Here is a 57,671-nt window from a genome sequence, read left to right on the forward strand (position 1 = left end):
ATTCGGAATGGCGAAAAGTGGTTTCCTACCAACTTATTTCGGCACAATTAATAAACGTTTTGGTGTCCCAACACGTGCACTTGCTCTTAATTTCGTAGTAGGTTTACTTTTTTTATTCCCACTAAAAAGTTGGACAGCCATTGTTGCGATTGTTGGAGCCATCGGGATTTTTAAATACGCATCAGCATGTGTAACGGTCATTGTATTTCGTAGGGTGGGCTTGACAAAAAATAACGGGCTACCTGGCATGCAAATTATAGCACCAATGGCTTTTGTTTTTGCCACACTGCTAATTTATTGGACAAATTGGAGTAAAGTACAGTTAGCCATAACAGGTCTTGTAATTGGGATTGCTTGTTATTTAGTTATTTTCTTTATCCAAAAACACCAAACAATTGAATTCTTTGGTGGTATTTACATTATTATCTATATTTTGATGCTAGTATTGATGTCTTACTTAGGAAATTTCGGCGGGAAAGGTATTATCCCTGACCCTTATATGTCCGTCATTGTCGCTATATTTGGCCTAGCCTTTTATTATTTTGCGGTCTTTAACGGCGTTTGGTACATGCGTAAAAGAGGAAACATTGAAGAATTACAGGACAGTATTTCTGAAGTATCTTAACGATTAATTTTTTTGAAGGAGAATGGATGATGAAACTTTGGGGCGGTCGCTTTAGAAAAGAAGAAAACAAATTAATGGAGGATTTCAACAGTTCACTGAAGGTGGATCAAAGACTTTACAAGGAAGATATAAAAGGGAGTATTGCACATGTCAATATGTTGGTGCAATGCGATTTACTAACAGAGCAAGAAGGACAAGATATTGTCAGCGCGCTTCTTTCTATTTTAGAGGATATTGACAATGGCACATTGTTAATTGAAGGGAATTATGAAGATATTCATAGTTTTGTAGAGTCCAATTTGATTCAACGAATTGGCGAAACAGGTAAAAAGCTTCATACAGCGAGAAGTCGAAATGACCAAGTAGCAACAGATATTAGGCTTTATGCTAAAAATAAAGCGCTGGAAGTTATTGCAACAATTGAAGATTTACAAAATAGTTTAGAACAAAAAGCAAAAGACAATAACGTGATTATGCCTGGATATACGCATCTTCAGCGTGCGCAGGTCATTACTTTTCAACATCACTTGATGGCCTACTACAATATGTTAAATCGTGATAAAAAAAGAATTCTCAAAGCTATTGAGATAATGAATGAAAGTCCGCTTGGTTGTGGCGCTTTAGCAGGGACTACTCATGCTATCAATCGTGAGATCACGGCTTCAGCGTTAGGCTTCTCAAAACCAGTCGATAATTTTCTAGATGGTGTAAGCGATCGCGATTATCTATTAGAATTAATGTCTGATTTTTCGATTATCATGATGCATTTAAGTCGATTAAGTGAAGAATTAATTTTATGGAGTAGCCAGGAGTTTAAATTTGTTACGATTGATGATGCATACTCGACAGGCAGCAGTATTATGCCACAAAAGAAAAATCCTGATGCAGCTGAGCTTATACGAGGTAAAACTGGACGAGTTTATGGCTCACTAACTTCATTATTAACAACGATGAAGGGCTTACCACTTGCTTACAATAAAGATATGCAGGAAGATAAAGAGCCATTTTTCGACGCATTGGATACTGTATTATCTTGCCTTCAAATCATGTCTAAAATGATTGCTACTATGAAGGTGAACAAAGAAAATATGAAAAAAGCTGTCAAAGGCGGTTTTCTGAATGCAACGGAGGTTGCCGATTATTTAGTGAGCAAAGGGGTTGCCTTCAGAGATGCCCACAGTATTGTTGGTTCGATCGTTATTTATTGTGAGGATCATGACAAGGCCATTGAAGATTTAACAATGGATGAGTTGAAAGACTTGAGTTCATTTATCGATGAGGATATCTATGACTATATTGACTATCAAAATATATTAAATAAAGGGATTAAAGTAGGCTTATTAACATAATAACCAGATGTAAATTTAACCGTTATCTTGACAAAGAAATTTGTCAAAATAACGGTTTTTTAAACGATCAATAGTTGTATGAGATCTCAGGTAGTAGCAGTTGAATATTTATTCTCAATTTTATTGTAAGATTATAATAAAACGAGCAGGGTTTTGAGTGCTTTTGGTTGTATCAGGATAATAGTTTCGTTGTAGCAAGAAAGGGGGAGTCATATGATAGACTCTCCCTTTGTCTGCTAGGAAAGAACGCGAATAGTTGATTCCGTTTTTGTTTTAACTTTTAACGCAAGCGCCATGATGACGATGATTATAAATAATAAGGCGAAAAGGGCCACATCAAATGTGTTTGTTACATCTTTTATGACCCCAACAAGCATAGGAATAATCCCACTAATAATATAGCCACCAAATTGAATCATGGCTGTCCATTCGCTTGCATCTTTTGGTGTAGTCGTTGCATCTAAAGGCAGAATCATTGCCAATGGGAATAATCCGCCAGCACCAATCCCTGTTAATGTGGCACAAAGAATCGGAGAGATCCCACCAATTATTAATAATAGGATGCCTATAAAGGAGCTTAACGCACAGAGGAGCATCCAAGGCTTTCTCTTCACACTATTATTAATAATAATTGGAATAATAAAGCTACATATCATCTGCATTACAGAAAAAATGGTTACTGTTGTTGCGGCGTAGGCGTCACTATATCCCATATCCTGTACTTTTGGAGCGAGCCATGTCGCTAGAGAATAATAAACACCTGATTGTAAACCAAACATGACCATAAGGAGCCAAACATATCGATTTCCCCAAGGTAATCGGCTTTTTTGACTGACGGATTTCTCTATTGCCTCTTGAGTTTGCTTTGATTTTTTGATAATAGGAATCCAAACAATGAAACCCACTAGAGCGAATACCGACCAAATTGCTAAAGCTGCGTTCCAAGATTGGTGAAAAGCATGCATAGCAGGCACGACTAAACCAGCGCTTAAAGACGCTCCAATTCCCATCCCCGCTGAATATACACCGATCATAGTAGAAGAATATTTAGGAAATTCCTTTTTGATATAGCCTGAAATCAGTGGACCTGTAATGGCAATACCTATCCCACTAAGAATAGCGGTTAATAATAAAAATAAAGGAAAAGTTGCCACTAACCGTAAAGCTGTTGATACACCAATTAATAAAACGGATACACCAATCGTCCATTCAATGCCCCATCGCTCACTTAGCTTACCAGCCAATGGTGCAAATACCCCCATACAAAACACGGGTAGGGCTGTTAGTAAACTGACTACAACGCTCGTCATCTGCAAATCCATTTGAATATTTTTCAATACTGGTGAAATAGATGTTATCGAAGCTCGTAGATTCATAGATAGTATAAACAAAGAAAAAACGCTCCAAATAATCGGAAAGTTTTTTGATTTCGCCATAACTGAAAACACCTCTTTTAATTATTTTTTGATATACTATAGTTAACTTTTTATATGTAAGATAAACTATAATTTATCGACTTGTATACTATAATATACTTAATATACAAAGTCAATGGAAGGGGTGCGAAATATTGCAAGAGGGAAATATGGATTTATCTAGTCAAGTAGGCATTCAATTAAGAGAGATTCGAAAAAACAAAAGGATGAGTCTTGAAGAGCTCGCAAATATTAGTAGTGTCAGTAAGCTAACGTTAGGGAAAATTGAAAGAGGGGAAACAAATCCAACGCTCAATATCCTTTGGAAAATATGTAGAGGGCTTAATATTCCACTTGTTTCTTTATTATCCTTTGAGGAAAATGTAGAGGTCCATCGTTTTGGCGCAGATTACCAATTAGCAGGACAAAATAATGACTGGTTTGTCGAACCATTATTTAGAACGAACGGAACTGAATGGTATAGAAGTTGTATTGAACCTAATAGTGAATACAGTGAGTATCACTTAGCAGGGTCCGAGGAAATTGTGCTAGTATTAAATGGTCAATTGGAAATGAAGGTAGGGGAGAAAAATCATCAATTAAACCAATGGGATGTCATTAAATTTAATGGTGAAGAGCTACACACATACATCAATCGTTCCAACGAAAAAGTGCATTTAATGCAGTCTCTAACCTATACAACTCCATAGTTTTTGTCTAAAAAAAAACGTCCTTACTTTGAACAGTAAAGGACGTTTTTCAATTATTTCGCTTCTATAGATAACCCCAAATCATACATAATAACGTCCCGAAAATGGTAACGAGCGCAATGATCAACGCATAATAGATATTGGTATAGATTGCAGGCTTATCCTTTGTTTCACTAGCATGCATAAAGACGACTAACTGTAAGCCGGCCTGAATAAATGCTGTGACTAAAAGTATTGTCATGGTAATGGGCATTGACATATCAAAAAAATACACACATGCTGCAATGATGGTAAGGATAATCGACAGGGCAAATCCCATAACTTGTTTTAGTGGGAATAAATCACTCATTTCAAACCATTCCTTTCAAGTAAATGAAACTGAAGATAAAGATCCAGACCACATCTAAAAAGTGCCAGTATAAAGAGAAGATGAAAGATTTATTGGCTGTTTCAGGTGTCAACCCACGCTGAATTAGTTGGTAGACAATAAACATGCCCCAGAACACCCCAAATGTGACGTGCGCACCATGCGTCCCTAATGTTGTCAAAAGGGTTGCTGTAAAGGCACTTGTTTGTAATCCTGCACCAACATGCACATAGTGAATGAACTCATAAACTTCAAAACCAATAAATACTACACCAAGTAGTAGTGTCAAAACATAGAACGTTATCATCGCTTTCGTATAACCTTTGCGCATGGCATGTATGCCTAAGCCAATGGTAAAGCTACTTGTTAAGAGAATAAAAGTTTCAAATAAAACAGGTGTAATTTCAAAAATGTCAGCTCCTGTAGGGCCATTTCCAGTACGATCTACCAAAACAAAGTAAGCTGCGAACAGCGTCCCAAAGAGCATGATTTCAGCACCGATAAATACCCAAAAGCCTAAAATATTCAATTGATTTTGCTGTGTACTATATTCTAAAGGAAGTGATTGATCGATTTTCATGATTGACTACCTCGCAATTTCGATTCCGTTGCTTTCACTTTTTCGACAGAAACATAATGTCCTGGATCTTTTTCCAACGAACGGTGTGCCATACAAACAAAAATACCGATAGTTGTAACAATGGTTGGAATCCACATACCAAATACAAATGAGAAGCCCCATGCAAAGAAGATACAGCCTAAAATGAAAGGTACACCACTGTTATTAGGCATATGAATGTTTTCATATTGCTCTGGGAACAAATCATGCTGACGATATTTTGCATCCCATAAAGCCTCTGTTGAAATCACATGCGGCACCTTTGCAAAGTTATAGTACGGCACAGGACTAGGTGTAGTCCATTCTAAAGTGCGTGCGTCCCATGGATCTGAGCCAACGTTTCTTGGAGCATAACGAATGCTGTAATAAACGTTGTAAACAATTAAGATAAAGCCAATTGTAAGGCCAATTGCACCGATAAAAGAAATCATATTCCACATACCAAAACCTGTGGATGCTGAGTAAGTGTACATACGGCGTGCTTGTCCATCTAAACCAGAGAAGAACATCGGCATAAAGGCTAGTAAGGTACTGATCGCAATAATCCAGGCCGTTACTTTTCCTATTTTTTCATTTAACATAAAGCCAAACATTTTTGGCCAATAGTAATGTAAGCCTGCTAACATCGCAAATACAACACCTGGAATAATCACCATATGGAAGTGTGCTACTAAAAACATTGTATTATGGTATTGGTAGTCAGCTGCTGACATACCAAGCATCACGCCCGTTACGCCACCTATTGTAAACGTAGGGATAAACAACATGGAGTAAAGCATTGGCGTTGTAAAGACAATTTTTCCTTTCCACAGGGTGAATAACCAGTTAAAGATCTTTACCCCAGTCGGCACAGCAATGGCCATCGTTGTTATTGAAAAAATACTATTTGTTAAAGCGCCTTGTCCCATCGTAAAGAAATGATGGGTCCATACTAAAAACGATAGGAAGGAGATAATGACCATTGAACCGACCATCGATTTATAGCCATAGAGATTGCGTCCAGAAAAAGTAGAAATAATCTCACTGTAAAGTCCAAAGGCTGGTAATATCAGGATATAAACCTCGGGATGTCCCCATACCCAGAAGAAATTCGCCCACAGCATATCCATACCGCCGTTGGATGTTGTGAAGAAATTCGTTGCAAATAGGCGGTCAAAAGTTCCCATGACAAGTGCTACCGTTAATACAGGAAAGGCAAAAACGATAATTACATTTGCCACGAAAGAAGACCACGTAAACATTGGCATTTTCATTAATGTCATACCTGGTGCTCGCATTTTGAGAATTGTCACAATCATGTTAATACCAGTAATTAATGTACCAAGGCCTGAAATTTGTAGAGCAAACAAGTAATAGTTCGTTCCTACAGATTGACTAAATTCATTATTAGCAAGAGGGAAATAATTCGTCCAGCCAGCATCAGGAGAGCCGCCAATTACAAAGGAAATGTTTAATAGCATGGCCCCCATGAAAAATAGCCAAAAACTTAAAGCATTCAAACGTGGAAAGGCCACGTCTCTTGCGCCAATTTGAAGTGGCACAATGTAGTTCATAAACGCCATAATAAACGGCATGGCCATAAATATAATCATAACAGTTCCGTGTGTCGTAAATATTTCATTATAATGCTGTGCATCTAATAATTTATTGTCAGGTACTGCCATTTGTGCTCGCATCATAATAGCGTCCGCTCCACCACGGAAAAGCATAAGAAGAGCTGAAATTAAATACATAATACCAATTCGTTTATGATCAACTGTTGTTAACCATTCACGCCAAAGGTAGCCCCATTTTTTAAAATAGGTTAATCCTACAATCATCGCTATCACCGTAAGACCAATAGCGACCATTGAGGCATAAATAGCTGGGCTTGGATGTGGTATCGCAAATCGTTCAAAGTAATCCATCTGACTATGTCTCCTTTCGACATAAACCTTATCGTAAACTAGTTCATTTCGAGAATTTCAAGATTGTTTTATTGAGATGCATGATCTTTTACGTGAGAAGAACCATGCTGATGTCCACCATTTTCACCCTCAGGTGCAGGCAGAAAAGTTAAATGTGTTCCATTGTAAGTGGACTGTCCCACATGTCCTGGTTCTAATAACGTATTAAATTTTTCCTCCGTTAATAGATCTGCTGTTTCTTTTACTTCCTTTACCCAATCATTAAATTCATCATGAGTCACCGCTGTAACGTTAAACGTATTTTCGGCGAACCCTTTGCCGTTAAAGTTTGCATTTCTTCCCATAAACTCTCCGGGCATATCCGCGGCCAAATGCAAAGTATTCACCATATCGGCCATCGCATATTTTTGCCCACCCAGTTGAGGAATCCAGAAACTAGTAATCGGTCCATACGAGTAAAGTTTGAACTCAATTGGACGCTCTGCAGGGATATACAAATAATTTACGGTTTCAATATCTTCTTCTGGATAACTAAAATGCCATTTCCAGTTAGAGGTTGAAGCATAAATGACCAATGGTTTCTCATTTTTATATTTTTCTGGCGTCGATTCCACCTTATAATTACTTTGAACAGAAATAATAGACATGTACGCAACAATTAAAACAGGTATGCCTACACAAATTATTTCAACCATTGTACTCCCTTTAATGTGGGGAGGCTTATAGTCGGGACTTTGCTTAGAAGCACGATATTTCATTAACATATAAGCTAAAATCACAAAAACGATTAGTACGATAAAGGACATAATCCCTATCGATAGCATAATATCTTTGGCTTGTACTTGAGCTTGAGGACCTTTTGGATCTAATACTAATAACGGGTCACAACCGGTTAACATAGTGACAATAGTGAAAAGACCAATTAATCTGAGCCAACTTTTTTTCATAAACAAACCCCTTTAACTGATTCTTTGAAGTGCTATCGGCTACTATGGGTTTGCATGGATTTTGATTCACAATTGATTTTTATCATAGTGGCACATACTTTGAAAGACAAGGCGTTTTGCAAGATAACACAGAATGTTCTCAAACAAGAAAAGTGATTTCAGAATAATATTTTGGAGAGGAATACACATCTAGTAAGTGTTATCATAGGGTCCTATAGATTGAAATTTAAAGTGGATGGGGAAAGTAATAAGAAAGTGGACGGTTCGATAGAAATGACATTATACTATGATTGATATTTTAGCTTTCCAGACAAAGCTAGAAATAAGAAGCACTATTGAGGTGAGAAAATATGGATTGGAAACCAGATCGAAATGCAAAAAAAGCTATCTATAAACAACTCGCAGAATATATTGAAAAAGGGATTGCTGATGGGACATTTCCGCCTGATAAACCTTTACCATCAGAACGATATTTAGCGAATACTTTGAACGTAAATAGAAGTACAGTTGTTAGTGCATATGACGAATTAGAAGCAATGGGGCTTATTGAACGGAATAGAGGAAGTGGCACGACCATTAGTAAAGATATTTGGGGGATTACAAGGAAAAGAATTCCTAGCTGGAATCGATATATTGAGGCAGGCTCTTTTTTACCTAATCTACCTGTCACACAAAAAATAAGAAAAGAGGCAGTGGAACACAAACTAATAAATTTAGCGACTGGAGAATTATCAGAAGATCTTTTCCCTAAAAGTGCATTAAGAGAAATCACAGCAACACGTTCTTTTATAGGGAGCCTAGGATATGACCATCCACTAGGAAGTGAGATCCTACGCACGACCCTTACGAAACATATCAAAACTAGGGGAATTGACACAAAACCTTCTTCCATCCTGATTACTTCAGGAGCACAACAAGCATTACATTTGATTGTCCAATGTTTGTTAAAGCCTGGAGATGCAGTTGCAATTGAAGATCCTTCCTACAACTTCAATCTACCTATTTTTAAATCGGCAGGCTTACAAATCCATTATCTTCCTGTTCATAAGGATGGCATTAATCCGGATGATTTGCAAGCCTTGTATAAAAAACACCGTATTAAAATGATTTTTTTAAATCCTGATTTTCACAATCCAACAGGCTCTTCATTGGATTTAAAGAAAAGAGAGGCTATTCTAGAGATATCCTCCAAGCTTGGCATTCCTGTGGTAGAAGATGATCCCTATAGCTTAACAGCTTTTTCTGGTGAGAAAAGTCCAACCCTGAAATCATTAGATAAAAACGGAAACGTATTGTACATTAGCTCTTTGTCCAAAATTGTAGCTTCAGGTTTACGAATTGGATGGATTGTTGGTCCTACATCCGTTATTGAAAGACTATCCGATGCCAAGCAACAAATCGACTTTGGCCACTCAAGCTTCACCCAATGGATAGCCAATGATTTTTTAGAATCCGCCAATTTCAACTTGCATATAAAAAATTTAGTGAAGGAATTAGAAAGACGGCGCGATACAATTGTACAGAGTCTCAATACGTATTTAAAAGATCAGGTGGCGTTTTTCATTCCTCAAGGTGGCATTCATATTTGGTGCCAGGTTCTGATGAAAAATTATAATGAAACTCAATTACTGGAAGAATCCATTAAACGAGGTGTCATATATGTGCCTGGTTCAACCATGGGATCGCAAAAGGGATATGTCCGTTTTACGTACGCAAGGGAAGATGTCGAGTCAATCGACGAGGGAATCAAAAGGTTTGCGCAAGCGCTGCATTGCCTAAATGATAGATGATGATTTTTGTAAATTATATACAAGTGGATGGCTAAAATAACAGTAAAGTGGACGGTTAAAAAAGTAGGGAAAGTATTTATGATAGAAATATGGATAACAACAATCCATCAAGGCTTTCGACGATCATGGAAGTGTGGATCGATTCACAATTATTCGCACGAGTAATGAAAACTGTAAATAGGGAAGGTGATAGGGCAACCTTGACAGCGATGCCGAGGCATTAAGGATGAGGTAGATCACTAATGCTGGTAGGTTTAGTGCTACGGGAAGGTTTTATCAAAAATTTGCTAGAAGCCCACTTTTAATAAAGAGGTAATAAAATTCACAACACATATCGTTAATTTTGTTTTAAAGCTTTACCTGTTCTAACAGTCTCGTTTTACAGCTTTAGCTGCTGATGAGAAAAATCAAGGCAGTCACTACTTATTATATTTTAATGCCCACCAGAATATATAAGGGAAATAGGCACTCCTTATATATCCCAATTAAATCTAGTTAAAAAACATCATCCAGCCACCTAGCTTCGCAATACCATCAGCGCGCTAGGTGGCTGGTTTTATAAAAAAGATTGTAATAATAGTTGAGTAATAAGATAATAAGTTTTAATATTCTGATTATAATCGTTTATTATTTACTCACTAAGGGGGATGTTGATGGTATTACAGATAGGCGAAAAAATAACATTTGAACGAACATTTACAAGAGAAGATGTTGATTTATTTACGAAGGTTTCCGAAGATGAAGGGGTTCATCATATCACACCTGACGAACAAGGTCGTTTTGTTGTTCAAGGTCTATTAACAGCCACACTCCCTACAAAAGTTGGGGGTGATTATAATGTATTAGCGCGTAAAATGAATTTTGAGTTTTTACGTCCAGTTTATAGTGAAGATTCCATACGTTGTGATGTTATAATCGAACAATTTGAACCAGATGAAAAAAATCGAACGGCGATTACAGCAACGTTTACATGCATAAACCAACTTAACAAAGAGGTATTAAAGGGGAGCTTTTCAGGTATTATTTTATAAAGCAAAGTGGGTGCACATATGAAAAATACTGAAATTCTGTTTTTCGAACGTCCATTTCCAAGTGCCAATAGTATTGTTATTCAAGATGATCAAATATTTTTAGTGGATACTGGATTTGGAAGCGATATTATACGAACTGAGCAACTTTTAACGACTGCTGGGATTTTACCAGCACAATTAAATGGCATTATTAATACTCATTATCATAGCGATCATGTTGGAGGAAATCATTATTTTCAACAGCAGTATAATATACCAGTTGCCGCACATCTTTGGGAAGGTGAAATGGTAAATCAATGTGATGTAGAATCCTGTGGTGCCCATTTTTTAGATCAACCTGTGGAACAATATGTCGTACAACAGTTATTAGTAGATGAGCAGCATATAATGACTGGGCATAGTGCTTTCCAAGTTTTACATACACCCGGACATACATTAGGGCATATAGCTTTATATGAGCCAAAACAGGAGCTATTGATTTGTGGAGATTTATTTCATTACAATGATGTGGGATGGCTGAATATGTTTAGAGAAGGGACAAACAGTTTAAGGCGATCATTTGAAAGTTTAGATCGACTCGCTACACTTTCCATAAAAAAGGCGTATCCTGGTCACGGGCGGGCTATCGAAGAGCCATTAATAATGATTGACAAAGCAAGAGAACGACTAGAAAAGTGGATGGAGTCTCCCGAAAAAATGGCTTGGCATGCCTGCAAGCGAATTTTTTCTTTTACATTGATGATAAAAAATGGTTTAAATAGCAGGGAAATCACCCCTTATCTACTAAGCTGCAATTGGTTTTACGATTACGCTGTTCACTCTTTCCGCTCAAAGCCCGAGGAATTTGTACAACCATTCCTAGATGAAATGATTCGATCTAAAGCCGCAAAGTGGCACCAAGACAAATTAATAGCGACAGCAGCATATGAAGCGCCCAATCCAAAATGGATAGAAGAGGATTGGAAACCAGGTAATTGGACAAAGTAAATGTGCAATTTTGTACTATAATGATTTTAATAATAGGTGTAATAATTCAAAGAGATAAACTTGAAAGGAAGTTTGCTTCGTGAATATTACATCTTTTTTAATGTACTGCTTTATTATTACGGCTACACCAGGGCCGACCAATGTAGTCATTTTATCAACGACACAGAATTACGGTATCAAAAAAGGTTTACATTTTTCTTATGGTTCTACAATTGCATTTTTTATTTTACTAGTATTATCAGTTTTTCTAAATACACTGTTTTCAACATGGGTGCCAAAAGTTTTGCTAATCATGCAAATAATTGGGACGTCTTATATGCTTTATCTTGCTTACCAAATATATAAAATGGATATTTCGAGTGATGATGATAGCAAATCAGGAAACTTCAAATCAGGGTTTTTGATGCAGTTTTTAAACCCTAAAGTAGTATTATTTACGATGACCGTTTTTCCAAGCTTTGTGTTACCATACTATGAATCATTTTTCGCCTTATTATTAAGTGTATTAGCGATTACTATCATTGGTTTTATAGCTTTCTTATTATGGGTATTGTTTGGCGCAATCTTTAAACAATTCTTACAAAACCATAAAAAAGTCGTCAATGTTTTTATGGCATTTTGTTTAATATACGCAGCAATAATGATTTGGATTTAATAGAGGTGAAAAAATGCAGCATTTTACGTATAAAAAAATGGATGGAATTACAGCTTTAAAGGCCAGCTTTACAGATTTTAAATATAAAAAACACGCTCATCAAGAATATGCATTTGGTGTCACGTTAAAAGGTATTCAGCATTACCACCTAGATGGAAATTTGCAGCTTTCACATCAAAATGGCATTATGTTTTTTAATCCTGAACAAGTACATGACGGCATGGCTTATAATCGCGAAGGACTTGAATATGTAATGCTTTACGTAGACCCACCATTATTATTAGAGGCTATTCAAAAAAGAGAAATGATCAGTTTTGAGAAACCAATTCTCTATAACAATAGTCTAAAGCACCATATATTAAATCTGTCACATGCTATTTTAACTGAAGAAAATTCTGCATTATGTAATGAGTTGTTTTTACATTTAACGGACTGCTTAGTGGCGCAAGATTTTAATTCGTCAATGAAAATGGATAGTTTTATTATTAAAAAAGCTAAAGAGATCATACATTCACATGTTGAAGATGTACTAAAAATAGAAGATATTTGTCAGGAGCTACAATTGACGACATTCCAACTCATTCGTCTTTTTAAAAAGCACACTGGGATTACTCCTTATCAATACTTCTTAAATTGCAAGGTTGGACGGGCTAAATCCATTATCGAGCAAACAGGTGATATTTATGCTGGAGTTGCACAATGTGGATTTGTTGATTTACCTCATTTAAACAAGCATTTTAAAAGTATTTTTGGTATAACAGCATTTGAATATGTATCTATTATTAAAAATAGTGGATAAAGTGAAAGGCGGTAATAAAATTGACAATAAATAGAATTTAATGTTAAAGTATAGATACTTAATTTGATCGGAGGGTGAAAATATGAGCCATTGTTTATTTATTCGAAAACTTAATTTCAACTTAAATAAACAAGAAGCTATTATTCACCTATCATATTTAGAATTTACCACTCTATGACTGTTTATGTTGATTCAGAAAATGTTTTGTACCGAAAGCTAGACGACGAGTTTTCGAACGTCTGCTGAATCAAATAAAATCTCAAACGGTTGTCACAGATTGAAAAATCTGGACGCCATTATGCCGACGGTACAATTGATACATAGGGAGAATATTTTAATTGAGCAAGATGCTTCTGTTTATAAACAGAGGCATCTTTTTTGTTTTTATCAAAGTTCGGGGTGATGCATATGAGCAACTAATAAACAATGATTACACAAGAAATAACGAAGGGAGCATTTACATGATCGAAATTCAAAACCTTACCATCAAAACGACGAAAGACAATCGTACATTAATAGATCAATTCCAGCTTAGCATTCAAAAAGGCGACAAAATTGTCATTATTGGAGAAGAAGGCAATGGGAAAAGCACATTATTAAAATGTATCTACAACGAACAATTGTTGACTGATTATTGTACCTATGAAGGGAAAATTCATAAGGACGGCTATTTGCTAGGATATCTTTCACAGGAACTATCAGTACAGGAAAAAATGTTAACCATCACAGAATTATTTATTGAAAATAGTTGGAATAAAGAATTGTTAATAGCAATGGATGATTTTAGAATTGAATCCTTAGTTTCAAATCAAACAATCAGTGATTTTTCAGGAGGGGAGCGATTTAAATATCGGTTCCTAAAATTACTCTCTATGAATCCTGATGTTCTGTTACTGGATGAACCGACAAACGATCTAGATATAGGCACAATAGACTGGCTGGAAACATTCATGCAACAAACTACCATACCCATCTTATTTGTTTCTCATGATGAAACATTTATTAAAAATACAGCGAATGCTATTATTCATATTGAGCTTACTAATCGCAAGCAAACACCCAAATACACATTTTCAAGAGAGCCCTATGAAACATACCTTGCCCATCGAGAAAACGATTTACTAAAACAAGAGCAGGTAGCGAGAAAGCAAGCAGCCGATTATAAAAAACAGATGGAAAAGCGGCATGATGTTTGGAATAAGGCAGAGCATCAGCATCAACATGTAGCTCGCTCGGACCCAAGATTACAAAAAAAAAGTAAAATCATTAAAAAATCAAAAGAAGCGTATGGACAGAGCTACAGATAATTTTATCGAGATTCCAAGTGTAGAAGAGGCAAGCGAATTTTATTTTGATTCCTCCATACATGTACATCGCCACAAAAAAATTCTAGATCTATCATTAGAAACACTTGAAATAGCAAACAAACAATTATCCAAAAATATAAAATTATCCATCATAGGACCCGAGAAGGTGGCGATTATTGGTGAAAATGGTGTAGGAAAATCAACCTTGTTAAAAAGGATAATAGACACGTTAAAGGATCATTCTTCTTTTAAAATAGGATACATGCCACAAAATTATGAGGAGCTTTTGGACCCAAATCAAACACCTATTAGTTTTCTAGAAAGAACAGGTGATAAGGAAGCCATGACAAAAGCTTTTACACATATGGGTAGCGTGAAATTTACTAGCGATGAAATGCAGCAGAAGATCGGACAGTTAAGTGGTGGTCAGAAAGCAAAGCTACTTTTGTTAAAAATGATCATGGATGGTTGCGAAATATTGATTTTGGATGAACCGACGAGAAATTTTAGTCCTTTGACAACGCCTGTCCTGTGTCATGCGTTAGCGCAATATAGTGGGGCCATCATTAGTGTTTCGCATGATCGCCGTTATTTAAAAGAAGTAGCAACAACCATTTACGAACTAACAAATGAAGGATTAATCAAGAAATAGGCAATACAAAAAGTCGATTTCCTGTAAAAAAGAAATCGACTTTTTGTAGAAAATTTATGTACAACACATTGAAAAAACCAATGTCTTATGGTAAATTTATAAAGATAGACGTTGTATAATTAGAATACCACGTACTTACCCTATTTTAATTATACAATATAATCTATTCTTTCGTCAACAGTTTTATTATTTCATTTTTTAAAGGAGTGGTTGCTATGAAAACAGCAGAGGCACTACAACAGATGGGAGGAAAAACTACTCAATTTATTGACGAAGAAGGTAAGATTTGAAAAGGCAATCGAAAATCTTCATTATGAAGAAAATGAAAAAGATAAAAGAAAGTAGGATTGATACTACATGTCGGAGAATACCATTTCTGTCCAGACAAAAGCGCCATACGGCATGATTGCCATTTTATTTATTGGGGCATTTGTTGCTATCTTGAATGAAACATTACTAAATATTGCACTCCCAGCCATTATGCAAGAATTTGAAGTGAAAGCTACCGCAGTACAGTGGCTTTCAACAGGCTATATGTTGATTAACGGGATATTAATACCAGCTAGTGCGTTCTTCATTCAACGTTTTACAGATAAAAAGTTATTTATTACCGCGATGGCCTTGTTTACTTTAGGTACATTCCTAGCTAGTATTGCACCTGCTTTTGGTGTTTTATTAGCGGCGCGAATGATACAAGCTGCAGGCTCTGCGATTATGATGCCTTTATTAATGAATGTCATGCTTACCGCATTTCCAGTTGAAAAACGAGGCGCAGCGATGGGGATGTTTGGTCTCGTAATGATCACTGCTCCAGCGATTGGTCCTACACTTTCTGGCTGGATCATCGAACATTATAGTTGGAGAATGTTATTTGACCTTGTTCTGCCAATTGCAATTTTAACTTTAATTTTTGCAGCCTTTAAATTAAAGGATGTGACACCACAACGTGCCATCAAGCTCGATGTCATGTCACTCATTCTTTCAAGTATTGGATTCGGCGGTTTGCTTTACGGCTTTAGTTCCGCAGGGGAAAAAGGATGGGACAATATACTTGTCTATGGAACAATAATTATTGGGACAGTCGCTATAATTACCTTTGTCCTTCGTCAACTACGAATGGATGAACCAATGCTTGAGTTTCGTATTTTCAAATATCCTATGTTCGCCTTATCATCGGCTATTTCCATCGTCATATCAGTGGCCATGTTCTCTGCTATGATCTTAATGCCTATTTACGTACAAACCATTCGGGGAATATCACCAATGGATTCGGGCCTTTTAATGCTACCAGGAGCTATTGCAATGGGGATTATGTCACCAATTACTGGGAAGCTCTTTGATAAGTATGGGGCAAGAAGTTTAGCCGTATTTGGTTTGATTATTACCATTGTCACATCATATTACTTTAGTAAAATAAGTATGGATACGGCTTATTCAACACTCGTTCTGTTGTATACATTACGTATGTTTGGGATGTCGATGGTTATGATGCCAGTAATGACAAATGGTTTGAATCAGCTACCGGCGCATAATAATCCACACGGCACTGCGATGAACAATACACTTCAGCAAGTTTCTGGTGCGATAGGTTCTGCAGTTTTGATTACGGTGATGAACAACAAAACAACGGCGAAAGCAGAGGAATTAGCTGCTAGCACCATGAACAATATGAGTGCCAATACACAGGCATCTACACAAGGTGCTGCTGAGCTAAAACAGCAAATCATGAATGAAGCCATGCTACATGGTATTAATTATACGTTCTTCATATCAACTTTGATTGCGGTGATCGCACTCATTCTTGCATTCTTCATTAAGAGGGTTAAACCTAATCATGATCATATGATGACTGGTGAGGTTGCTGAAAAACAGGTAGAAGAGTAATGAATAGAAAACGGGTGTTGCTAAAATTAAGCAGCATCCGTTTTTACATTAATGATTTATGAAACTATTAAGATATTTCTAAAAATTAAATTGACAATGGAAACAAATTACCATACAATTTGATTGATTAATCAATCAATTATTTGAAAGGAGCTTCTAAATGGAATCAAAACTTACTACAGATGAAAAAAAGAAAAGAAAAAGATCTATCATTCTAAACGCTGCAATCAAATTATACAGCGTGAATGGTTTTGCCGAGACGAAAATTGCCGAAATAGCAAAAGAAGCTGGTGTTAGCTTTGGAACTGTATTTACGTATTTTGATACGAAAGAATCACTTTATGAATCAGCAATTTTAGAGCCACTTGAGGAAATAAAAACATATTTTCTTGAAATTGAAAAACACTTTACAGGTGAACCACTTGAAATTGTAAAGGACATGATAGATTGCCATGTTCAAATCTTTTCAACGAGAAGTGAATACCTACGTCTAATACAACAAGTTCTAGCTAGTCCTGAACGGTTTCCAAAACTTTTTAATGAATTAAATGATTTCGTCAATGGGTTTATAGTTAGTATTCATCCAATTATCGAAGCAGGTCAAAAAAAAGGTTACTTTTATGAAGAAACAACATCATTAATCGCTGAATCATACTTATCTATCCTGAATGGTATGCGTTTAACGTTTATAGATGAATATACAAACTTATTGTGGAAGGATATAACAAGACAAGCATTGAGATTATTTGGTCCAATCACTAATAAGGGGGAATTGTAATGAAGATAGGAGATATTCATCCTAATGTCAAACTTCGACTAGCTATGCAATTTCTAGGAAGCCTTATATCAATGGCTGTTATACCTTTTCTTGCTATCTATTTTTCTCAAAAAATCGGAGCGACTAAAACAGGAATTATTCTTATCTGTATAGTGATCAGCGGGGTCATTGGTGGAGTTATTGGAGGCCATATCTCAGACAAAATAGGTCGAAAAAAAATTATGATCTATGCTGAAATAGGTATACTGCTATCGTATGTTGTGATTACTTTCTGTAATTCTCCATGGTTCGATTCACCATATTTTTCAGCTTTATTTTTTATTATTAATATGTTTTTCGCGGGAATGTTTCAGCCAGCTGCACAGGCTATGATTATAGATATTACTAATCCAGAATCGAGAAAGATTGTTTTTACCATAAGCTACTGGTTGGGGAATTTAGCAACTGCTATTGGTGGTATCATGGGAGCATTCTTTTTCAAAAATTACTTATTTGAATTATTTGTTGGCGTATCACTCATGTCTTTATTTTCTGTTTTAATCACCATATTTTTCATTTCAGAAACTTACATACCTAGAACTTCCTCTATGACTATAAATGATAAACAAAACTTCTCCTTAAAAGAGATGTTTACAAGCTATTCTAACGTTTTCAAAGACAAACTGTTTATGTTTTATATTGCAGGAGCGATTTTAGTATATTCTTTGGAACAGTCTTTAACAAACTATATAGGGATTCGCCTTGAAAAAGAAATGACCAGTCAATCAGCTTCACTTTTTGGAATAGATTTCTTGCTTGATGGTACAAAAATGTTAGGTTTCCTCCGTACAGAGAATACAATTCTTGTAGTCCTTCTATCAAGTGTCGTATTGTTGCTATTTAAAAAATGGAAAGATCAATGGACATTAGTTATTGGCATGGTGATTTTTTCTATTTGTTTTAGTATTTTTGCAATAACGAATAATGTATTGATCCTTTTTATCGTTATGTTTATTGGAACCATTGGGGAATTAATGTATGTTCCTATAAAACAGGCGATGCTAGGAGATATGGCACCGCCTAACGCTCGTAGCACCTATATGGCTTTTAATAGTATGACTATCTATGGCGCAATGGTTGTTTCATCATTGCTGATTATCGTAGGGGAGTGGATTCCACCTTTTTTTATGGGTGTTTTACTGCTTATACTAGGATTAATGGGGACATTTTTATATTATTTAATAACGAAAACGCTATACACCAAAATTAGTGAGGGGAATGAAGGGAAAGTACCTATCTCTCATTAAAAGAAAAGGAATAATACGTTCAGTCGATATTCTATCATTTCAGAATATCGACTAATTTTATAGCGTATTATCGATATAACGCAATCATTTGATTGGCAATATACTCCGAACTAAAATGAATCCCATCTTTGAGCCACCACATAATGATCCCCAGTATCGATGAGGCAAGAATATCCATCGATAACGTTATTTCCGTAGGATCCATACATTCCCTTTCGCGTTTGATGACAATCATGTCTTTTAACATCATATGAAATTTTCTTTTGAAGCCAGGGTGCTCAAATAGAACAGCTAATATTTTTCGATGCTTATAAAAATAATCTAAAAACGTCATTAATTTCTCTTGATTATTTAAGTTATCAATTTGTAAAGTCGGAGAGATTTTTAGCGACAGATCGTCGAAAATATCGTACACAACCTGCTTTAATAAATCATTTATATCGATAAAATGTAAATAAAAAGTTGCTCGATTTAGTTCAGCACGTTGGGCTATTTTTTGTACGGTTAATTTTGAAATATCCGGGTTTTCAATCAATATTTCTACGACTGCTTCTTTAAATACTCGTTTAGACCGAATAGCTCGCGGATCTTGCTTTTTATGGGACGTCAATTTCATTCTCCTTTATCTATTAAATTCTACTTCATTAATAGTTTTTATTAATCTGTTGTTTAATTAACACATCATGAAAAATTGTAAATAGGCATCAAAAAATAAAAATGATATTATCTATTTTATTGACATTGTGTTAATAAAACAAGTAGAAAGAGGAATTTTAGAATGTCGGAATTGATCAATAAAAAAGTACTTTTAACCGTCTTAATTTTAGGGTGTTTTTTATCGACACTCAATCAAACATTATTAAACGTTGCATTAAGTAATTTAATGGATGTATTTTCTGTTTCGGCTACAACTGTTCAGTGGTTATCTACTGGTTTTATGTTAGTAAACGGCGTATTAGTCCCTATTACGGCTTATTTAATGAAACGTTTTTCTACACGCCAATTATTTATTAGCTCGATGCTATTTTTATTAATAGGCTCTATTTTTTGTGCTGTAGCACCAAATTTCACCACTTTACTAATCGGTCGTATGATTCAAGCAATTGGAGCAGGAATCATTATGCCACTGCTTATGAGCATCGTCATGTTTATTTTTCCACCAGAAAAAAGAGGCAGTATGATGGGTTTAATAGGACTCGCGATGATTTTCGCTCCAGCAATTGCCCCTACATTAGCAGGTTTTATCATTGATTACTATTCATGGCGTTGGTTATTTATCGGTCTTGTTCCATTGGTGGTGATCATCATTTTGTTGGCCTTGAAATATTTGATTAATGTCTCAGAAACAGAAAAAGCGAAGCTAGACGTTGTAAGTGTTATTTTATCAACGATTGGTTTTGGTTTGATTTTATATGGGTTTAGTAATGCCGGGAGCCATGGTTGGGATGATAGAGTAGTCATAGTTTCGATCATTGTAGGCATTGTGACGATTGCGATATTTTGTCTACGACAAATTAAGTCCGATGATCCACTTCTAAACTTATCGGTTTTTCAAAATAAAGTATTCACGTTAACATCTATCATCAACATGATTGTCACAATGATGATGTATGCAGATATGATTTTATTACCAATCTACTTACAAAATGGTAGAGGTTTTACTGCATTAGACGCCGGCTTATTATTATTACCTGGGGCACTTGTTAATGCCTTTATGTCTCCCGTTACAGGGAAAATGTATGACCGATTCGGTGCTAAACCTTTATTTATAATCGGTTTGATTTTTATTATACCTTCTATGTGGATTGTCACAGATTTATCAGAAACGACATCCTTTAGCTTTTTAATGATCCGTACGATTTTCCTGCGCATCGGATTGAGTTTCATTACTATGCCATTAAACACAGCTGGTTTAAATGCATTACCTAAAACACTCGTAACACATGGTACCGCAGTAAATAATACTTTGCGTCAAATTTCAGGGGCGATAGGGGCTGCTGTTGTCATCACCATTTTTACAGCACAAACGACTAGTCATGCGAAAAGTTTGCTTGTGGAAACACCAAATGGTACAGGCGAAACGATTCGCTCACTTGCATCGATATTAGGTTCCAGTGATGCTTATTATTTCATGACAATTTTAGCGGTAATCGCATTTATTTTAACGCTATTTGTGCCCTCTAAAAAAATGATGCAACAACAAGGATAAAGGGGATTGAAAATTGTTCGAGAAGGGTAAAGGGGAGTAATAGTAGCTGGATGCACAAAAAAATGGCGTTTCTTATTAGTGTGAAACGCCATTTTCAAGTTATTGAGTTAATCGTTGGATAAATGCATCTAAATGTTCGATTGTGACGTTATCGTTAACGCCAAATAAATTGTCACCTTTACCTACAGTAATTTTATTGGAAGCAAGGATAGACACATAGCTGTTAGCCCAATGCGTATTCGGAACATCTACAAAATTTTCTGTAGTTCCTTGTTGTTTTAAATGGAATGCTTCCACTAACACTTTCGATAACTGACCGCGTGTAATAGGGGAACCTGGATTAAATTTTCCGTTATCGTCACCTGTAAATACACCAATTTTTTTAAGTGCTTCCGCAGCACCAGCATATTTAGAACCTGGCTTTATATCAGGAAAACTTGAATTTGTATTACTAGTATTTAAATGTAACTTATTTGCTAATTTTAGAGCTACTTCTCCACGTGATGAATAAATAGTAAAGTCTATTTCAGCATCTTTTACCTCTCCATAGTCAGAGAAGTTGGTAATGCGTTTTGCACCCACATATCGAGATCCCCAATAATAGGGGTCGTTTATTTTATCAATTTTTACCCCTGAACTTGTAGTAGCCGAAATAAAGTTGCTGTCACCTATGTATATTCCAACGTGTGAAACACCGCTCCCTGAAGTATTAAAAAATACTAGATCGCCAGTCTTTAAATTGTCTTTAGCGATAGAAGTACCTTGTTGATACTGAGCTGTTGACGTACGTTCTAATGAAATTCCTAACTTAGAAAAAACCAATTGTGTATATGCTGAACAATCAACACCTGTATTGATATCAGTACCGCCGTATTTATAAGGAGCACCAATGTATGCTTTTGCTGTATTTGTTAAATCTGTATATGTAGCTGCTTTTGCGTCATGAATACCAATTCCTGTAAAGAACATAAAAGATGCAAAAATTGGTAGTAGTATTTTTTTCTTCAATTAAATCTTACCCCTTTCAAAAATGCTTTCGCCTTTGAACTAAAGTAAGAATATCATGAAATAGATTAGAGTTATTTTTCAATAATATTACTGATTATCACTTTCCTATGATTCTGAAATGTTATTTTTAATTGTGTAATGTATCTGCAATAATCATGGGCAATTTTGTTAAAAATATATGAAGTTAATGGATAGAAAGGGATATAAGTGTTATTTTTTGCATTTATGCTAAATTTGGACCTCGCATTTTATTCATTGGAAAAGAAACATTTTCATATAGCACCAAAGTTATTAAAAAAAGATGTTGCGACAATGGAGTCTTAAGTAGCGGTTTTAATGAGTCCTCCTTATAAAAATATGAAAACATAGAATTATGGCACACAATTTGGCAAGCTATAGAGGAATTAGTTGATAATCAAGACATCGAAGAAATGACCCAACGAGAGTATAATCGTTGGATTTATTTGTGAAAAACTCAACCTAGCTGATCAAAAATGTTTAAGTAATAATGCTTATACATTAAATAGTAATAAGAGATCTAAAAAACATAGTAAGTAGATAAATTTTACGTAAAAATAATTTCTACTATTCTGAAATATGTGTTATAGTATGTCCATAATTGAATATTGTGTAAGAGTTGGTGCCAAATGAAAGTTTGGCTTAAAAGGGAAGTCGGTGTAAACCCGACGCTGTCCCGCAACTGTAATTCGGAGCAAATCACAAATGCCACTGGGGAACTGGGAAGGCTGTGAGGCGTGTTGATGAGAAGCCAGGAGACCTGCCAATTTCTAGTACACACCAAATACCTACGTGGAAATAGGTGGTGAATTGTGACCAAATAGGCACTGTGCGATAATAAATGATTTAAGCGAAAGAATACACTTTTTCGTATTGTTTTTGTATTAATAATTCTACCATGCAGCCATTTTCCTTCGCGGAAAATGGCTTTTTATCTTGATTCAGAAAAGGAATTTATACACAAAACGAAGCGTCAGTTCAGTAGATTTTCAAGCATCCTCTGAATCAAAGAAGATGTCGTAGATCTGGAAAAAGAAAGGGAGATTAAATATGACTTATACAAGCACACTCATTGGCTACCCATATATCGGGGATGATCGGGAATGGAAGAAAGCATTAGAGGCATTTTGGCGTCATGAGCTAATAGAAGAAGATTTTCAGGCAAAACTGAAAAGTATTCGTTTATCAAGGATTGAAAAGCAGCTACAGCTAGGCGTAGATGTAGTAACAGTCGGAGATTTCACTTTTTACGATAGAATGTTAGATACTGCTTTAATGTTTGGCTTAGTACCTAAACGCTTTAATTGGCAAGGAGGAAAGGTAGATTTACATACCTACTATAGTGTTGCAAGAGGTAACAAGTCAGCAGTAGCCAGTGAAATGACAAAATGGTTTAATACAAATTATCACTATATTGTTCCTGAGTATGAAGGACAAACTTTGCAAATAACAGAAAATAAGGTGTTAGCTGACTTTTTAGAGGCGAAGGCAGCGTACGATATTATTGCAAAGCCAACACTTATCGGTCCCTACACATTCTTCAAGCTTACAAAGGGCTACAGCAAGTTGACTCAGGTTGAATATTTATTAGCCTTATTACCCCTCTATGCACAGGTCATACAAGAATTAGTGGATGCGGGTGCACATTGGATTCAATTAGAGGAACCATCCTTAGTGACAACGCTCGATCCGGAAGACCTAAAACTGGTGCAGGAGATATACTCCCAGTTGGCTACTACAGTTCCAGCAGCTAAACTTATGCTACAAACTTATTTTGAAGCCTTATGTTCCTATGAAACATTAATCACTTTGCCTGTGCAAGGATTTGGTTTAGACTTCGTGCATGGCTATAAAGGAAATATAGAATCGCTCAGAAAATTTGGTTTCCCTAACGATAAAGTTTTAGCCGTCGGTGTTGTCAATGGCCGTGATATTTGGCGTTCAAACCTAGCGGAAGTTAACGCCACGATCCAAGCCATCGAAAAACTCGGTGATGCGAAAGAGTTGTGGATTCAACCTTCAAGTAACCTACAACATGTACCAATATCCACTTCTCTTGAAGTTAAGATGGACCCAGTTCTAAAGCAAGCACTGGCGTTCGCAGATGAAAAAATAGTAGAGATTATTCAGATAACTAAATTTAGAAATAATCAAGATGGGATCCACCATCACAATTTTTCAGAAAGTATGAAGACCATTGAAGCCCTAAAAAATCATCCAATCCGTCAAAACAAAATCATCCAGCAGGCTGTTCAAACCGTATCAATGCAAGATTTTGCACGACATAGTGATTTTACTCAGCGTCAAAAGTTGCAACAACAAGCGTTAGCGTTACCGTTATTCCCAACGACAACAATCGGCAGTTTCCCTCAGTCGGATGAGGTGAAAAGAAATCGCAATGCATGGCGGAAGAAACAATTGTCAAATGAAGACTATGAAACATTTATTGAACAGGAAACAAAACGTTGGATTAACTTACAAGAGGATCTAGATATCGACGTACTGGTACATGGAGAATTTGAACGGACAGACATGGTTGAATATTTCGGTGAAAAGCTGACTGGCTTTGCCTTTACAGAAAAAGCATGGGTTGTTTCGTACGGATCTCGCTGTGTGAAACCTCCAATTATTTATGGAGATGTTGCTTGGGCTTCTTCCATCACTGTGAAAGAGTCAGCGTATGCACAAAGCTTAACGAAACGTTTTGTTAAAGGGATGCTTACGGGGCCTGTAACCATTTTAAATTGGTCCTTTGTGCGCGATGATATTTCTCGAAAAGATGTGGCCTATCAAATCGCATTAGCACTTAGAAGGGAGGTTGAAGCACTAGAGACTGCCGGTATTTCAATCATTCAAGTAGATGAACCAGCACTCCGAGAGGGTTTACCTCTACGCAAAGAAGAATGGGGGGATTACTTAGATTGGGCGGTCAATTCCTTCAAACTCGCGACATCCAGTGTCAAGGATGAAACACAAATTCACACACATATGTGTTACTGCGAATTTAACGATTTCATTGAACCTATTAGCGAGCTAGATGCAGATGTTATTTCGATTGAAACATCGCGGAGCCATGGGGAGCTTATCTCTTCACTTCAAGTAAATCCTTATACAAAAGGGATAGGTTTAGGTGTATATGATATTCATAGTCCACGTGTACCAAGCGAGGAAGAAATGCTTGCTATTATGAGAGATAGTTTACAAGTTCTAGACAGACATCAGTTTTGGGTCAATCCTGATTGTGGCTTGAAAACAAGGAAAGAGCCAGAAACCTTAGCGGCTTTAGCAAATATGGTAGTAGCCACTAAAAAATTGCGTCAGGAAGTAAAAGAATCTATATCAAGATAATGAAAGATATAATTTCAAATCTACTACATTTACTCTCCGTATTAAAAAGGGAGTTATACAAAGGCCAGGGTGAATCTACCTGGTCTTTATTGTCGAGGTTTTTATTATATTCAGAAAATAAAATTGACGTGAACATTTGAGCGTGTTATGTTTATTACTAATTTCATATGTTGCATTACAAGTTTGAGTGAAAATTTTTCATTCAATTAAAAGGAAAATGGGTGTAAATCCCATGCTGTCCCGCAGCTGTAAATGAGGAGTTTTGTTTTGATTACCACGTTTGGTAAACGGAACGAAATGATGATTCATAAGCCAGAATGCCTGCTTGTAAGAAGATTCATTGATGATCTACGAAAGATAGGGAGATGGGTGGAGGCTTACTTATCGTAAGTTTATCTGTCCTTATTCTAAAAGAATAAGGTTTTTTTATGCCTTCTTTCCATCTATTTGTAGGTTTTCTTTTTGAATCAAGAAGAGAGATAGGAGACAGAAAATGAGATTGACAAAGTATTTACTACCGTTCCTACTTGTTTTGACGTTTAGTATACTTGCTGGTTGTACAAGCTCGGAACAAGAAAAAGGGAAAATAGCTTCAAAAGCAAAGACTGAAGAAAAAATGATCACAGTTGGATGGCCATTAGATGTGGGTCCATTAAATCCCCATACATATTTACCAAATCAGATGACTGCGCAGGCAATGGTTTACGAATCGTTAGTTGAGTATAACGATGATGGAACAATTACGCCAAAACTAGCAGAAAGTTGGGATATCTCAGAGGATAAAACAGCTTATACTTTCCATTTAAGAACAGATGTCAAGTATTCAGATGGAACTGCCTTTAATGCCGATAATGTTATTCGTAACTTTGACGCGGTATTAGCAAATCGTGACATGCATTCTTGGATGGGCATGGTCAACCATATTGTAGAGGTCGTTAAAGTGGACGATTCCACAATAAGGTTGCAATTAGATGAACCCTATTACCCTGTCTTAAACGAATTAGCCTTTGTTAGACCATTCCGTTTTTTAGGGAATAATGGTTTCCCAGAGGGAGATTTAACGCAGGATTCCATCAAAGCAGCAATTGGAACAGGACCATGGGTTTTAACGGACTACAAAAAAGATGAATATGCTTTATTTAGCCGTAACGAAAACTACTGGGGGGAAAAACCACTCGTAGATAAAATAAAAGTTAAGATAATCCCTGATTCTGATTCAATTTCATTGGCATTTGAAAATGAAGAATTAGATTTAATTTATGGTCGTGGCATTATTAGTTTAGATAACTATACGTATTTAAAAGATAGTGGCAAATATCAAACGGCTACTTCTGAGCCTTTGTCTACGAAAGCACTACTTTTCAATACACGGTCTGGACCGTTAGCCGAATTAAACGTTCGCCAGGCAATTCAATATGCTATTAATAAGGAACAAATGGTAGACAGCATTACCCATGGCACGGAAAAAGTGGCAAATACATTATTCTGGGATGCGATTCCTTATACCAATATTGATTTAGCTCCAATCTTATATAATCCTGAAAAAGCGCAAAAATTGTTAGACGAAGCTGGGTGGACGCTGCAGAAGGGTGAAAAAATTCGTTCAAAAAATGGCCAAACACTTACATTAGATTTAATCTATATTGCGACTGATGCGATTCAAAAGCCAATGGCGGAATTAATGCAGGGGGAACTAGCGAAAATAGGGGTACAGTTAAATATAGAAGGCGCGGATGTAATGGTGGGTCTTCAAAAATTAATGGATGACCAGGTTGATATAAATTTCTGGCGTACAAATGGACCACCAACCGATCCACATAGCTTTGCAAATGAATCAGCTACACCAAATGCTAGTGGCGTTTATGAGGCGAAATTAGGCTTACCAAATGCTAAAGAAATCGATACCAAAATTCATCAATTATTAGTGGGTACAGATGAAGAAGAACGCGTGCAGCTATACACCGATATTTTATCCATGTTCCACGATCAAGCATTATTCTATCCAATATCTTATGAAACAAATAATGTAATTTACCAACCATATATGAAAGATTTTGCGCCACGTGCATCTGAATATGACATTCCATATGCGCAAATGAATAAAGAGAACTAAGTATGAAAGAGAGAGTGTGTCGATCAAAGACATCTCTCTTTTTATCATAGGATGGAATAGGAAGTGAAAGCATGTACGAATCGACCTGGATATTTTGTTTAAAAAGAATTTTCACGCTACCGTTTGTATTATTAGGCGTATCTATTCTGACCTTTGTATTTATCCGCTTCGTACCTGTAGAGCCCGCAGAAGTCATTCTTCGGTTGGCAAGAGTGGCACCAACAACAGAAGCTATTGAGGCATTACGTGAAGAACTAGGAACAGACAAACCTTTTATTTTGCAATATCTGCTATGGGTAAAGGGCGTAGTAAAGCTAGATTTCGGGACATCTTTTGTTAGTAAGCTACCCGTGGCTCAAGAGCTATTGGCTAAATTACCCGCTACCATCGAATTAGCTATTACAGCATTCGTGCTCATTTTAGCACTAAGCATACCGTTAGGGATTATAAGTGCATTGTATAAGCATTCCATCATCGATAAAATCATTCGATTCTTTACAGTCATGAGTGTGTCACTTCCAACATTTTGGCTAGGCTTTATACTACTCTATTTATTTAGCTTAAAATTCGGGATTTTCCCAACGAATGGAAAAGGGACGCTAGCACATTTGGTTTTACCAGCCTTCACATTGGCTTTACCAACCATTGGGCTGTTCGTGCAATTTATTCGCTCAGCCATTATTGAAGAATTACAGCAACCATATGTGAAATATGCACAGCTAAGAGGATTAAAAAACTCGGATATCCTAATACGACATGTTTGGAGAAATGCTGCGATACCACTAACGACTTTATTAGGGATGACACTCGGTAATTTGCTTGGTGGTGCAGTCATTGTGGAGCAAGTGTTTAGTTGGCCAGGGCTCGGTAGATATTTAATAGAATCCATTATCAATCGAGATTACCCCGTTGTCCAATGCTATGTGTTGATGATTGCTTGCATCTATGTGCTTGCCAATTTAGGCACAGATGTATTGCATCGTCTATTGGATCCTCATCTGATGATGAAGGACAGGAGAGATTGAAATGAACTTAGGACGTAAAAATCATGTACATATTAGTAAATTTATTAGTCTAACCGTCCTTATCATCATAGGACTACTGGGGCTGTTTGCTCCCCTAATAATGCCTCATGACCCCTTAGCCGTCGATATTTCCAAGAGATTTTTAGCCCCGTCATGGGACTATCCTTTAGGGACAGACCATTTAGGAAGATGTGTTTTCTCACGCTTACTTTTGGGTATTCGTTATTCTTTAGGGTCAGTATTGATTATACAAATAGTAGCCACTCTATTAGCGATCTTAGTGGGTGCTTTTGTCAGCCTAAAAAGAGGTATAATAGATTTTCTTTTCATTCGGATATGTGATATTTTATTAGCTTTCCCAACACTTATCCTAGCATTTGGGCTTTTAGGTTTATTAGGCCCTAGCTTAAAAAATGTGATATTGGCTCTTATATTGACTCAACTTATTTATTATTCAAGGCTAATTAGAAGTTTATTTATTGGCATAAATGAAAAAGATTTTATTCAAGCTGCAAGAATCAGTGGCACTTCAGGAGTTAAATTAATTATTCGTCATTATCTCCCCAATGTATGGACTCCTATTGTAACGATTGTTGCATTAGATGTTGGGAAGGTCATTTTAGAAATTGCGGGTTTTTCTTTTATTGGACTTGGCGTACAGGCACCCCTCCCTGAATGGGGAATGATGGTGAATGAAGGGAAACAATACATCCGACAACATCCTGAATTAATGCTTTATCCTGGACTTGCTATCGTTCTTGTTGTACTAATATTTAATCATTTGGCAAGTAGTCTGAAGAGGCTTGACCAGTAAAGGGGAAGTTATGAAGAAAGTCTTAGAAGTGAAAGATTTATCAGTCAAAATCGGTGAAGAAAAAATCTTAACCTCTATCAATCTGTCAGCTTATCAAGGGCGTGTTTTAGGGATTATAGGGGAAAGTGGTAGTGGCAAAACGATGCTTTGCCAAGCCATCATGCAATCATTACCGTCTATAGCACAAATTACACATGGTGAAATCTTCTACCAGCAACAAGATTTATTGAAACTATCCGCAGCTCAATTGAGGGCTTATCGAGGCCGTCATTTATCTATAATTATGCAAAATCCTTCCGCTGCCTTCGACCATATTCAAACGATTGAAAGGCATTTTCGCGAAACATTAAAAGCTCATTTTGTGATGACTAAAAACGAAATAAGACAATTAGCCATTGAGAGCATGTCAAAAGTGAATTTACCTAATCCCGAGCAGCTTTTGCATTATTATCCCTTCCAATTAAGTGGAGGAATGCTACAGCGAGTGATGATAGCATTATCATTGGCGATACAAGCTTCGATCTACATTGCTGATGAGCCCACGACAGCACTTGATACCGTCAATCAAAAGCAAGTATTAACACTATTTGATCGTATACGCTTAGAAACGGAGGCAGCCATACTTCTTGTGACACATGATTTAGGTGTTATTGCTGAACTAGCTGATGATGTAGCTGTGATGTATAAAGGCGAAATAATAGAACAAGCGAATGTCTATGATTTCTTTGATGCGCCTCAGCATGCCTATACAAAGAAACTCTTACAGTCTCGCATTACGTTTTAGAGGAGAAAAAAATGACGCTACTAAAAGTGAAAAATATTGAGAAACACTATGCACATAGACCGTTCATATTCAAGCGGAAATTGGCGGCACCTGCATTACAGAAAGTTACCTTTTCACTTCAGGAAGGGGAATGTTTAGGCATTGTTGGTCAAAGTGGCTCTGGAAAAAGCACACTAGGCCGCATAATTTTAGGTATTGAGCGACCAACAGATGGGGAAATCCTATTTCAAGGGGTCAATCTTTATGATACGACTAGCCAACAGAAAAAATTGATTCGGAGAGACCTGCAGGCAGTTTTTCAAAATAGCTATCATTCATTTAATCCAAAGCAGACCATTTTTCAGATTTTAGAAGAACCTTTGCTAAATTTCGAGCATTTTAGCAAAACAGAGAGACAACATAAGGTAAAGGAATTACTTAATTGTGTAGAGTTAGAAAGTAAGATTGCCGAAAAATATCCTTCCCAGATTAGCGGGGGGCAACAGCAGCGTGTCAATATTGCTAGAGCACTTGCCTTACATCCAAAATTGATAATATTAGATGAAGCCATTAGTAGTTTAGATATGATTTTGCAGAAACATATCATCCAATTATTACAAACACTCCAAAAAGACCTCAAGCTTGCATATATTTTCATTTCTCATGATTTACAAGCAACGAGTTTTATATCTGACCGTATCCTTGTCATGCAAGATGGTCAGTTAGTGGAGGAGATTAAGAAAGATGAAGCATTTAAGCATCCCGCATCTCTTGAACTTTACAACGCTATATTGCCATGTCATCCTCGAGAAAGAACTAATAATAATACTAGTTATTAATATTTTTGGATAGAATGTCACACTAGTAAAATTATTCATTAGCCCCGTTACCTAATAAGAAACGGGGTTTTGTTGTTATGAATGGTTCATAAAAGAACTTTCTAACCCCCATATTTTTCCTTCTATGTTGTTTAACAGAGCTATTGTTCTCTTTTCCATATTATTTGGAAGCTCGTTTTTCCCGAAATAAGTAAGGCTTAAACTTTCGCCATCTTTCATTTCCAATGCACCACTTACATTTTTAGCTATGAAAAGATGAATGACCGTATAGATTTCGTCTCCGTTCGGATAACAATAATAATATTCTGGACCTGAAAAAACACCGATCAAATCAAACCCCTTGGCCACAAGTCCTGTTTCTTCATAGAGTTCGCGGGCAGCAACTTGTTCTACCGTTTCGTTTAATTCCATTGAGCCACCAGGTAGTCCCCAATCCAATGTATCCGAACGATGTTGAAAAAGTATTTTCTTGTCATCATTTACCACAAGAACTGTCGATCCAACGCTTATTATTGGTCTACTTCCGATATGTTTTCTTAATTCTGAAATATACCCCATCTTGTCACTCCTATTTATCGTTATGCAAAATTATTCGCCTTCTATATATAAGAAACCTTTTTTTCTAAGGAAGCTTTGAAAATAGCTTCATAGGGATTGATTAACAATCTTTTTTTGCACAAAATAATGCTCAATTATGCAGAATAGTTCATTAAAAATGAAAAATAGCTTTTTATAATCAGTCTTTTCTGAATTTTACCTATATTGATTGTTTAGAAAACTCTATGTTAAGGTAAAAAGACAAATTGAATATGCTAAATTTTGGTGGTTCAAATGAATCTAATTTCATTTGATTAAAAGGGAAGTTGGTGTGAGTCCAACGCTGTCCCGCAACTGTATTTAGGAGTTCCATAACAAGACCACTGTTTTGTTCATCAGAATGGGAAGGTGTTATAGGAATGTTGATCATAAGTCAGGAGACCTGCCACTAAATAAGCATCAATTGACCTACGAGGATAGGGAGGTGTTAGCTACTGTATGATTAAGGTGAATGCTTGTCAATTCACGGTTCTTTGTGTTGTCATACTTTTGTAGATTAACAACTTCTAAAGGGGTAGAAGTTGTTTTTTTGTTGTTCTTACGTGTTTGAATGGTAACGCTTACAAGAATGATTAAACAAAGGGGTTGTCATAAAATGGGGTTAAATTATTCACCAGGTCTTGATGGAGTCATTGCTACGGAAACAAAACTATCTTTCTTAGACACAGTGGGAAGTCAAATTGTTATACGGGGCTATGATTTGATTGAATTATCTCAGCGATATTCGTATCTAGATATTGTCTATTTATTATTGCATGGAGAAATAGCAACTGATGAGCAGCGTACTGACTTGCAAGACAAGTTGAAAGCAAATTATCAGGTTCCAAAAGAGATTTTTCAAATTTTTAAATTATTGCCGAATGGCACACATGCAATGGATGGACTTAGAACTGGAATCTCCGTGTTAGCAGGTTACGATCAGCACATAAATGATCGTTCAACTGGGATGAATGTAACACGAGCCTATCGACTTTTAGGTGGTATGCCCAATATCGTTGCGAATAGTTACCGTGTATTAAATGGTCAAGACGTAGTAGAGCCAGATAGCCAGCTTTCTTATAGCGCTAATTTTTATTACATGATTACTGGCAGAAAACCAACACAGTTTGAAGAAGAAATCTTTGACCAATCACTTGTTTTGTATAGTGAACATGAAATGCCAAATTCGACGTTTACGGCGCGTGTCATTGCCTCCACACAATCAGATCTGTATGGGGCTCTAACTGGTGCTGTCGCATCATTGAAAGGAAATTTACATGGTGGGGCGAATGAGGCAGTAATGTATATGCTTCTTGAAGCCAAGACAGTGGAAGGCTTTGAAGCAATACTAAAAAACAAACTAAAAAATAAAGAAAAAATTATGGGCTTCGGCCACCGTGTCTATATGAAAAAGATGGATCCAAGAGCGCAAATAATGAAAGAGTCCCTATATAGATTATGTTTGGAGCAAGGGGAAGACCGCTTATATCACATGTGTGAAGCTGGTGAGAAAGTGATGGTAGATGAAAAAGGTTTGTATCCAAACTTAGATTATTATGCTGCACCCGTGTACTACATGCTTGGTTTACCGATTGAACTATATACGCCAATTTTCTTTGGCTCTCGAACGATTGGTTTATGTGCACATGTAATCGAGCAGCATGATAATAATCGATTATTTAGACCGCGTGTCAATTATATTGGCGAGCGTCATACCCTTGAAGAATTGTCGGTATAATCAAGTTTTAACAACTCGCCATAAAATTGATGGGCATTCTGACCAATGCCCATCAGCATACTAATATATCAAATTTATGCCTTGAAAGGAAGATATAGATGATTAAAACAAATGAAATTGCGAAGACAGACCAACTACTTGTTGATATTGCAGATTACGTATTAAATACAGCAACTACTAGTGAAGAAGCATTTGAAACAGCTCGTTATGTTTTATTAGATACTTTAGGTTGCGGCATTTTAGCCTTACAGTATCCAGAATGTACGAAACTTTTGGGTCCAGTAGTACCAGGTACAGTCGTTCCAAATGGTACTCGTGTTCCAGGCACCTCTTATGTCCTCGATCCGGTAAAAGGTGCCTTTAATATTGGTTGTATGATTCGCTGGTTGGATTATAACGATACTTGGCTGGCGGCTGAATGGGGGCATCCTTCTGACAATTTAGGAGGTATTTTAGCAGTGGCTGATTATTTGAGTCGTGTGCGTGTTGCTGATGGCAAAGCGCCTCTTAACATGAAAGACGTTTTAGAAATGATGATCCAAGCTCATGAAATACAAGGCATACTTGCACTAGAAAATAGCTTAAATCGTGTTGGTTTAGATCATGTACTGTTTGTCAAAATTGCGACAACAGCTGTTGTGACAAAGGCATTAGGTGGAACTCATCAAGAAATTGTCAATGCATTATCGAATGCTTGGATTGATAATTCAAGTTTAAGAACCTATCGACATGCACCTAATACAGGATCTAGAAAATCGTGGGCTGCGGGAGATGCCACAAGTAGAGCTGTGCAACTAGCAATGATGGCTGTGAAGGGAGAAATGGGCTATGCAACTGCCCTATCTGCACCTGGCTGGGGGTTTCAAGATGTGCTCTTTAAAAAACAAGAATTAAAGCTTGCTAAACCTCTTGGTTCTTATGTTATGGAAAATGTCCTCTTCAAGGTTTCTTACCCTGCAGAGTTTCATGCGCAAACAGCTGCAGAATGTGCCGTTCATTTACACCCTGAAGTAATTAATCGCTTAGCTGATATTGACCGAATTGAAATCACAACGCATGAATCAGCCATACGCATAATCGATAAAGAAGGACAACTTAACAATCCGGCTGATCGTGATCACTGCCTTCAATATATTACAGCTATCGGGCTCATTTATGGTGACATTACAGCAGATCACTATGAAGATGATGTGGCCGCAGATCCACGCATTGATAACCTGCGAAATAAAATGGTGGTTGTAGAAAAAGCTCAATATACTATCGACTACTTAGACCCTGATAAACGGTCGATAGCCAATGCTATTCAAATTTATTACAAAGATGGTACATCATCTGAGCTAATTGAGTGTGAATATCCTTTAGGACATCGTTTCCGCCGTGAGGAAGCATTTCCTCAGATCATTGATAAATTCCAGCAAAATATAAGCACGCATTATTCTCAAAAACAATTAAGTAAAATTAATGAGATTTGTGCAAAGAAAGACCTGCTGGAACAAAGTCCTGTTCATGAATTTGTTAATTTATTTATTTAATTTTTTATAGAAGTTAAATCCTTCGGCGGATGTCACTGAATTACGCCAAGGCATATTTGATTATTAGGAGGGTTTTATAGATGGCATGGATTGTCCATGAAACGATGACACAAAAACAATTAGCTGAACAATTTAGAGCTCTCATTACTCGTTCAACTATTTTGCAAATACCAGGTGCTCATGATGCAATGGCTGGCCTAATGGCTAAAAAAGTCGGCTTTGAGGCATTGTATCTTTCTGGAGCTGCTTACACTGCAAGCAGAGGGTTACCAGACTTAGGAATGATTTATTCTAATGAAATGGCTCAGCGTGCATGTGATATTATTCGAGCTACTCATTTACCAATGCTTGTGGATATTGATACCGGCTTTGGTGGTGTATTAAACGTTGCCCGTACTGCACGTGAAATGGTAGAAGCAGGGGTCGCTGCTGTACAGCTAGAGGATCAAAATCTTCCCAAGAAGTGTGGGCATCTGAATGGCAAAACACTTGTTTCTCAGGAAGAAATGATACAAAAAATAAAAATGATGAAACAAATAGCGCCTACCTTGGTTATTATCGCCCGCACAGATGCGAGAGCTGTTGAAGGGTTAGAGGCAGCAATTCTAAGAGCCAAAGCCTATGTAGCAGCCGGGGCAGATGCTATTTTTCCGGAGGCATTACAAACTGAAAAAGAATTTAAACAATTTGCCAATGAACTAGATGTACCATTATTAGCCAATATGACTGAATTTGGCCAAACCCCTTATTATACGGCTAAGGAATTTGAAAAAATGGGTTACTCGATGGTCATTTATCCTGTTACATCAATGAGAGTAGCAGCGAAGGCATATGAACGCGTATTTGATTTAATAAAAAATACCGGATCACAAAAAGAAGCAATCGAGGATATGCAAACTAGAAGCGATTTATATGAAACCATTTCCTATTATAAATTCGAAGAATTAGATAGTGAATTAGCAAAAACCATCTTGTCTAAAGAGGAAATAAAGTAGGAGAAGTGAATAGCTTTCTTCACTTTCTTTCAAGGAGGACTCATATGGATAAACTAGAAGACAAAATGGCGATCTTTACACCTGAGGATTTTCATGATGAGGAAAAGCTCATAGCAAAAACTGCCGAGCTCTTCATTAAACAGGATGTTTCACCGAAGATCTCATCCATTGAACAGCATCAGTATGAGGTAACTCGTCAATTGTTTCAAAAAGCAGGTGATCTTGGTTTACTGGCCATTGAGATACCCGAAGCGTATGGCGGACTCGAACTCAATAAAAAAATTTCTGGACTTGTAGCAGAGAGAATGGGTTTTGGGGGCTCATTTAGTGTCTCCTACAACATTCATGCAGGGGTTGGCACATTACCCTATGTCTATTTTGGAAATGAGGGGCAAAAGCTGAAGTACTTACCAAAGCTAGCTTCTGGAAAATGGATTGGCGCTTATGCACTAACGGAGCCCGACGCAGGTTCCGATGCACTGCGTCCCAAAACGAATGCCAGGTTACAAGAAGATGGTACAGCCTGGATAGTAAACGGAGAAAAGCAATGGATTACCAATGCTCAGCTAGCAGATGTCTTTGTTGTTTTTGCCAAAACTAACGAGGGAATGACCGCTTTCATTGTAGAACGTTCGTTTAAAGGGGTTTCTGTGGGACAGGAAGAAGAGAAAATGGGCATTAAAGGCTCCTCGACCGCTACGCTTATTTTAGCGGATGTTGTCGTGCCAATGGACAATGTTCTTGGTGAGGTTGGCAAAGGACATAAGGTCGCTATGAATATATTGAATATGGCAAGGCTAAAGCTAGCCTTTTCCAACATTGGCACTGCCAAACAGGCATTTCAATTAGCCCTGAATTACGGGAAGGAACGGAGACAATTTGATAGATCTATCATTGATTTTACAATGATACAAGAAAAACTCGCTGATATGGCAGTTCTGATTTATGGGGCAGAAAGTGCTGCATACCGAACAGCTGGAAAAATGGATGAGGCCATTGCGTTAGCTACTAAAGAAACAATGGTTTATAAAATATCCGATTTTGCTCTGGAATGCGCGCTCCATAAAGTTCATTGCTCAGAAGCACTTGGAAAAATTGTAGATGAAGCTGTGCAAATACATGGTGGATATGGCTATATGCAAGATTATGAAGTTGAACGTTTGTATCGTGATGCGAGAATAAGTCGTATTTTTGAAGGAACGAATGAAATCAATCGCCTTACAATTGCTAAAATGTTGTGGAAGGAACATACACAAACAACAGCTACTGAAGGTGCTCTTATAGAAAATCAACCATTAGAAAGAAATCACCAGTTTATCCGGCTATCCAAGTATTTAATGAAACTAGCAATGACAGTCATTGCTAATAGACAGATTCATCTAGAACAAGAACAAGAATATATGCGTTTGTTGGCGGATATGGTCAAAGAAAGCTATGTTATGGAATCTGCATTGCTCAGAACGGAAAAGTCTGCGCATGAGCTAACGAAGCAGTTGATGACAGATATAATATGCCAGGAGGGTTATCGCAAAATAGAAGAATGTACGATCGACATTATTACAGCTGCAGAAAGCAATGATCAAAAACGAACAACCTGGCTGGATAGCATTCGACACTTAAACACCCCGTTACAGCAAAACCTTTTTATGAAAAAAAGAGCAATTGCGAGAACACTCATCGACAATCCAAAATTAATTAGTTAGGAGGAATAACATGATTGAGACATTTGCAAACATCAGTAAAGAAGGTTCCATTACGATTATCCATTTAGATCATCCACCAGCAAATACCTTGTCATCAGCCTCTATTAAAAAATTGCGTCTCATTTTTCAAGAACTAGCGGAGGACATCGAAACAAGTGCCATCATTATTACAGGCACTGGCCGATTTTTTGTGGCAGGGGCAGATATAAAGGAGTTTGTTTCAGCATTTGGACAACAGGATAAAGCTTTGCAAATGGCTAAAGCAGGGCAAGCGTTATGTGATGAAGTAGAAGCCATGAAAAAACCAGTTATTGCAGCCATTAATGGCCCTGCCCTTGGAGGAGGACTAGAACTAGCGTTAGGATGTCATTTCAGAATCGCTTCGAATCAAGCCATTCTTGGCTTACCAGAATTAAAGCTTGGACTTCTCCCAACATTCGGTGGCACACAACGACTTAGCAGAATAACGAATCAAGCAACAGCACTCCAATTAATTTTAACAAGTAAACAATTGAGTGCCGAAGAGGCGCTACAGCTAGGGATTATCCAACAGGTGACAAAACCAGATGAACTTTTGTCAACGGCTAAGGCTGTTGCGCAATCCTTTGTTGAGGGTAAAAGTATGACTAGTATCTCCCGGACAATTGAATGTGTCATTCAAAGTACGAAAGATAGCCTACAAAATGGTCTTGAACTTGAAAGAACACGCTTTGCTGAGTTATTTTTCACAAACGATGCCAAAGAAGGCGTACAGGCATTTATTGAAAAAAGACAGCCACACTTTAAACATTTCTAATGGAGGGATCCAACATGGAAAACGAAGTATTATTTTCGGTCGGTGATGGGGGTGTAGCAATAATTACACTGAATCGCCCCAAAGCTTTAAATTCACTTTCCACGAACATGCTTAAACCCATAGGAGAAAAATTGAAAGAATGGGAAGGGAATGATCAAATTCGTATCATTATTCTACAAGGTGCTGGTGAGAAAGGTTTTTGTGCTGGAGGCGACATTAAAATACTTTATAAAGCACAATCCAGTCAAGAAGCATTAAAAAATGCTGAAATCTTTTTTGAAGAAGAATATCAAGTGGATATGGCCATCTATCACTATCCTAAACCAATTATTGCCTGCCTTGATGGCATTGTCATGGGAGGTGGTGTCGGTTTAACATACGGGGCAAGTCACCGAATCGTTACAGAACGGACAAAATGGGCGATGCCGGAAATGAATATTGGCTTTTTTCCAGATGTTGGAGCAGGCTATTTCTTAAACAAAGCACCAGGGTTTATTGGATACTATCTAGCATTGACTGCCTCTATTATTAACGCTGGAGACGTACTTTTTGCCAATGGGGCAGATCATTATATGACGAGTGACAAACTACAGGATTTCCTTGAAAGCGTTAAACAGACCGACTGGCATTCAAAGAATATAAATACAATGATAAATCAATTGATTGGTGAATATTCTAGTATATCATCCGAAAACAGTGCACTTGAGAGTCTTCAAACAGTAATAGATCAACATTTTTCAAGAAATGTAGTGGAAGAAATCATAAAATCCTTAGACAATGACCCAAGCAAATTTGCCAATGAAACAAAACACTTGCTGCTATCGAAATCTCCATCCTCTTTAAAAATAACGTTGCAGCAACTTATTGAAGCACGTGAAAAAACATTAGAAGAATGCTTTGCGACCGATTTAATTTTGGCAAGAAACTTTTTAAGACATAAGGATTTCTATGAAGGTGTACGATCCGTTGTCATTGATAAGGATCGAAATCCACGCTATACCTATCAAACTTTAGAAGAATTTACAGAAGAAGATAAAAAGAAGTTTTTTCATGAAAACAGTGTAAAATTATAGATTTCAATTAAAAATCCTGTTATTGGCAGGATTTTTTCTTTATCTATCGAAGAAAAGGGAGGACTAGCATTCAGGATTATCGTAGGATTTTTACAAATAAACATTAGAATTTTACTATCAAGGAGGTATCTTGATGCAGGAAATTTTTGATGACATGATTAAGAAGGACATCACGCCGTTCCTTTCCAAGCTTGGCTACAAAAAGAAAACTTTGAATTTTATAAGACAACCGAGAACCTCATATACATGTTCCATTTCCAAAAATCCTCTGGTCATTCATCTGATAATGCTATGTTTTATGTGAACTGTGGCATTTACGCAACAGAGCTGGCGCATATACAATCGAAAGAGATTCTGACGGCACCAAAAGAAGTAGAATGTCACTTTAGAGCAAGAATTGAGGAAATTGTAAAGTCTGTCCCAGCTCGATTTTCCATCACCTCTGCTACAAATATTAATGATGTAAGGGAAATATTATATCATGGGTTAGAAGAGGTTCATCATTTCTATAAAACGATGACCAGTGTTAGATCGATTGTTGATTATTACACGTCAAGTCCTTTTTTACATTTGGGCGAAGAGAGTTTTCATTTATTATTGCAAGTTAATGATCTAACAGCAGCAACACAATATTTGAAGGCATTACAGAAAAAGCACGGAACTGAACAACGATGGACCATTTTCGAAAAAAAATACCATGCGATCTTCAAGCAATATGGCGTCGACATTGATTACATTCTCAAGGAGAAATGACCATGGTACTGGTCTTGTCAGGTGGATGCTGATAGACATCCACCTGCTGTAAATTGTAATGAGTTCCATTAAACTGACTAAAATAAAGTTTGAATGAAGTCAATTACAGAAAAAAATTAATCAGAACTCATTTATTACGAGTATCTGGTTTTATATTTTCAGTCTAGCGTTTAAGCTCTTCATTTTGACCATTTAGAGACGGACCAGTGGGTAGAAGTATGCGATCGAGTATTCTTCCAGTAATCGGCATAAAGAAGTGAAGGATGAATCCTCCCAAGCAAACCGTTATGACTGTTCCGATACCAATTGGGCCTTTAAATATAATCGCCATTAATAAAAACAGGAGATAAATAGCCGTTCTTGCGAAAGAAATGGTTGTTTTCATTAGTTCTTTGATTATTAAGGTTAATCGGTCAACAGGGATCGGTGCAAAGTTCGTATGTAAATAGGTGGCAGTTCCTACTCCTATCACAACTAACCCCACGCCAAAACAAACCACTTGGCTATACCACGCTTCCGGTGTTAACACATTATGTAATAGAAATAACCACATATCAATCCCAATACCAGTAATAAATGCCGTGATAAAGCCCAAGAATTCTGGCTTTTGTTTGGCTAATATGGCATTACAGCCTATTAAAATAATCGCTAGTATGATTTCCCAACTACCGACAGTCAGCCCTACATTTTTGGATAACCCTACTAAAAGGGCATCAAAGGGGGAGGTGCCTAGATTCGATTGAATCGTAAAAGAAATACCCAAGGTTAAGATTAAAATGCCCAAGACATAAAATACATATTTCAATTTTAAAACCTCTTTTCATTATTTTATTGCAAATACAACAAAAATACGTTACATTGAATATATACTCTTTTTGTTGCATTTGCAATATAAAATCTATAAAGAGTCCTAAGGGAGTGTAACGAATGTCAGTCAAAATAGCAAAGTGTAGTATAGGTGATTTAAAAAAACTACAAGAAGTAAGTATCGAAACGTTCAATGATACCTTTAAAGATCAGAATTCACCTGAAAATATGACAGCTTACTTGGAAAAAGCATTCACTGGTACCCAGCTGGAAAAGGAATTGTCTAATGACGCTTCCGAATTCTATTTTATTTACGACAATGATGCCATTGCTGGCTATTTAAAGGTGAATGTCAATGAAGCTCAATCTGAACAAATGGGGGATGGGGCACTTGAAATTGAACGAATTTATATTCGACAGCAATTTCAAGGAAGAGGACTTGGCAAATATCTCATCAACAAGGCCATTGAATTAGCTGAAACACATAACAAAAAAAGCATCTGGTTAGGTGTTTGGGACAAGAATGACAATGCCATAGGTTTTTATAAGAAAATAGGCTTTGTTCAAACTGGGGCTCACTCTTTTTATATGGGTGAGGACGAACAAATAGATTTGATCATGACCAAAACACTAAATTAAAATTTGAATGGCAGAAACGTTGGTATCACAACATTTTTGCCATCTATTTTTATACATTTCTATTTTTTTTCATAGCTTCTGCCACTGCCGATGCATGTGGATCATCTTCTTTATAAAGCTCGCTCATTATATTGGCGTAATCAGTAGCATTACGATTCTGACTTAATTTATAGGCGGCTTGGACTTCTTCTATTTTAATCTTAAACCCTTTTATTCCTTTCATTTCTTGCTGCAATAATTCAGGAGATAGCTTATCCCACAAAACAGGGTTTTCCCGGAATTTCTCATATTTTTCTAGTAAGTGCGCCAAATCTTGTGCTAATTCCTGTTCTTCTATAAGACTTGCTTTTCCGTACATATGGACAGATTGATAATTCCATGTTGGCACGTTTTCATTCTCATACCAAGAAGAAGAAATATAGGCATGTGGCCCATTAAAAATCACAAGAATATCATTTATCTCTTCAAAAGTTCGCCATAAAGGATTTCCATAAGCTAAGTGACCTGTTAGGTAATAGTCATCTTGAATTTTAGTCATTTGTAAGGGTATATGCGACGCAATTGGTCTCCCTTTTCTAATAGAAACGATGGTCGCGAAGGAATTCGCTTTAATAAATTCATTGATTTCTTCTAAATCTGTAATTTTGTAATACTTAGGAATATACATGTCATCTCTCCTTAGTTCAAAAAAGTCATTGTGAGTTTTTCTAATAAACAAAATATTGTCAGCAGATGGCTTTACAACTTCTTCTCCACAATGTAGATTTTATTATAATCATCCATTGGTACCTATAAAAGTGCCAAGAATGTTATTTCTAAAGGAGCCAAGATTCGTATGCTTAAATTAACACCTATTTTTAATCAAGAAGAGCCACTATATTGTCAATTATATAACTATATAAAAGGTGAAATTCAAAATGGAAACATTCTAGCGACAACCAAACTGCCCTCTCAACGTAGTTTGGCTAAACATTTACATCTTAGTCGCAACACAGTTGACGCTGCCTATCAACAACTGGTCGCAGAAGGATATGTAGTTAGTAAGGAGCGCGAAGGGCTTTATGTTGTGGAACTTGAAAGTGATTATTTTCAAACAAGTCATGTAAAATTTGATCAAACACAGTTAAAGCAAAATCGAGAACAAGAACCAGCTGATATGAAATATGACTTTAGTTATGGTGATATCAACTTAAAAGACTTTCCCTATAAAATATGGCGTAAATTAACGATGCAAAGTCTGGATGAAGAACATGGCCATCTTTTTTTCTATGGAGATACACAAGGAGAACTTCCATTAAGAACTTACATTGCAAAATATCTATATGAAGCAAGGGGGGTAAAATGCACGGCCGAACAAATTGTTATTGGTGCCGGTCTGCAATTTCTTACTAGCATTGCATGTAACTTAATTGGCAGAAATGACCTTTTTGCGATGGAAGATCCAGGCTATTATCGTGTACGCTACCTGCTTCAAGATCATGGAATAAGGATGAAGCCCATTCCTTTGGATGATCAGGGTATCAACATCGCCTCTTTAAAAAATAGCAGCGTAAAAGCCGTTTATGTGACACCTTCACACCAATTTCCAATAGGAACTGTTATGCCCATTTCACGAAGGCTAGAGCTATTAGAGTGGGCTAAAGAAGAGGCTGCTTATATTATCGAAGACGATTATGATGGGGAGTTTAGATATGCAGGGAAACCAATTCCTGCCCTACAAGGGTTAGATTCGCATGATCGTGTTATCTATATGGGGTCCTTCTCTAAATCATTAATTCCATCTATCAAGCTAAGCTATATGGTTTTACCAAGACCATTAATTGATATATATAGGAACAATAACTATTATGTGCAAACGGTCTCGAGACTCCATCAACATACTTTACAGCTTTTTATGGAAAGTGGACATTGGGAGAGACATCTCAATAAATCAAGAAATAATTATAAGAAAAGATATGAGGCATTAATCACAGCGATTCATCGAATATGGGGAGATAGCGTAAACATTTATGGGGCTAGTAGTGGTTTACATCTCCTGCTCGAGCCTAATAATAATATGTCGGAACGGGAGCTAATCGAAACGGCCAAAGCAAAAGGGGTAAAAGTATACCCAACCTCCATTTTTTATGCAACGCCACCGGTCAATCAGCCAGCAAAAGTATTGCTTGGTTTTGCCAACCTAGCAGAAGCGGAAATTGAAAAGGGGATGGAGTTATTAAAAATCGCATGGTTTGATTAAGCGTGCACTTGTTCTATATCCACAACTCGATGGTGGAATTTGTATCACCATTGAATAGTATCATTACTGATGACAAACGCCATTAGCTTTGCATTTGACGATTTGTTTGGAAAAAAAGTTTATACCATTCGATAATCTTTGTACGCAAAGAAGCCTCACTGATTACTCAAAAGGCTTCTTTTTCTATATATACCAAGGTAATGCATCTTCCATTTTCCTGCCTGGCTTACTTGTTTTTTCAATGACAATCCAGTGATCGTCTTTCTTTTGCACTCGATAAATGACATTCGTCCCGTCAGACTTTTTAAAGAGTATATAACCCGAATTGCCTTTTATAAAGGTGACAGGGTCGATCACATTTTTGTAGGGGATCTTTCGCTCAGGAAATAAAATATTGGTTGCGATATCTTCGGTAATCTTATAAAGGGATGTAAACCCAGTTTCCTTATTAATATCTGCTTGGTATTCCAATTGATTGTATGTGTAAGAAGAATAAGACGCTAAATTTGAGTGAAAAGTTTGTTTAATATCCTCAAGTGTTTCATGATAAAATGCCTTTATCTCTTTTTCTACGTTATCTCCCTCATGTTGATAACGAATTGTTTGAACTCCATTAGGACTGACGTCAAAAGTCATGATTTCCTTACTGTACGGTGGGTCATGAGCATGTTCGAAAGTGGTGACTTGAACTTTAGTGATAAAACTAAGGCTATCATTTTCTCTAACGATGCTTAAGATCTTCGCATCTTCATAGCCGAACTGCTTAAGATAGCCGTAATAATTAGTAAGTTCCTTTGTAATGTATGGGTATAGGGCTACCAGCAATGTATCAGATAGAAGTTTACTATCAACCTGTTCATTCTGCGCATAAATCTTACCGGGCATAATCAAAATAGTTACTATAGCCATTGAAATATAAGCGAATTTTTTCATGGATTATGTTAAGCCTCTCTAAAAAATGTTCTTCTTAAGTTGTGCCAATTTGAAAAAAGTATATATAGTTTTTTTAAAAAAGGAAGAAGCATTATGAGAAAAATCATAATACCCTTTAGAGTGGTGTTTTTGAATTTTCCAACAGGGACTTTGGGGCAGAACGCATTGGTCTAGTATAGACACGCTGCTGTAAATAACTGAGAAAAACAAAGAGGAACTTGTGAAAGCCATGCTTTTAATCATCTCAATCAAAATGCCTATAAACTTTTACTTCTGAGGAAAATCAGTCGGAGACCATTCCTGGATAGTGAGGTTAAGGTTCCCAAGATTATCCCAGCACAAGCGCATTACTTGGAGATAATTTTAAACATAAAAGAATCCATTTTGAACTGGATCATTCAAAATGGATTCTTTTTCATTAGCGCATAGAAATAATTTTTGTGGCGACTGTTTGCTGAAATGCCTGATCGTGTTCTACAAAAACCATTGTAGGATTAAAGCTTTGTATAAGCTCTTCTATTTGCAAACGCGAATAGATATCTATAAAGTTAAGTGGTTCATCCCATATATATAAATGAGCTTTCTCACATAAACTTTTGGCAATCAGTAGCTTTTTCTTTTGCCCACCTGAATAATGAGCAATATCTTTCTCAAATTGTATTCGATCAAAATCCATTTTACGAAGGATGGATTTAAATAATGTTTCATCAATGTCATGCTCTTCAATAAAATCAGATAACATACCCTGTAAATGGGAAGTATCCTGTTGAACATAGGAAATAGTAAGGTTCGAGCCTTTATGAATGGAGCCTGTATGCTGTATTGCATTGCCTAAAATGAGTTTTAAGATACTACTTTTTCCGCTTCCATTCTTTCCATCAAGGACAATACGATCACCTTGTTCGACTTTAAAGCTAATCGGCTGATTGATGATTTGGTCGTCATATAGAACCGAAACATCGGTCAAAGTCATTAGTTCCTTTGATTGAAATGCCAATGGCTCTAATTTTAATGACTCTGTTTTTTCCACATTTTTAAGCAATTTTGATTTTTCATCGAGCGCTTTTTGTTGCCTTGATTCAATGTGCTTCGCTCTCTTCATCATCTTAGCTGCTTTATGTCCTACAAAACCTTTATCGAGCTTAGAACCAGAATTCGTCGTCCCGTTTTTGGAAGCCTCCACTTGATTAGACCAGCCTGCTGAACGCTTTGAAGAATGTTTTAATCTTTCGATGTCTTTTTGTAGACGATGATTAGTCGCTTCCTCATGTTCCTGCTGTCTATCAAAATTTAACTTCCATGAAGAATAGTTCCCACTTTGAACATCAATATTTGCTCTATTAATGGATAGGATATGGTCAACACAGCCATCTAAAAAAGTTCTGTCATGTGAAATCAAAATAAATCCTTTTTTCTTCTTTAGATAGTCAGCGACAATTTTGCGCGCATCTGTATCTAAATGATTGGTCGGCTCATCAATTAATAGGAATTGACCTTCCGTTAAGAAAAGGGCAGCAAGCAAGACCTTTGTTTGTTCTCCATTAGATAATGTTTTAAAAGGGCGGTACATAACCTCGGCATCTATATTTAGATAGGATATTTCACGAAGGTACTCCCAATCCTCTGCCTGAGGGCAAATCTCCTCAAAAATTTCATACGTATACTTGTTTTTATCTGCAACGGGGTAGGGGAAATAAGTAAAGTCAACTGAGGCAATAATTTTCCCACTATACTCATAATTCCCTAATAATAGATTAAAGAATGTTGTTTTACCTCGACCATTTCTACCGATAAATCCAAGTTTCCAATCCGTATCTAATTGAAAGTTTACACCTTCGAAAATATTATCAAAGCTACCTGGATAGGAAAATGTTAAATCTTGCACTTGTATCATTGACATAATAATTCCTCCTTTGTATATCAACACTTTTTCTTCCTTTATACAAAGTCGGCACATCCATCTTGTGTAAATGTCTCCGCATAAGTTTGATGGATATTAACGACTTATACGGAGTTTTACATGCGTAACAATCGTGTCTAAATCGCTCATTTCCCACACTTCCTTTTTTAGGATTTCGATTTAACTATGAGAGAATAAAAAAAACCTCCCAATTTGTCATTGGAAGGATTAGTCTTTTACAAGTATTGAATAAGGACTTTTTTGCCACAAGAAACATGACAAATAAAGTATAAACTGAATGATAGATAAAATTGGACAGACTAATCCTATATTTTGTAGTGTGAAGTTATTGATTTCAACTTTAAATATAGATTAGTTTAACATCGTTCATCCATCAGTCCTCTCATAATCGTATGTTTATAATACCAAATTTTTTCATGAAATACAAATCAGTCTATTGTTTGCGCAAAAGTAAAAGAGGAACTACGCGAATATAAATGATCTCCCCTATAATTTCGACAATGGTTTGTGTCACAATAATGGCGGCAACAATTGTACTCACTTGATCTGGTAAAGATAGAGCAAGGGGAAGCACAACAAGTGAATTTCGTGTGGAACCACTAAAAATTAAGGCTCTGCCAGATTCAAGATCAAGTTTGAAGCGTTTGCCAATAAATTTCGAAATAAACGGCATGATAACCATAAAGGCAATATACACCGGAATGACCTTTAAAATTAATTCAAAGGATGTCGATAATTTGCCAATCATTATAGCTATAATCGCATGTATAAAGAAGGTGAACTGACACTAGGACTCCACATTCCATTAGAAAATTATCGGTTTGATACTCCGACAATGGAAAAGCAAGTCGAATTATCGCAATTAGCCGAGAATTACGATTTTACCAGCTTATGGTTCCGCGATGTACTACTGGAGGATCCTTCGTTTGGTGACCCAGCTGTAGGTCAAATTTATGATATGCTTATTTATTTAACCTATTTAGCAAGTCAGACAAAAAAGATTGCTTTAGGAACGTCTGCAGTTGTTCTCTCATTACGTCATCCTTTACGAGTGGCTAAGGAGCTAGCAACAATTGATCAGTTATTTCCAGAACGCTTGATTATGGGGGTTTCATCTGGTGATCGAAGAGCCGATTTCCATGCCTTAAACGTGAATCATGCTGATCGAGGACAACGGTTCGTGGAAGCATTTCATTATTTAAATCAAGTGTTATACAAAGAGTTTCCTTCCATCCAATCATCATTAGGTGACATGCAAGGAAGTAATTTAGTACCAAAACCGACAAAGCGTATCCCAACCATGATTACAGGCTACGCCCAGCAATCCATGGAATGGTCCGCGAAAAATGGTGACGGTTGGATGTATTATCCTCGAAGTCCACACCTTCAAGCTGAGACGATTCGACAATGGAGAGAACTAGTGCAACAGTATTGCCCTGGAGTCTTTAAACCATTTACACAGCCTATGCATTTGGATTTAGCAGAAGATCCTAATGAAATGCCTACCCCGATTCGTTTAGGGTTCCGAGTAGGTCGAAATCGGTTAATAGAATTACTCAACATCTATAAAGAAATCGGTGTTAATCATCTTTTCTTTGCATTATTTGATAGTAAAAGACCTGCAGAAGAGGTCATTCATGAGCTCGGTCAAGAAGTACTGCCTCATTTTCCTGCTGATAAGTAAGACATTGTAAGAAGGAGTGGCGTATAGGAAGCTAGCCTTATTCACTCCCTCTTATTAATTATTTGTTTAAAAGAATGAGGGAATCCCATACTATGAAACGTATATAGCATTTGGTTATCCAAAAACGAAATGGGGGGTTAATATGTTTCTGAGTTTAAAAGGACAAACGGCACTAGTTACAGGGTCTACTTCAGGAATTGGTAAAGCCATTGCCAAGTCATTAGTGGCAGAAAGTGTAACTGTCATTATTAATGGACGTCATGAAGAAAAGGTTCATCAAACAATGCAAGAAATTCAACAACTATATCCGGAAGCAGTCCTTCAATCATTAGTATCTGATTTAGGTACAGACCAAGGATGCGAAAAGGCTATAGAGGAATTCCCAGTAATCGATATTCTTATTAACAACCTTGGGATTTTTGAGCCTAAAGAATATTTTAATATCTCTGATGAAGAATGGTTTTAAATATTTGAGGTCAACATTATGAGTGGAGTTCGCCTGACGCGATGGTACCTCAATCAAATGATTCAAAAAAGGGAAGGAAGAGTTATATTTATTGCAAGCGAGGCAGCCGTTATGCCATCGCAAGAAATGGCTCATTATAGTGCAACGAAAACCATGCAGCTTTCACTTTCTCGTAGTTTAGCGGAGCTGACGAAAGAAACAAATGTAACAGTTAATACGATTATGCCAGGTTCTACTTTCACAGAGGGCGTTGAAACAATGCTAAAAACCCTTTATCCTAAAGAAGATTTGACAATGGAAGAAGCGGAAGCACGATTTATGAAGGAAAATCGGCCAACTTCTATTATACAACGACTTATTCGTCCAGAGGAAATTGCCAATTTCGTGACGTTTTTAAGTAGTCCACTATCATCTGCCATCAATGGTTCTGCGTTACGGATTGATGGGGGATTAGTACGCAGTGTATTTTAAGAAGTTTTCGATAAAATAAATAATCAATAAGAGGCATTGGAATCTATTCCTATGCTTTTTATTTGTCTCCAAAGGGTAAATTATCATTTGAGGAGCTAAGAAGGAGCAATATCAAGAAACTATAAAAAACGCGGATTTCATTTTGAACTGTCCCGTAAAAGTTAGACATCAATTTAACTTTTACGGGGCAGTTCAATTTAGACACCGCGTTTTTTAACTTGAAGGGTTATTCTGTTGGTCTTGGGCCTCTATTGCCCTGCATATTTTCAGAAGTTAGAATGGGCCGAACGGTAATGTCTCCAATGACACGGATTTGACATGATAGCCGTAGGCAGTCTTCATACAAATGCTCATCAATATTTTTTATAGCGAAGGCTTTTTTTTCTATTTTTGAAATATCCTTATATTCACCAGCTAAAACCTCCACTCTACAAGTGGTACATTTTGCTTTTCCGCCACATTGATGAAATATTTCTATACCATTATCTTCAAGTGCTAACACTAATTTTTTTCCAGCCTCTACTTCAAATGTTTTTCCTCCAAATACAGTGACAAATGGCATCTAATAGTACTCCCTTCATAATATTCCTAATTGCTGGGGTTAACGAAGTAAGTGTTTTTATCAGTTTGTATTAATCTGGCTATTCTCATACAAGAAAATCACTTATTGACTAAAAGCTAAAATATTATACCTAGCAAGGGTATTTGTTTGGCCGATAACCGTCAAAACTAACCCCTATAAAAAAATTATCCCTATCGAGTTACAACCAAATTCGGCATGACCGAGTTTCATTTCACGTTGCCTACTTCACAAATAAGGTTATGTCCAGAAGAAATGAAGCAGTGCCGAATCAATATCTAATTTCATAATGACGTTGAGATACTTCAAATTGGAATCATTTAGACAAAAAATGAAAAAGCCAAAAGAAAAAATCAATAATATTAAACTACATATTAACATTTTTAATTTTTTTTGATTAAATATTTAAGTTTTATTATTTATTTTTTTAATTACTTATTATATAATCAAGTCAACTTAAAGAAAGGAACATGATTATGGCTTATCAAGTAATCACAAATTGTCCTGTTTGCAGTAAAACATTGAAAATTACAAAATTGCAGTGCTCGCATTGTCACACGACGATCGAAAATGAATTTGAATTATCGAAGTTGGCCTCATTATCAAAAGATCAGCTTCATTTTGTGGAAGTATTTTTAACATGTAGAGGCAATATTAAAGACGTTGAAAAAGAACTGGGTATTTCTTATCCAACGGTTCGAGGCAAGCTTACTGATATTATTTCATCACTTGGTTATGTTCAGAAGAAGAAGAAAAATGAAGTAGACGAGAAAAACGTTGTTACCCTATTAGAAAATGGGGAAATTACAGCAGAAGAAGCCATTAAGCTCTTAAAAGAAGAATAGGAGGAATTGATCATGAAAGAGGAAATTGCAAGAGTATTATCGATGGTGCAAGAAGGAAAAATTGATGCGGATAAGGGTTCCGAACTAATTCAAGTCTTACAAGAAAAAGAAAATACAGGGAATAAACTTTTAGAAAAACCAACTAAATATGTAGATAAAACATTAAAAGTTCGTATTGTATCAACCGAAAATGATAATGTCACTGTAAATTTACCTATCAAGTTGGTCAAGGTGGTATTAATGGCTGGACACAGTATTGCAGCTAGTATTCCACAATCGGAAAAATACGTGAAAGATCTCGATATCAACCTTATAATGGAAGCCATCGAAAACGAATTAGATGGCCAAATCGTTGATATTAAATCGGCAAACGGGGATTCCGTTTCTGTATTCATTGACTAGTGACCGGCTGATGATACATGTCAAAGTAAAAACAAAGGATGTTCGGCTTACCATCCCAATCCCATATGCTATGTTAAACATAGTTATTGCCATTTTGTCTTCAACATTATTTCAGCGAAATATAAACAAATGGACAAAAGAATACTTCGAAAGAAAAAAACTGGACTTTACCTTGCCACCAATAGACAAAAAAACACTCAAGCCAATTGTCCAGGAGCTGAAGAATTATAAAGGGATCGTGCTAGTAGATGTCAAAGCGCAAGACGGCACAGAGGTAAAGGTTAAACTATAATTTATTGAAATACAAACACCACTTACATGTGAAATTGTAGGTGGTTTTTTTGCATTTGCAGCCGTCAATCAATTCATAATGCTAATTGTAATACATGTCGATATAGGGAAGATAATTTATACACCCTTTAGTTTAAAAAACTTTATCTGAAAAGCCAGAAGTTAAGGAAGACACCTATTGATAGAAGGTTTATGTTTCTAAAATATTACATTTCTACCTAATATAAAGAAACGTTATTGAAAACACTTGGAATTAGTTGGTATAATTTTTTGTGTATTGATAATTTTCAGAACTATCATGTTGATAGGAGGCAGAAAAAATTAAGAAGAATCTTTTATTTATTTGTTTGGCTTTATTTTGTTTTTTCTTGTTGCTTGCAGTTTAAATAAACAAGATGATAATGAAAAGTCGACGGTTATTACGAAGGTTAATGGCGAAGAATTCACGCCGTAGGATATAAGTCCTGGTAATTTTAGTGAATATGATATGGCACTTAAGATGGATAATGACGGGAAATTTCACCTAGAATCGACCATCTTGGTTAAAAATCTCTCCACTGATGATTGGGAACAATTAGTTTTTTATTTTATACCCAATATGTTTACAAAAGCTGTCTCACCCGAGCTAGAACAGCCATCGACCGTTGCGTTTCATAACATTACAATTGATGGAAAAACGGCAGCTTACACACTTGAAAAAGATACATTAAATATTCAGCTTCAAGAAAAGTTGACACCTAAACAAGAAATGAAAGTTCATTTTTCCTATGAATTCACTTTGCCTGATGAAGGCTTTAGATTTACGAAGAGTAATAATAATTATATTTTATGAATGAATCGCCATTGGCAATATTTACAGCGGCTGCTGAGGATTTGTTTGACATGATCCGTACACACCCGTCTGCTGCAAAAATGTTTGTGCTAATGGAAAATGCACAACATCTTGATTCCTTAACGGAAGATTTAAAAGAAATTCTTACGGAAGCAGATAAATTAATAAAAAAGAGTATTCCGTTAATAGAAAAGGGGCAATTGTTAGGTGAAATTAAACAGGGAAATGCTGAAGCGCTTGCGGTAGCATTTTGGTGTTCTATACAAGGAATCACCCAATACATTGCGCTGCATCCTGAAACTCTTTTTCCAATTCAATGTGGGTTATTTCAATTCTTGAAAACATGGAGGCGGATTGATAATGAAAACTAAACGGAACTTAATAATCTTTATAGTTGTTGTCTTGCTATGTGGCTGGCTTGGTGTTTTTGTAGATCATTTCATCTCTGAACAGCCTAAAGGTGACACGCTTGGGATGGGCATTTGGCTAGTATTTCCATTTCTGACAACTATACTGTTACGTGTCTTTGCAGGAGATGGGTGGCGAGATATAGGCTTATTACCTAATTTGAAAGGTAACATAAAATGGTATATTGTCTCGTTCCTGATTTATCCTGTAATAACTTCTGTAGTTTTATTAGTAAGCTATATATTTGGCTGGATGGATTTTTCGGATTTTAATTTAGATGTATTAATTTCAGTTTTTGTTGGTGGTTTACTGCTCCAATTTGTTAAAAACTTTTTTGAGGAATCCGTTTGGAGAGGTTATTTGACAAGTAAACTTTTAACGTTAAAGGTAAATGATTTTTGGTTGTATTTTATTGTTGGTGGTGTTTGGGGAGCGTGGCATATTCCGTATTTTTTAGTGTTCTTATCAGAAAGTGATATCTTCAGTGTAATTCCTGTAAATAGGTGGCTATTTGCGTTGATAGGTATTGTGACGATGATTTGCTGGACAGTCATGTATACAGAAATTTATTTAATGACGAAAAGTATTTGGCCACTTGTCCTTATGCATATGACAGAAGATGCGCTTGTGAATCCACTTATTCTTGATGGATATATCAAAATTACTCAGGGAAAAGAATTTCTTGTTTCTCCAACGGCAGGCATTATTACTACAATGCTTTACCTAATGGTAGGGCTTTTATTGCGAACTAAGCGAAAAAAGCTGGAGAGAGAACTTGTTTCAAAATCGACTACAACAGCCATCGTTTAAAAATTTTAGCGGTGAAAAAAGTTCTAGAAGCCATTAATCTACCAAGATTTCTAGGATTTAAAGAATTCTTGGGTGGGGAAGGTCTCCTTACTTACGACAGTTCTTTTATATCGGAAGAATGTTTGCTACTAAATTCAACTTTTTCTTCTTTCTGCTCATAATCACTTAGAATCATTGTATATTGTTCACCATTCACAATCACTTTGCCTTCTTATTTTTTTCGCCAATGGCAGGCTTGTAAATCATGTTTTTAACCCTCACCCTATACAACTCCATGCAATACGAGTTGACATAACACCAGGAAAAGGCAGTAAAGACAAAGGATCAACCCTTGACGTTACTGCCTTTTCGTTTGAATCATGAATCATTGTGTATACAGAATTTTATACATCGTTGGTTTGACAACGTTTTAAGGCTGGTTTACTGGCTGAAGGCTTCACGGTATTTGCTACAAATCTATTCGACTTTAAAAAATTGAATCTGAGCAAACCCTATACTATCTACAACATTAATCCAGACCTTGTGCTTCCAGTAAATTTACCACTTGATGAATACCATTCCGATATGAGTGCATATGTCTATGGAAAATCTCCTGCAATGCTCTGGGATTTATTTCAGAATAATGAAGAAATAAAAGACATTGAACAATTTTTAAAAAGTTATTATCAATTTTATAACTATAAAGAAATCGATTCCACGGAATTCGCGCGATTCACAAAATATTATTTTGATTTAGAAGATGATTCCGTATTTAAGGGGTGGTTAAAACTAGATAAAACTAAAAATGAAGAATAAGAAATTTATAAAGAGATACAAAGATTGGATGTTACTACTTTTTTAACTGTTAAATAGAGGTAATATTCCCCTACAATAGTGAACAACTCTACGGGTTAAATAAAGGTATACTCTTCTATTGTTATGCAGATCTTTTTTACAATAAAAGCAGATGCACTATTTTATTTAATTGTAATTTTACATCCCGTCGTATAGGCCTGAACAGCTCGTGTGGTAGTTGCCTTGTGAAATCCGAAAAAGGACTTAGGGCAAATAGTTTCTCAACATTCGTATCCGCTCATAAATTGCGAATCAAAAAATCATTGAGAAAGAAAGTGAAGTCCATTAAAATGAGTCTATTAGTTGAAATAACTTCAAAATTGAACTATTCTAAAGGCGGTGATACGAATGGCAGATACACAATCACATGAAGCAATTTTATTTAATTCCATAATTTCTACTGCTGTACAAGATGAACTAAAGCAAGAGTTAAAACGATTAGGCTATACTGACTTAGCCCCAAGCCATTTTATGTTGTTATACATTGTGTACAAAAATGGTGGACGCATACAAATTAAATGTATTTGTGATACAATGCTCAAACAAAAATCAACGATTACAGAAATGATTATCCGTTTAGTTAAGACTGGTTATCTTGTAAAAGAAGGACATAGTGAGGACAAACGAGTAATGTATGCTGTTGCAACTAAAAAAGCACTGGATGTCCAGAAATATTTTGAAGAAATCTTTGATCATCTTACAAACAAAATGTTTCATGGATTCAGTGAGGAGGAAAAAGCTACTTCTTTTACTTTACTCCAAAAAATGTTAGGTAATTTAAGTTAGAGCAGATATGTTCTAACTTTTATTTCCCCTTATAGTTCATAATTGAACTATTTGTTTTCTATCAGCGGTTTTTGTCCCATCAAAACGATGATTTATGTTGGTCTTCGATAGGAATAAGTGACCTATCGTTATCATGGATATGTGAAAGAGATCAAATCCCCTTAAATGATTTATAGTCGGGCACTCGCATGATAAGCAACTGAGGGCTTAGGTAAATGAATAGCACGATAATCGGATTGTTGAATCGTCGATGGGCAAATTGTTGGGCTAGGGGCGTCAGAAGATGCTGATTTATTAAGCGGAACGCCGATCCATCTATTAAAAAATTGAAGAAATGAGAGATAATAATGAAGGATTATTTAGTGAAAGGTTTAGCATATAACGGACAAGTTCGGGTTATAGCAGCAAGAACAGTCGATACAGTAGGTGAAGCACAACATCGTCACTATACATGGCCGACTGCATCAGCAGCGTTAGGACGTTCAATGACTTTCGGCGTGATGCTTGGTTCTATGTTAAAAAATGAAGATAAATTAACCATTCGTATAAATGGTGGGGGTGATTTAGGTACAATCCTTGTCGACGCTAACGCAAATGGTAAAGTACGAGGATATGTAACAAACCCGCAAACACATTTCCCCCTAAACAGTATTGGGAAATTAGATGTTAGAAGAGCCGTAGGAACAGATGGTATGGTAACCATTTCAAAAGATATCGGACTACAACACCCCTTTGTAGGACAAGTACCTATTATTTCAGGGGAATTAGGGGAAGATTTCACATACTATTTAGCACAGTCTGAGCAAATTCCTTCTTCCGTAGGAGTAGGGGTTATCGTCAACCCCGATAATACAATCCAAGCAGCAGGGGGCTTTATTATTCAAGCATTACCTGGCACGGCAGCAGAAATTATTGAAGAAATTGAAAAGCGTTTAGAAAGTATTCCAACGATTTCAGCAATGGTACGTGATGGTCTAACACCAGAAGAAATCCTAACAATGGTTGTAGGAGAGGGGAATGTAAAAATTCTCGAAACACAAGAAGTCCTATTCCAATGCACTTGCTCAAAAGATCGCTCCACGAATGTGCTAGTAAGCTTAGGAAGCGAAGAACTCCAAGATATGATCAATACAGATGGACAAGCAGAGACACAATGTCATTTCTGTAATGAAACTTATCAATTTAACAAAAGTGAATTAGAAGCAATGTTAGAACAAGCCGTTTAATCTAAAGTACATTTTCAGCATTCGTAACCTAGCGCGAAAAACATAGCAATACACTTCATTATTAAAAATGAATGATATCGATAAAAAAGGAACTGACTTCAGTTCCTTTTTTGTTTGCATAAAATTTTTTGTTCTAGGCTTAAACAGGCTCTTTATTAAGAAAAGCATTTTATTATATGATTAGCTAATAGGATTTGAAGGAGTATGATGATATGGAAGAAAAGAAAATAACATGGTTAGAACTTTTTTATGATTTGATTTTTGTAGCAGCTGTTTCAACTGCCACGAATGTATTACTACATGTTGAAAAAGGGGAAATACGCCCAGAGTATTTTTTGAAGTTTGTTTTAATATTTATCCCTATTTGGTGGTCTTGGGTAGGACAAACATTGTTTATTAATCGTTTTGGACAGGATTTTTTACACCAAAGGATTTTTACAATATTTCAGATGCTATTTGTCCTTATTATGACATCTAGCTTATCGGTTAACTTTGATCAATACTATTTGCCGTTTCTAATTGGCTATATTGGATTAAGAGCCCTTACAGCAATCCAATATCTAGTTGTTCATCGTTTTGAAGAAGGCAATAGGAAGAAAGTTGCTCACTATTTAGGTACTCGTTTTTGGATTGGCATAATCATATCCTGTTTTTCTATCTTATTTGATTCATGGATTCGTTATAGCATATTGTATATAGGCATTCTGATTGATATCCTTGTACCTTTTTGGGGACGTAAATATTTGGTGAAGGCTCCGTCTAATACATCGCATTTATTCGAACGTTTTGCTTCATTAACATTAATCCTTTTCGGAGAATCAGTTGTTAGCACCTTGTATGTGCTGCAGCCACAAAAAGGGGATTGGGATTCTATTTTATTTTCAATCATCTCGTTTATTTTAATTGTTTCGATGTGGTGGCAGTATTTCGAAAATGTAGAAAAGAAAGTGGACAAATCAATCGAAACATCAGGTCAGACCATTATTTATGGCCATCTTTTCGTATTAATGTCTTTGAGCATGATTGCCGCTTCCATCAAGCTTCTATTTCTAAATGAGGCTCGTTATGAATTTGATTTATATTTTA

General features: G+C 36.4%; 53 protein-coding genes, 2 pseudogenes and 3 riboswitches (2 of these 58 cut by a window edge). Of the genes and pseudogenes, 41 read left to right on the forward strand and 14 right to left on the reverse strand.

The features are described 5' to 3' along the window. Together AO843_RS12605 and argH are read left to right on the forward strand one after the other, a co-directional pair. Positions 1–625, forward strand: the final stretch of a protein-coding gene (locus tag AO843_RS12605) for an APC family permease (RefSeq protein ID WP_054611452.1). 947 nt of this gene lie to the left of the window's left edge; the window shows 625 of its 1,572 coding nt (coding positions 948–1,572); its start codon lies off the left edge, out of view; it ends in the stop codon at positions 623–625. A gap of 26 nt (positions 626–651) precedes the next feature. Then, the gene (gene argH, locus AO843_RS12610; protein ID WP_197278920.1) at positions 652–1,974 is read left to right on the forward strand and encodes an argininosuccinate lyase; all 1,323 of its coding nucleotides are present in this window, start codon (positions 652–654) and stop codon (positions 1,972–1,974) included. Between the two features lie 236 nt (positions 1,975–2,210). On the opposite strand, the gene AO843_RS12615 is transcribed toward argH, so the two are convergent. Continuing rightward, positions 2,211–3,410, reverse strand: coding sequence for an MFS transporter (locus AO843_RS12615; protein WP_054611454.1), 1,200 nt, complete (start codon positions 3,408–3,410; stop codon positions 2,211–2,213). Positions 3,411–3,544: 134 nt separating this feature from the next. Between AO843_RS12615 and AO843_RS12620 the strand changes: the two genes are divergently transcribed. After that, positions 3,545–4,099 (forward strand): helix-turn-helix domain-containing protein, encoded by a 555-nt coding sequence (locus AO843_RS12620; protein WP_054611455.1) that lies wholly within the window; start codon positions 3,545–3,547, stop codon positions 4,097–4,099. A gap of 64 nt (positions 4,100–4,163) precedes the next feature. Here AO843_RS12620 and qoxD read toward each other — a convergent pair whose 3' ends face one another. The 4 genes from qoxD to qoxA all read right to left on the reverse strand — a co-directional run bounded on the left by qoxD (position 4,164) and on the right by qoxA (position 7,939). Beyond that, entirely contained in the window at positions 4,164–4,448 is a 285-nt protein-coding gene (qoxD, locus tag AO843_RS12625) for a cytochrome aa3 quinol oxidase subunit IV (RefSeq protein WP_054611456.1), read from the reverse strand. Position 4,449: 1 nt separating this feature from the next. Next, positions 4,450–5,046: a cytochrome aa3 quinol oxidase subunit III gene (gene qoxC / locus AO843_RS12630; protein WP_054611457.1), complete on the reverse strand. Its 597-nt coding sequence runs from the start codon at positions 5,044–5,046 to the stop codon at positions 4,450–4,452. Further along, entirely contained in the window at positions 5,043–6,992 is a 1,950-nt protein-coding gene (gene qoxB, locus AO843_RS12635) for a cytochrome aa3 quinol oxidase subunit I (protein ID WP_054611458.1), read from the reverse strand. Before qoxB ends, qoxC begins: the two co-directional genes overlap by 4 nt. 68 nt (positions 6,993–7,060) lie before the next feature. Further along, positions 7,061–7,939: a cytochrome aa3 quinol oxidase subunit II gene (gene qoxA, locus AO843_RS12640; protein WP_054611459.1), complete on the reverse strand. Its 879-nt coding sequence runs from the start codon at positions 7,937–7,939 to the stop codon at positions 7,061–7,063. Between the two features lie 350 nt (positions 7,940–8,289). On the opposite strand from qoxA, the gene AO843_RS12645 reads away from it, so the two are divergent. From AO843_RS12645 to AO843_RS12685, 10 genes are all read left to right on the forward strand, one after another. Then, positions 8,290–9,729 carry a MocR-like pyridoxine biosynthesis transcription factor PdxR gene (locus tag AO843_RS12645; protein ID WP_054611460.1) on the forward strand — a complete coding sequence of 480 codons (1,440 nt, stop codon included), beginning with the start codon at positions 8,290–8,292 and terminating at the stop codon, positions 9,727–9,729. A 653-nt stretch (positions 9,730–10,382) separates the two neighbouring features. Beyond that, positions 10,383–10,760 carry a hotdog family protein gene (locus AO843_RS12650; RefSeq protein WP_054611461.1) on the forward strand — a complete coding sequence of 126 codons (378 nt, stop codon included), beginning with the start codon at positions 10,383–10,385 and terminating at the stop codon, positions 10,758–10,760. Between the two features lie 18 nt (positions 10,761–10,778). Beyond that, on the forward strand, positions 10,779–11,747 hold the full coding sequence (locus tag AO843_RS12655; protein WP_054611462.1) for an MBL fold metallo-hydrolase: 969 nt from the start codon (positions 10,779–10,781) through the stop codon (positions 11,745–11,747). Positions 11,748–11,826: 79 nt separating this feature from the next. Continuing rightward, complete coding sequence (locus AO843_RS12660) at positions 11,827–12,402, forward strand: LysE family translocator (RefSeq protein ID WP_054611463.1); 576 nt, start codon at positions 11,827–11,829, stop codon at positions 12,400–12,402. A gap of 13 nt (positions 12,403–12,415) precedes the next feature. Next, positions 12,416–13,201: an AraC family transcriptional regulator gene (locus tag AO843_RS12665; RefSeq protein ID WP_054611464.1), complete on the forward strand. Its 786-nt coding sequence runs from the start codon at positions 12,416–12,418 to the stop codon at positions 13,199–13,201. 461 nt (positions 13,202–13,662) lie between these two features. After that, the gene (locus tag AO843_RS25130; RefSeq protein WP_231630137.1) at positions 13,663–14,508 is read left to right on the forward strand and encodes an ATP-binding cassette domain-containing protein; all 846 of its coding nucleotides are present in this window, start codon (positions 13,663–13,665) and stop codon (positions 14,506–14,508) included. Then, positions 14,489–15,160, forward strand: a complete 672-nt coding sequence (locus AO843_RS25135; protein ID WP_231630138.1) for an ATP-binding cassette domain-containing protein — start codon at positions 14,489–14,491, stop codon at positions 15,158–15,160. Before AO843_RS25130 ends, AO843_RS25135 begins: the two co-directional genes overlap by 20 nt. A gap of 357 nt (positions 15,161–15,517) precedes the next feature. Continuing rightward, the gene (locus AO843_RS12675) at positions 15,518–17,044 is read left to right on the forward strand and encodes a DHA2 family efflux MFS transporter permease subunit (RefSeq protein ID WP_054611465.1); all 1,527 of its coding nucleotides are present in this window, start codon (positions 15,518–15,520) and stop codon (positions 17,042–17,044) included. A gap of 160 nt (positions 17,045–17,204) precedes the next feature. Then, positions 17,205–17,822 carry a TetR/AcrR family transcriptional regulator gene (locus tag AO843_RS12680; protein ID WP_054611466.1) on the forward strand — a complete coding sequence of 206 codons (618 nt, stop codon included), beginning with the start codon at positions 17,205–17,207 and terminating at the stop codon, positions 17,820–17,822. Further along, on the forward strand, positions 17,822–19,108 hold the full coding sequence (locus tag AO843_RS12685; protein ID WP_054611467.1) for an MFS transporter: 1,287 nt from the start codon (positions 17,822–17,824) through the stop codon (positions 19,106–19,108). Before AO843_RS12680 ends, AO843_RS12685 begins: the two co-directional genes overlap by 1 nt. Positions 19,109–19,175: 67 nt before the next feature. Here the strand turns inward: AO843_RS12685 and AO843_RS12690 are convergent, their stop codons facing one another. Further along, positions 19,176–19,724, reverse strand: a complete 549-nt coding sequence (locus AO843_RS12690; RefSeq protein WP_054611468.1) for a TetR/AcrR family transcriptional regulator — start codon at positions 19,722–19,724, stop codon at positions 19,176–19,178. Positions 19,725–19,886: 162 nt separating this feature from the next. Here AO843_RS12690 and AO843_RS12695 point away from each other — a divergent pair, with 162 nt between their 5' ends. Beyond that, positions 19,887–21,317 carry a DHA2 family efflux MFS transporter permease subunit gene (locus tag AO843_RS12695; RefSeq protein WP_054611469.1) on the forward strand — a complete coding sequence of 477 codons (1,431 nt, stop codon included), beginning with the start codon at positions 19,887–19,889 and terminating at the stop codon, positions 21,315–21,317. Between the two features lie 99 nt (positions 21,318–21,416). Here AO843_RS12695 and AO843_RS12700 read toward each other — a convergent pair whose 3' ends face one another. Further along, entirely contained in the window at positions 21,417–22,325 is a 909-nt protein-coding gene (locus AO843_RS12700) for a C40 family peptidase (RefSeq protein ID WP_054611470.1), read from the reverse strand. 621 nt (positions 22,326–22,946) lie between these two features. Further along, positions 22,947–23,126: riboswitch (cobalamin riboswitch) on the forward strand. Positions 23,127–23,393: 267 nt separating this feature from the next. Between AO843_RS12700 and metE the strand changes: the two genes are divergently transcribed. From metE to AO843_RS12730, 6 genes are all read left to right on the forward strand, one after another. Beyond that, positions 23,394–25,691 (forward strand): 5-methyltetrahydropteroyltriglutamate--homocysteine S-methyltransferase, encoded by a 2,298-nt coding sequence (gene metE, locus AO843_RS12705; protein WP_054611471.1) that lies wholly within the window; start codon positions 23,394–23,396, stop codon positions 25,689–25,691. A gap of 162 nt (positions 25,692–25,853) precedes the next feature. Continuing rightward, positions 25,854–26,035, forward strand: a riboswitch (cobalamin riboswitch). A gap of 149 nt (positions 26,036–26,184) precedes the next feature. Beyond that, positions 26,185–27,804 carry a nickel ABC transporter substrate-binding protein gene (gene nikA / locus AO843_RS12710; RefSeq protein WP_054611472.1) on the forward strand — a complete coding sequence of 540 codons (1,620 nt, stop codon included), beginning with the start codon at positions 26,185–26,187 and terminating at the stop codon, positions 27,802–27,804. 71 nt (positions 27,805–27,875) lie between these two features. Beyond that, positions 27,876–28,829, forward strand: a complete 954-nt coding sequence (nikB, locus tag AO843_RS12715) for a nickel ABC transporter permease (RefSeq protein WP_082389462.1) — start codon at positions 27,876–27,878, stop codon at positions 28,827–28,829. A 1-nt stretch (position 28,830) separates the two neighbouring features. Further along, positions 28,831–29,643 carry an ABC transporter permease subunit gene (locus AO843_RS12720; protein ID WP_231630139.1) on the forward strand — a complete coding sequence of 271 codons (813 nt, stop codon included), beginning with the start codon at positions 28,831–28,833 and terminating at the stop codon, positions 29,641–29,643. Between the two features lie 10 nt (positions 29,644–29,653). Next, positions 29,654–30,427, forward strand: a complete 774-nt coding sequence (locus tag AO843_RS12725; RefSeq protein WP_054611473.1) for an ABC transporter ATP-binding protein — start codon at positions 29,654–29,656, stop codon at positions 30,425–30,427. An 11-nt stretch (positions 30,428–30,438) separates the two neighbouring features. Continuing rightward, positions 30,439–31,245 (forward strand): ABC transporter ATP-binding protein, encoded by an 807-nt coding sequence (locus AO843_RS12730; protein ID WP_054611474.1) that lies wholly within the window; start codon positions 30,439–30,441, stop codon positions 31,243–31,245. A 75-nt stretch (positions 31,246–31,320) separates the two neighbouring features. Here the strand turns inward: AO843_RS12730 and AO843_RS12735 are convergent, their stop codons facing one another. Beyond that, complete coding sequence (locus tag AO843_RS12735; RefSeq protein ID WP_054611475.1) at positions 31,321–31,803, reverse strand: NUDIX hydrolase; 483 nt, start codon at positions 31,801–31,803, stop codon at positions 31,321–31,323. 248 nt (positions 31,804–32,051) lie between these two features. Further along, positions 32,052–32,247, forward strand: a riboswitch (cobalamin riboswitch). 190 nt (positions 32,248–32,437) lie between these two features. Between AO843_RS12735 and mmgD the strand changes: the two genes are divergently transcribed. The 7 genes from mmgD (at position 32,438) to AO843_RS12770 (ending at position 40,411) form a co-directional block, all read left to right on the forward strand. Beyond that, positions 32,438–33,559: a citrate synthase gene (gene mmgD, locus AO843_RS12740; protein WP_054611476.1), complete on the forward strand. Its 1,122-nt coding sequence runs from the start codon at positions 32,438–32,440 to the stop codon at positions 33,557–33,559. 98 nt (positions 33,560–33,657) lie between these two features. After that, positions 33,658–35,091 carry a bifunctional 2-methylcitrate dehydratase/aconitate hydratase gene (locus AO843_RS12745; protein WP_054611477.1) on the forward strand — a complete coding sequence of 478 codons (1,434 nt, stop codon included), beginning with the start codon at positions 33,658–33,660 and terminating at the stop codon, positions 35,089–35,091. 80 nt (positions 35,092–35,171) lie between these two features. Continuing rightward, positions 35,172–36,086 (forward strand): methylisocitrate lyase, encoded by a 915-nt coding sequence (prpB, locus tag AO843_RS12750; protein WP_054611478.1) that lies wholly within the window; start codon positions 35,172–35,174, stop codon positions 36,084–36,086. Positions 36,087–36,130: 44 nt separating this feature from the next. After that, positions 36,131–37,789: an acyl-CoA dehydrogenase family protein gene (locus AO843_RS12755; protein WP_054611479.1), complete on the forward strand. Its 1,659-nt coding sequence runs from the start codon at positions 36,131–36,133 to the stop codon at positions 37,787–37,789. Positions 37,790–37,799: 10 nt separating this feature from the next. Next, complete coding sequence (locus tag AO843_RS12760; RefSeq protein ID WP_054611480.1) at positions 37,800–38,585, forward strand: enoyl-CoA hydratase-related protein; 786 nt, start codon at positions 37,800–37,802, stop codon at positions 38,583–38,585. A gap of 14 nt (positions 38,586–38,599) precedes the next feature. Further along, on the forward strand, positions 38,600–39,658 hold the full coding sequence (locus tag AO843_RS12765; RefSeq protein ID WP_054611481.1) for an enoyl-CoA hydratase/isomerase family protein: 1,059 nt from the start codon (positions 38,600–38,602) through the stop codon (positions 39,656–39,658). A gap of 246 nt (positions 39,659–39,904) precedes the next feature. Then, positions 39,905–40,411 carry a DUF4304 domain-containing protein gene (locus tag AO843_RS12770; RefSeq protein WP_231630140.1) on the forward strand — a complete coding sequence of 169 codons (507 nt, stop codon included), beginning with the start codon at positions 39,905–39,907 and terminating at the stop codon, positions 40,409–40,411. Between the two features lie 163 nt (positions 40,412–40,574). Here AO843_RS12770 and AO843_RS12775 read toward each other — a convergent pair whose 3' ends face one another. Continuing rightward, positions 40,575–41,216 (reverse strand): YczE/YyaS/YitT family protein, encoded by a 642-nt coding sequence (locus tag AO843_RS12775; RefSeq protein ID WP_054611482.1) that lies wholly within the window; start codon positions 41,214–41,216, stop codon positions 40,575–40,577. 122 nt (positions 41,217–41,338) lie between these two features. Between AO843_RS12775 and AO843_RS12780 the strand changes: the two genes are divergently transcribed. Further along, positions 41,339–41,857 carry a spermidine/spermine N(1)-acetyltransferase gene (locus tag AO843_RS12780; RefSeq protein ID WP_054611483.1) on the forward strand — a complete coding sequence of 173 codons (519 nt, stop codon included), beginning with the start codon at positions 41,339–41,341 and terminating at the stop codon, positions 41,855–41,857. A gap of 49 nt (positions 41,858–41,906) precedes the next feature. Here AO843_RS12780 and AO843_RS12785 read toward each other — a convergent pair whose 3' ends face one another. Next, entirely contained in the window at positions 41,907–42,524 is a 618-nt protein-coding gene (locus AO843_RS12785) for an FMN-binding negative transcriptional regulator (RefSeq protein WP_054611484.1), read from the reverse strand. Positions 42,525–42,692: 168 nt separating this feature from the next. On the opposite strand from AO843_RS12785, the gene AO843_RS12790 reads away from it, so the two are divergent. Further along, entirely contained in the window at positions 42,693–44,096 is a 1,404-nt protein-coding gene (locus AO843_RS12790) for a MocR-like pyridoxine biosynthesis transcription factor PdxR (protein ID WP_054611485.1), read from the forward strand. 183 nt (positions 44,097–44,279) lie between these two features. On the opposite strand, the gene AO843_RS12795 is transcribed toward AO843_RS12790, so the two are convergent. The 3 genes and pseudogenes from AO843_RS12795 to AO843_RS12805 all read right to left on the reverse strand — a co-directional run. After that, positions 44,280–45,029, reverse strand: coding sequence for a DUF3888 domain-containing protein (locus AO843_RS12795; protein WP_054611486.1), 750 nt, complete (start codon positions 45,027–45,029; stop codon positions 44,280–44,282). A gap of 418 nt (positions 45,030–45,447) precedes the next feature. Further along, the gene (locus AO843_RS12800) at positions 45,448–46,929 is read right to left on the reverse strand and encodes an Lsa family ABC-F type ribosomal protection protein (protein WP_054611487.1); all 1,482 of its coding nucleotides are present in this window, start codon (positions 46,927–46,929) and stop codon (positions 45,448–45,450) included. Positions 46,930–47,383: 454 nt separating this feature from the next. Then, positions 47,384–47,704, reverse strand: a pseudogene (locus tag AO843_RS12805) (arsenic resistance protein); the annotation flags it as partial. A 9-nt stretch (positions 47,705–47,713) separates the two neighbouring features. Between AO843_RS12805 and AO843_RS12810 the strand changes: the two are divergent. Together AO843_RS12810 and AO843_RS12815 are read left to right on the forward strand one after the other, a co-directional pair. Further along, positions 47,714–48,634 (forward strand): LLM class oxidoreductase, encoded by a 921-nt coding sequence (locus AO843_RS12810; protein ID WP_054611489.1) that lies wholly within the window; start codon positions 47,714–47,716, stop codon positions 48,632–48,634. A gap of 142 nt (positions 48,635–48,776) precedes the next feature. After that, a pseudogene (locus AO843_RS12815) lies at positions 48,777–49,571 on the forward strand (SDR family NAD(P)-dependent oxidoreductase). A gap of 226 nt (positions 49,572–49,797) precedes the next feature. On the opposite strand, the gene AO843_RS12820 reads toward AO843_RS12815, so the two are convergent. Further along, entirely contained in the window at positions 49,798–50,133 is a 336-nt protein-coding gene (locus AO843_RS12820; RefSeq protein ID WP_054611490.1) for a 2Fe-2S iron-sulfur cluster-binding protein, read from the reverse strand. A 494-nt stretch (positions 50,134–50,627) separates the two neighbouring features. Here AO843_RS12820 and AO843_RS12825 point away from each other — a divergent pair, with 494 nt between their 5' ends. From AO843_RS12825 to AO843_RS12870, 10 genes are all read left to right on the forward strand, one after another. Then, complete coding sequence (locus tag AO843_RS12825; protein ID WP_054611491.1) at positions 50,628–50,996, forward strand: DUF2089 domain-containing protein; 369 nt, start codon at positions 50,628–50,630, stop codon at positions 50,994–50,996. A 12-nt stretch (positions 50,997–51,008) separates the two neighbouring features. Beyond that, positions 51,009–51,398 carry an SHOCT-like domain-containing protein gene (locus AO843_RS12830; RefSeq protein ID WP_054611492.1) on the forward strand — a complete coding sequence of 130 codons (390 nt, stop codon included), beginning with the start codon at positions 51,009–51,011 and terminating at the stop codon, positions 51,396–51,398. A gap of 10 nt (positions 51,399–51,408) precedes the next feature. Next, positions 51,409–51,690 carry a hypothetical protein gene (locus tag AO843_RS12835; RefSeq protein WP_054611493.1) on the forward strand — a complete coding sequence of 94 codons (282 nt, stop codon included), beginning with the start codon at positions 51,409–51,411 and terminating at the stop codon, positions 51,688–51,690. A 486-nt stretch (positions 51,691–52,176) separates the two neighbouring features. Next, complete coding sequence (locus AO843_RS12840; protein ID WP_054611494.1) at positions 52,177–52,521, forward strand: gluzincin family metallopeptidase; 345 nt, start codon at positions 52,177–52,179, stop codon at positions 52,519–52,521. A gap of 11 nt (positions 52,522–52,532) precedes the next feature. After that, positions 52,533–52,892, forward strand: a complete 360-nt coding sequence (locus AO843_RS12845; RefSeq protein ID WP_197278921.1) for a hypothetical protein — start codon at positions 52,533–52,535, stop codon at positions 52,890–52,892. Continuing rightward, positions 52,882–53,739 (forward strand): CPBP family intramembrane glutamic endopeptidase, encoded by an 858-nt coding sequence (locus AO843_RS12850; protein WP_054611496.1) that lies wholly within the window; start codon positions 52,882–52,884, stop codon positions 53,737–53,739. Before AO843_RS12845 ends, AO843_RS12850 begins: the two co-directional genes overlap by 11 nt. A gap of 474 nt (positions 53,740–54,213) precedes the next feature. Continuing rightward, positions 54,214–54,534: a gluzincin family metallopeptidase gene (locus tag AO843_RS12855; RefSeq protein WP_156313964.1), complete on the forward strand. Its 321-nt coding sequence runs from the start codon at positions 54,214–54,216 to the stop codon at positions 54,532–54,534. Between the two features lie 387 nt (positions 54,535–54,921). Continuing rightward, positions 54,922–55,359, forward strand: a complete 438-nt coding sequence (locus AO843_RS12860) for a MarR family winged helix-turn-helix transcriptional regulator (RefSeq protein WP_054611498.1) — start codon at positions 54,922–54,924, stop codon at positions 55,357–55,359. 347 nt (positions 55,360–55,706) lie between these two features. Further along, positions 55,707–56,585, forward strand: a complete 879-nt coding sequence (gene hslO, locus AO843_RS12865; protein ID WP_054611499.1) for an Hsp33 family molecular chaperone HslO — start codon at positions 55,707–55,709, stop codon at positions 56,583–56,585. 212 nt (positions 56,586–56,797) lie between these two features. Next, positions 56,798–57,671, forward strand: partial view of a low temperature requirement protein A gene (locus tag AO843_RS12870; protein ID WP_054611500.1) — the 5' portion only. The gene runs 218 nt beyond the window's last position; the window shows 874 of its 1,092 coding nt (coding positions 1–874); its start codon is at positions 56,798–56,800; the stop codon falls past the right edge of the window.

Origin of the sequence: Lysinibacillus sp. ZYM-1, assembly GCF_001308875.1 — a bacterium.
Taxonomy (GTDB): Bacteria; Bacillota; Bacilli; order Bacillales_A; family Planococcaceae; genus Lysinibacillus.

Coding starts and splice junctions, on each gene's coding strand:
- argH (WP_197278920.1), top strand. CDS start 652: ATGATGAAACTTTGGGGCGGTCGCTTTAGAAAAGAAGAAAACAAATTA.
- AO843_RS12615 (WP_054611454.1), bottom strand. CDS start 3,410: ATGGCGAAATCAAAAAACTTTCCGATTATTTGGAGCGTTTTTTCTTTG.
- qoxD (WP_054611456.1), bottom strand. CDS start 4,448: ATGAGTGATTTATTCCCACTAAAACAAGTTATGGGATTTGCCCTGTCG.
- qoxC (WP_054611457.1), bottom strand. CDS start 5,046: ATGAAAATCGATCAATCACTTCCTTTAGAATATAGTACACAGCAAAAT.
- qoxB (WP_054611458.1), bottom strand. CDS start 6,992: ATGGATTACTTTGAACGATTTGCGATACCACATCCAAGCCCAGCTATT.
- qoxA (WP_054611459.1), bottom strand. CDS start 7,939: ATGAAAAAAAGTTGGCTCAGATTAATTGGTCTTTTCACTATTGTCACT.
- AO843_RS12645 (WP_054611460.1), top strand. CDS start 8,290: ATGGATTGGAAACCAGATCGAAATGCAAAAAAAGCTATCTATAAACAA.
- AO843_RS12650 (WP_054611461.1), top strand. CDS start 10,383: ATGGTATTACAGATAGGCGAAAAAATAACATTTGAACGAACATTTACA.
- AO843_RS12655 (WP_054611462.1), top strand. CDS start 10,779: ATGAAAAATACTGAAATTCTGTTTTTCGAACGTCCATTTCCAAGTGCC.
- AO843_RS12665 (WP_054611464.1), top strand. CDS start 12,416: ATGCAGCATTTTACGTATAAAAAAATGGATGGAATTACAGCTTTAAAG.
- AO843_RS25130 (WP_231630137.1), top strand. CDS start 13,663: ATGATCGAAATTCAAAACCTTACCATCAAAACGACGAAAGACAATCGT.
- AO843_RS25135 (WP_231630138.1), top strand. CDS start 14,489: ATGGACAGAGCTACAGATAATTTTATCGAGATTCCAAGTGTAGAAGAG.
- AO843_RS12675 (WP_054611465.1), top strand. CDS start 15,518: ATGTCGGAGAATACCATTTCTGTCCAGACAAAAGCGCCATACGGCATG.
- AO843_RS12680 (WP_054611466.1), top strand. CDS start 17,205: ATGGAATCAAAACTTACTACAGATGAAAAAAAGAAAAGAAAAAGATCT.
- AO843_RS12685 (WP_054611467.1), top strand. CDS start 17,822: ATGAAGATAGGAGATATTCATCCTAATGTCAAACTTCGACTAGCTATG.
- AO843_RS12690 (WP_054611468.1), bottom strand. CDS start 19,724: ATGAAATTGACGTCCCATAAAAAGCAAGATCCGCGAGCTATTCGGTCT.
- AO843_RS12695 (WP_054611469.1), top strand. CDS start 19,887: ATGTCGGAATTGATCAATAAAAAAGTACTTTTAACCGTCTTAATTTTA.
- metE (WP_054611471.1), top strand. CDS start 23,394: ATGACTTATACAAGCACACTCATTGGCTACCCATATATCGGGGATGAT.
- nikA (WP_054611472.1), top strand. CDS start 26,185: ATGAGATTGACAAAGTATTTACTACCGTTCCTACTTGTTTTGACGTTT.
- nikB (WP_082389462.1), top strand. CDS start 27,876: ATGTACGAATCGACCTGGATATTTTGTTTAAAAAGAATTTTCACGCTA.
- AO843_RS12720 (WP_231630139.1), top strand. CDS start 28,831: ATGAACTTAGGACGTAAAAATCATGTACATATTAGTAAATTTATTAGT.
- AO843_RS12725 (WP_054611473.1), top strand. CDS start 29,654: ATGAAGAAAGTCTTAGAAGTGAAAGATTTATCAGTCAAAATCGGTGAA.
- AO843_RS12730 (WP_054611474.1), top strand. CDS start 30,439: ATGACGCTACTAAAAGTGAAAAATATTGAGAAACACTATGCACATAGA.
- AO843_RS12735 (WP_054611475.1), bottom strand. CDS start 31,803: ATGGGGTATATTTCAGAATTAAGAAAACATATCGGAAGTAGACCAATA.
- mmgD (WP_054611476.1), top strand. CDS start 32,438: ATGGGGTTAAATTATTCACCAGGTCTTGATGGAGTCATTGCTACGGAA.
- AO843_RS12745 (WP_054611477.1), top strand. CDS start 33,658: ATGATTAAAACAAATGAAATTGCGAAGACAGACCAACTACTTGTTGAT.
- prpB (WP_054611478.1), top strand. CDS start 35,172: ATGGCATGGATTGTCCATGAAACGATGACACAAAAACAATTAGCTGAA.
- AO843_RS12755 (WP_054611479.1), top strand. CDS start 36,131: ATGGATAAACTAGAAGACAAAATGGCGATCTTTACACCTGAGGATTTT.
- AO843_RS12760 (WP_054611480.1), top strand. CDS start 37,800: ATGATTGAGACATTTGCAAACATCAGTAAAGAAGGTTCCATTACGATT.
- AO843_RS12765 (WP_054611481.1), top strand. CDS start 38,600: ATGGAAAACGAAGTATTATTTTCGGTCGGTGATGGGGGTGTAGCAATA.
- AO843_RS12770 (WP_231630140.1), top strand. CDS start 39,905: ATGTTCCATTTCCAAAAATCCTCTGGTCATTCATCTGATAATGCTATG.
- AO843_RS12780 (WP_054611483.1), top strand. CDS start 41,339: ATGTCAGTCAAAATAGCAAAGTGTAGTATAGGTGATTTAAAAAAACTA.
- AO843_RS12785 (WP_054611484.1), bottom strand. CDS start 42,524: ATGTATATTCCTAAGTATTACAAAATTACAGATTTAGAAGAAATCAAT.
- AO843_RS12790 (WP_054611485.1), top strand. CDS start 42,693: ATGCTTAAATTAACACCTATTTTTAATCAAGAAGAGCCACTATATTGT.
- AO843_RS12795 (WP_054611486.1), bottom strand. CDS start 45,029: ATGAAAAAATTCGCTTATATTTCAATGGCTATAGTAACTATTTTGATT.
- AO843_RS12800 (WP_054611487.1), bottom strand. CDS start 46,929: ATGTCAATGATACAAGTGCAAGATTTAACATTTTCCTATCCAGGTAGC.
- AO843_RS12810 (WP_054611489.1), top strand. CDS start 47,714: ATGTATAAAGAAGGTGAACTGACACTAGGACTCCACATTCCATTAGAA.
- AO843_RS12820 (WP_054611490.1), bottom strand. CDS start 50,133: ATGCCATTTGTCACTGTATTTGGAGGAAAAACATTTGAAGTAGAGGCT.
- AO843_RS12825 (WP_054611491.1), top strand. CDS start 50,628: ATGGCTTATCAAGTAATCACAAATTGTCCTGTTTGCAGTAAAACATTG.
- AO843_RS12830 (WP_054611492.1), top strand. CDS start 51,009: ATGAAAGAGGAAATTGCAAGAGTATTATCGATGGTGCAAGAAGGAAAA.
- AO843_RS12835 (WP_054611493.1), top strand. CDS start 51,409: ATGATACATGTCAAAGTAAAAACAAAGGATGTTCGGCTTACCATCCCA.
- AO843_RS12840 (WP_054611494.1), top strand. CDS start 52,177: ATGGCACTTAAGATGGATAATGACGGGAAATTTCACCTAGAATCGACC.
- AO843_RS12850 (WP_054611496.1), top strand. CDS start 52,882: ATGAAAACTAAACGGAACTTAATAATCTTTATAGTTGTTGTCTTGCTA.
- AO843_RS12860 (WP_054611498.1), top strand. CDS start 54,922: ATGGCAGATACACAATCACATGAAGCAATTTTATTTAATTCCATAATT.
- hslO (WP_054611499.1), top strand. CDS start 55,707: ATGAAGGATTATTTAGTGAAAGGTTTAGCATATAACGGACAAGTTCGG.